This window comes from Streptomyces sp. NPDC005202, from assembly GCF_040608235.1.
Lineage (GTDB): Bacteria > Actinomycetota > Actinomycetes > Streptomycetales > Streptomycetaceae > Streptomyces.
Map to the genome: position 1 here is coordinate 54,959 of NZ_JBEXHW010000006.1, position 56,762 is coordinate 111,720.

Below are 56,762 nucleotides of genomic sequence, written 5' to 3' on the forward strand. Positions count from 1 at the left end.
CTGCGCGCCGCGGCGACGAACGTGACCCGAAGTGCCATGCGGCGATCGTGAGCCGAGAAAGTGGGCAGGTCAAGGGGTGTTACCTCGGAGTTACCCAGGGTGTGCGGAACCTTACTCGAAGGTCAGCAGCGGCCGGACAAGTCACTCGAAACGAGCGCCATCCACTGCTCGGGCCTCTCCAGCGGCCGGAAGCCGAGCTTCTCGTAGACGCCGTGCGCGTCGTGCGTGGCGAGCAGGATCCACCCAGCGGGACGGCAGCCGTCCGGACGACCTGGTGCCGGTGATGCGGGAGGCGGGCTTCGACCTGAGCGAGGGCGCCGACCGGGAGTTCCAGCAGCACACGTGCGCCGCGTTCGCGCTCGCCGAGCGTGTGACCGGGGTCCGCCTGACGCCGCGGCTGCTCGACTCCCTGGAGTTCGTGTGCGGACTCGTGCCGATGCGTTAGAGCACCTCGTCGCAGGCCGTCCGCAGCCGCCGTACGCCTTCCGTGATCTCGGCCGTCCCGCCGACCGCGGCGAAGCTCAACCGCACGTGGGCGGCCGGGGGTTCGGCGCTGAAGTACGGGCGCCCGGGGGTGATCGCGACGCCCGCGCGCAGGGCGGCGGCGGTCAGGGCGGACTCGTCCGCGCCGTCGGGCAGGCGCAGCCACAGGTGGTAGCCGCCGGACGGGATGTGCGGCAGGGCGAGTTCCGGGAGGTCCCGCCGCAGCGCGGTCGTCATCACGTCGCGGCGCGTCTTCAACTCGGCCGACAGCGCCCGCAGATGGCGTGGCCAGGCGGGGGAACCGACGAGTTCGACAGCCGCCTCCTGGAGCGGCCGCGGGACGAAGAAGGTGTCGACGACCTGGATGGCGCGCAGCCGTTCCAGCACGGGGCCACGGGCGGCCAGCGCGCTCACCCGGAAACTGGGCGAGGTGGCCTTGGTCAGCGAGCCGACGTGGACGACGACGCCGTCCGCGTCGTCGGCGGCCAGCGGGGGCGGCAGCGGTCCGGCGTCCTCGTGCACGAGCCGTCGTACGAAGTCGTCCTCGACGACGAAGGCGCCGGCCTCGCGTGCGATCCGCAGCACCGCCGCGCGCCGGTCAGGAGCGAGCACGGCACCGGTCGGGTTCTGGAACAGTGGCTGGCAGACGAAGACACGGGCGCCGGTCGCCCGGAACGCGTCGGCCAGCAGCGCCGGTTTCACCCCGTCGGCATCCACGGGTACGGGCACGGGCCGCAGCCCGGAGGCACGGGCGATGGCCAGCATGCCCGGGTACGTGGGCGACTCGACCAGCACCGGAGCGCCGGGCGGGGCGAGGGCGCGCAGCGCGGTGGTCAGCGCGGACTGGCCGCCGGCGGTGATCAGGACCCCGGCGGTGACCGCACCGCCCGGACCGCCGATGCTCCGCGCGAACCACTCGCGCAGCTCCTGCAGTCCGTCCAGCGGCGGGCGTCCCCAGGCACCGGGGCGGCGGCCCGCGCGGGACAGCGCCGCGGCCATGGCCCGCTCGGGCTGCAGCGACGGATGCAGATAGCCGCCGTTGAACTCGATCACGCCGGGCTGGGGGGCGGCGAGCGAGACCGTGACACCGGAGGCGTCCACCGTGCGCGGCACGAGGTCCAAGGCGCCGTCCGCGCTGAGCGCGAGCTCCTGCCAGGAGGTGTCGCCGGCGGGCGCGGCCGTCGCCCGCGGCTGCGCGCGGAAGGCACCGGCACCGGGCCGGGTGACCACCAGTCCCTCGGCGGCCAGCTGCGCCAGAGCACGCGAGACGGTCACCGGGCTCACCCGGAAGCGCTCGACGAGGGCTCGACTCGACGGGAGCTTTCCACCCGGTGAGTAGCGGTCGAGCTCCCGCCGCAGCTGTTTCACCAGTTCACCCACACTGCTACGCTCTTGCATGAGAGCACACAGTAGCGCTACTACTCCGAACCGGATAGCGGTCGGCAGCCCGCCGCTTGGGGCAGGGACCCCCGCAGCCGCCGACGCATCGGCTCGGGCGCGGGCCGGTACCGTCCAGGCCGCCCTCGGCGTCATCGCCTTCTCACTCACCTTCCCGGCCACCGCCTGGGGCCTGGAGGGCTTCGGGCCCTGGGCCCTGGTCGCCGTGCGCAGTGTCCTCGCGGCGGTCATCGCGGGCGGCTGCCTGTTGGCGCTGCGCGTCCCGCCGCCGGCCCGCCGTCACTGGCCGGGCCTCGCGGTCGTCGCCGCCGGAGTGGTCCTCGGCTTCCCCCTCCTCACCACGCTCGCCCTGCAGACCTCCACCACCGCGCACGCCGCCGTCGTCGTCGGCCTGCTCCCCCTCACCACCGCGCTGTCCTCCGCCCTGCGCGTCGGCGCCCGCCCCTCGCGGACCTTCTGGGCGGCGGCGCTGGCGGGTGCGGCCGCCGTGGGTGCCTTCACGGTGCAGCAGAGCGGCGGCGCGCTGACCGCCGCCGACGGCTGCCTCTTCGGCGCGCTGCTGGTCTGCGCCGCGGGCTACACCGAGGGCGGCCGGCTGGCCCGGGAGATGCCCGGCTGGCAGGTCATCGCCTGGGCGCTGGTGTGCTGCCTGCCGGTCACCGTGCCCGTCGCCGCGCTCACGCTGTCGTACGAGCCCGTCCGTCCGACCGTCCACAGCGTGACCGGGCTGCTCTGGGTCGCGGCGGGCTCGCAGTTCCTCGGTCTGGTCGTCTGGTACCGGGGCATGGCGGCCGTCGGCATCCCGAAGGCCAGCCAGTTGCAGTTGGCGCAGCCGCTGCTCACACTGGTGTGGTCGGCGTTGCTGCTCGGCGAGCACCTGACGGTGGCCGCTCCGCTGACCGCCGCCGCCGTGCTCGTCTGCATCGCCGTCACCCAGCGGGCGCGCGGCTGACCGGCGTCCACAACACCGATCCAGATCCGCGCCCGCCGCCGTAGACTCAAGGCCACGGGCCGCTGCTCCCGCACAAGGTGAGGAGGCGCCGCAGATGCACGCATCCGTGGGCGACCAGCTTGTCCAGCACGGCAGGGTGGTCGGCCAACACGATCAGGTCTCGGAAGTCGTCGAAGTCCTGGGCTCGGAGGGCAACCCGCCGTACCGCGTCCGCTTCCAGAACGGGCACGAGGCGGTGATGTGCCCCGGCCCCGACTGCCAGGTCCGCCACAAGAACAAGAAGCGCCGGAAGAACAAGAAACAGTAGATCAGCGCGGGGGGTTCGCCGGCTGCCGATAGTGGTCGGCGACCACCCGCGCCATCGCCCCGGCCGGGTCCGCCGCGACGTCCTTCGCGGCGAAGAAGACGTGTCCGCGCACTTCCGGGTACTTCTCGGCCAGGGTGAGGTGGCGGGACAGCTCGGCCGGGTCCTGCCAGGCCGCGCCCTGCGCCGGGGCGCCCGCCTTGTACAGCGCCTCCCCCACGTACAGCTTCGTACGGCTGGCCCGCGCCACCTCCGCCCACCAGGGCACCAGCGTGGCGTAGTCGGCGGCCGCGAGGCCGATGTTCCAGTACAGCTGTGGGACGATGTAGTCGATCCAGCCCTCGCGGACCCACATGCGCGTGTCCGTGTACAGGTCGTCGTACGTCTCCACGCCCGCCTGTGTGTCGGAGCCGCGCGAGTCGGTCGAGGCGTTGCGCCACACCCCGAAGGGGCTGATCCCGAACTGCGTGCCGGGCCGGATTCTCGCGATGCGGGCGGCCGTCTCGCGGACCAGCTTGTCGATGTTGTCCCGCCGCCAGGCGGCCCGGGTCGCAAAGCCGCCGCCGGGGCGGTCGTAGGCCGCGTCGTCGTCGAAGGACTGGCCCGCCACCGGGTACGGGTAGAAGTAGTCGTCGAAGTGGACGCCGTCCACGGCGTACTTCTGCACCGCGTCGAGCATCGCCTCCTGCACGAAGGCCCGGACCTCGGGCAGGCCCGGGTTGTAGTACAGCTTCCCGCCGTACCCCACCACCCAGTCGGGGTGCTTGCGGGCCGGGTGGGAGGCGACGAGCCGGGTCGGGTCGGCGTGGATGGCGACACGGTACGGGTTGAACCAGGCGTGCAGCTCCAGGCCGCGGGCGTGCGCCTCCTCGACGGCCGTGCCGAGCGGGTCCCAGCCCGGGTCCCTGCCCTGCGTGCCGGTGAGGTACTGCGACCACGGCTCGTACGGCGAGGGCCACAGCGCGTCGGCCGTCGGCCGGACCTGGAAGATCACCGTGTTGAGCCGGCGGCGCACCGCCTCGTCGAGCAGGGCGGTCAGTTCGTCGCGCTGCCGGGCCGCGGTCAGCCCCGTGCCTGAGGGCCAGTCGCGGTTCGCCACGGTCGCCAGCCACATCCCGCGCATCTCGGTGGTCGCGCGCAGGCGCTGCGGCGCGGCAGCCGCACCCCGCGTCGTCGCCAGGGCCGACAGCGTGGCGACCGCGAACGCCCGTCGTGACATCCGGCCCATCCGGGCACCCCAATACGCCGTGGATCCGCCCTGTCACGGATCGTGTACCGGCACAGCATGCCCGACCCGGGCGATCGATCATCGTTACCGCGGGGGTAACGTGCACGATCGGAGCAGGTACCGAACCACGGCCGCCTGCCAGCCGTAGATCAGCGAAGGGGACGATGTGACCGACATCGAACGCGTCGGAGTGGTGGGCTGCGGCCAGATGGGTGCGGGCATCGCCGAGGTGTGCGCCCGTGCCGGCCTGGACGTCAGGGTCGCCGAGACCACCGGCGAAGCCCTGGAGATCGGCCGTACCCGGCTGTTCAACTCCCTGGCCAAGGCGGCCGAGCGCGGCAAGATCACCGAGGAGGAGCGGGAGGCGACGCAGGCGCGGCTGAGCTTCACCACCGACCTCGGCGAGTTCGCGGACCGCGACCTGGTGATCGAGGCCGTGGTCGAGAACGAGCAGGTCAAGACGGAGATCTTCCAGGTCCTCGACCAGGTGGTGACCCAACCGGACGCGATCCTGGCCTCCAACACCTCCTCGATCCCGCTGGTGAAGCTGGCGGTCGCCACCGCGCGGCCCGACCAGGTCATCGGCATCCACTTCTTCAACCCGGCCCCGGTGCAGAGGCTGGTCGAGCTGATCCCGGCCCTCACTACCTCCGAGGGCACGCTGAGCCGCGCGCAGCTGTTCACCGAGAAGGTGCTCGGCAAGCACGCGATCCGCGCCCAGGACCGCTCCGGCTTCGTGGTCAACGCCCTGCTGATCCCCTACCTGCTCTCGGCGATCCGGATGTTCGAGTCGGGCATCGCCAGCCGCGAGGACATCGACAACGGCATGGAGCTGGGCTGCGCCCACCCGATGGGCCCGCTGAAGCTGTCCGACCTGATCGGTCTGGACACGGTCGCCTCGGTGGCGCAGAGCATGTACGACGAGTACAAGGAGCCGCTCTACGCCGCTCCCCCGCTGCTCCAGCGCATGGTGGACGCCGGCCGACTGGGCCGGAAGACCGGCTCGGGCTTCTACACCTACTCCTGACTACGCGCCGTAGAACCCCTGGCTCACGCAGGCCCGGCACCGTCGAAGGGTGCCGGGCCCGCGTCATCCACACACCGTGTGCGCGCCGGACCCGCATATGCCTCACGCACACTCTCCCCACGTGTCCACGAGGCGAGTTGACTCATCATGCGCATGCAAGGGGCGTGAGACGAATACGGAAAGGAGCGGACACGTGACCGCCGATCCCGAGCATCCCGTCCTCCACGGAGAACTCGCAGAGTTACGCCGCCGCCTCGACGCGGCCCACGCGCGCGTCGAGGGCGGGCTGGCGCTGCTCAGCCATCGCACCGAGGAGACGGCCAAGGAACTGGACGAACTGCACACCCGGCTCATCACGCTGGAACACCTCCGCTGGCCACTGCCGGCCATCGCGGCCCTCACGGCCGTCGGCGCACTCGTCGTGGCGGTCTGGCAGGCCCTGGGCCGCTAGCGACGAGAACGCGGTGGGGGGATCAGGGCAAGGCGTCCTGCCCGAGCCTGAGGTGATGCAGGAGCAGTAACGCGGCCGCCATGTTGGCGGCCGGGACCTCACCACGGGCGACCATGTCGGGAACGAGCTTGAGGGAGACCCATTCCCGGCGGTCGGACTCGAAGTCGTCCACGGGGTGTCCGACGTACTCGCCCTCGTCCGACCAGTAGATGTGGTGCCGGGCGTCGGTGAGGCCGTTGGACGGCTCCACGCTCATGAGGTGGTGCAGGGGCCCCGGCCGCCAGCCGGTCTCCTCCTCGAGCTCCCGGGCGGCCGCCCGGGCGATGTCCTCGCCGTCCTCGACGACGCCCGCCGCGAGCTCCCACCCCCAGCTGTCGGTGATGAAGCGGTGGCGCCACAGGAGGAGGACTTCGTTGGCCTCGTTCACCACCGTGGCCACGGCGACGGGCCGCAGCCGTATCAGGAAGTGGTCGAGGTGCCGGCCGTCCGGCAGCTCGACATCTGCGAGATTGACGCTGAACCAGCGGTTTGCATACACAGTTTGTTCGTTCCGTTTCGTCCACTGCACGGTTCTGCCACCTTCCGCCGAGTAAGTGGCAAATATCGCAGCCGGAGCGGTCCGACAGCAGGCACACAGTGAGCCGCTCACAGCACAGCGGTAGGCGCAGTGGGCCGCGCAGGGGTGCGCGCGGTCCTCAGCGGAACCGGGACGTGCGGTTCCGCCGGCCGGTCGTCACAGCGGTACGCGCAGTGCCCCGTCGATGAGTTCGGCCGCCTCGGCCGTGCCCGCGCAGCCGTTGCGCACCAGGTGCTCGCGCACCGCACGCAGTCTGTCCCGCAGTCGCTGGGACTCCATCCCGCGGGCCTGTTCGGCCATCTGCACCGCGGTGGCCACCGCCTTGTCGGCGTTGCCCTGGCGCAGCTCGATCGTGCTGAGCATGGCCAGCCGGTGCACCCGGCCCCGGTCGTGGGCGGGGTTGTCGACGGCGGCCGCGGCGTGCTCCTCGGCGGCCGCCAGCTCGCCGAGACTGAGCAGCGCCTCCGCCACCTGGACGTTGACCAGGCCCGGTTGGACATAGCCGGTCTCGTCGGGTTCGTATCCGCGCCGGATGCGTTCGGCAGCCTGCTCGGCACGCCGGATGCAGGACAGGGCGCTCGTGCCGTCGCCGAGGTGGGCGTACGCCTTGGCCTGCATCGCGTACAGGTCGGAGGCGAGTGCGGGGGTGATGTGCTGGCCGGCGGCGCGCAGGGCGGACTCGGCGAAGGCGACGGCCTGGCGGTACTCCTTCATGAACAGCGACTGGTTGACCAGCAGGGCGATCACGTACGCCCCAAGTCCCGTGTCCCCGCTGGCCTTGGCGAGTCTGAGGGCCTGGTGGAAGTAGCGCTGGGCGAGGCCGTGCGCGTCGGAGTCGTACGCGCAGATGCCCGCGACCGCCACCAACCCGCCCGTGGCCCGGTGGAGTTGGCGGCCGGTGGCATCCGTGTAGCTGCCACGCAGCAGCGGGGCGGCTTCGGCGTTGAGGAAGCCCACGATGCGGCTGCGGGTCGCGATACCACCGGCCTTTCTGTACATCTGCTCGTAGTGGGTGCGGGCGGCGCGCAGCATCTCTATGTCGGCCGGGGTGACCCGGTGCCGGCCGCCGCGGGAGACGTCCACGTCCTCGGGCGGGTTCTCCCACTCCCACACCGGCATGACGGCGGGCGTGCCGGTGACGGCGGGTGCCCCGAGGATGTGCGGGCGCTGCTGCTCGTCGCAGCGCCACAGAGCGGTGGCCCGTTCGACGAAGCCGGACAGCGTCGTGCCGTGCGGGACGGACGGCTCACCGGGCACGCCGAGGCCGATGTCGTCGAGCGTGACGGGCCGGTGCAGCCGGGCGGCGAGCACCTCGCAGATCAGGTCGGGCACCTGTCCGCGCGGCCGCTGACCCTTCAACCACCGGGCGACGGCGGTGTGTTCGTACCGGAGCGTGAGCCCGCGTGCCCGCCCCGCCTGGTTGACATGCGCGGCAAGGCCGGCGTGCGAGATCCCGGCCTCGTCCAGGATCGCGTCGAGCAGAGTGTTGGGCTGCATGAAGGCCCCCCGGTGGCTCGGTGCGGACAGCGTAGTGCGTTCGGCTTCACACGGGGTGTGAACGGAATGCGCGAATCCGCGCTGTGCGCGCGCTGTTGCGGAGAGTTTCCAGCCGGTTGACTGAAATGCCTCGTCAAGAGGCCGGCCGGGCCGCCGGCTCCCCCTCGTACAGTGCGGCGGCCCGCTTCCGCGCCGTCCGCCCAGCTGCCTGCCCGACACTCCGTGGCGGGGCGGGCGGCGCCGCCGGCCACGGCGGTGGCCAAGAGCTCGGGGCTACCAGTGGTTCGTCGGCTGCGGGTCCGTGGGGGCAGGTCGCGCAGTTCCCCGCGCCCCTGTGGAGCCGGCGCACGGTGAGAGGCTCCGGTCGTTGCGGAGTACGAGGACCGCTACGTCGTCGGTGGGCCGTCCTCCGGCGTGCCGTAGGAGCCGGGTGAGAACGGCACGGAGCACTGCCTGCGGGGAGAGGCGGTGGTCCCGGGTTGCCTCGGTCAGCACCACCCTCAGGGGAAAGAACCGGCCGCGGGCGTCCCGTGCGTCCTCCACCCCGTCCGTGTACAGGACCAGCGCCTCCCCGGGCAGCAGGCGGCCCACGTCTGCGACGGGCAGGTCGGCCGGCAGTGGGAACGGGCCCAGCGGGGGCAGACAGTCGGCGTGGGTCAGGGGCGCGACACCGTGGGTGTTCAGCAGGTACGGCCAGGGATGACCGCAGTTGAGGGCGTGCACCTCTCCGTCGGCGCCGATCTCCAGCAGCAGGACGGTGACGAACTCCTCGGCGACCGGGCTGTCCGGATCCAGGCCGGTCGAGGGGTGCTCGGCGCGTGCCCGCTCGCGCAGATGACGGGCCAGGGCGCGGTCCAGCCGCCGCAGCACACCGGCGAGTTCGGCCTCGTCGTGCACGGCCTCACGGAAGCTGCCGAGCACGGCGGCTACGGTCCCGATGGCGGCGAGCCCGTGCCCGCGGACGTCCCCCATCACCACCCGTACACCGTGCTCGGTGGCGATCACCTCGTACAGGTCGCCGCCGACGGCGGCCCCGCGGTCCGCGGACAGTTGGGCGGCCGCGAGGCTCAGCCCGTCGACGCGCGGCGGCAGCCGGCGCAGCAGCACGCTCTGTGCGGCGCCCGCGACCGCGCGGGCCTGCCTCAGCTCGCGCAGCAGCGCCCGCCGGACGTGGAGGACGAGCCCGGTGCCCACGGCGAAGAAGACGGCGCTGGTGACGATCCGCGCCCCCTGCTGCGCGAGCGGACAGGCCAGCTTGTACGTGGTCGCCACGGCGCCCCAGACCGCGGGCGGCCCCAGGGCGAGGGCACGGCGCGGCGGCGGCCGCCGGCCGGGGCTCCTGCGCAGGGTGCGGTCGGAGCGGCGGGCGCCCGGCCGCACCCACGCAGGAAGTTCTCTCCGGGCGGGTGCCAGTGAGTCCCTCCGGGACCACGCCCTGCGCGCGGCCCCAGCCTTGATGCGGATCATGCCCATGGCCCCCCATACAGGCCCTGACAGCGCAGACCGGCCCCGAAAGGCCGGTCCGATTCTGTCGACCGCATGCCCCGATCGGGACGGATCGCCCGAGTTCTCACCCGAATGAGTGAGGGATCTTGGGACACCCTGCATTTATGCAGGTCACGCCCGGGAGACGCGCCTCTGAAAGGGCGCGTCTCCCGGGCGTGACGACATACGGCTCCGCCGCGGGCGAGGGCGCGACCGGCCACGGACAGACCGCGCCGACGAACGACCCGCAGTCCCCCCCTCTTCGATCGGCGGCGATGGCGGCTAGCTCCGCAGCACCGCCCCCGTACGCTCCGCGGCCAGCGCCACCGCCGCGTCACGGGCCGCGGAGGCCTCGTCCACGGTCAGCGTGCGGTCGGGCGCGCGGAAGCGCAGCGCGTACGCCAGCGACTTGCGGCCCTCGCCCAGCTGCTCGGCGTTCTCGTAGACGTCGAACAGCCGGATGGACTCCAGCAGTTCACCGGCGCCCTCGCGCAGCGCGGCCTCGACGTCCGCGGCCGGGACCGGCTTGTCGACGACGAGAGCGACATCCTGCGTGGCGACCGGGAAGGTGGAGATCCGGGGCGCCTGCGGGGTGTCGTCGCCGACCTGCTCCAGGGCGTCCAGGTTCAGCTCCATCGCGCAGGTGCGCTCGGGCAGGCCCAGCGCCTTCAGCACGCGCGGGTGCAGCTCGCCCGCGTGGCCCACGACCTGCTCGGTGCCGTCCACGACGACCACGAGCTCGGCGCAGCGGCCCGGGTGCCACGGCCCGTACTGGCCCTTGCGGACGATCAGTTCGGCCCCGGCCTCACGGGCGACGGTGCGCGCCGCCTCGACGGCGTCGGCCCAGTCGGCCGGGCGGCCCTTGCCCCACCAGCCGGCCTGTTCGCGGGCCCCGGCGAGGACGGCGGCCACGTGCCGCGGCTGCTCGGGCAGCGCGGCGTTCAGATCCGCGATCTCCTCGTCGGTGGGACGCCGGTCGACGGGCAGCCGGGCGGCGACGCGCTGCTCCTCGCGCGGGTGGAAGACCAGGCCGGTCTCGAACAGCGCGAGGTCGTGGCTGCCGCGACCGTCGTTGCGGCGCAGCGCACCGAGCAGGCCCGGCAGCAGCGTCGTACGGAGCGCGGGCTCCTCGTCGCTGAGCGGATTGACCAGCTTGACGACGCGGCGGGCCGGGTCGTCGGCCTCGAGGCCGAGCTGGTCGAAGACCTGCTCACTGACGAACGGATAGTTCGGCGCCTCGACGTAGCCCGCTCCGGCCAGCGCCCGGCCGACCCGGCGGTGCAGCCGCTGCCGGTGGGTCAGGCCGCGGCCCGAGGGCAGCTTGGGCAGCGTGGAGGGCAGGTTCTCGTAGCCCTCCAGGCGGATGACCTCTTCGGCCAGGTCGTTCGGGTCGGTCAGGTCGGGCCGCCAGGTCGGGACGGTGACGATCAGCTCGTCCTGCCCGTACACGTCGCAGCCGATCTCCTGCAGCCGGCGGACCACGGTCTCGCGGCCGTAGTCGACGCCCGCGACCTTGTCCGGGTGGTTCGCCGGGATGGTGATGGTGCGCGGCGCGGACGGCGCGATGACCTCGGTGACGCCCGCGTCGGCCGTGCCGCCCGCGAGCAGCACGAGCAGGTCGACGGTGCGCTGGGCCGCGGCGGAGGCGGCCTGCGGGTCGACGCCGCGCTCGAAGCGGCGGGAGGCCTCGGAGGACAGCTTGTGGCGGCGGGCCGTGCGCGCGATGGAGACCGGGTCGAAGTGGGCGGCCTCGATGACGACCTCGGTGGTCGCGTTCTCGAGGTCGTCGTGGTCGGCGATCTCGGTGTTGGCGCCGCCCATGACGCCCGCAAGGCCGATCGGACCCCGCTCATCGGTGATCACCAGGTCCTCGGCGTGCAGCGTGCGCGTGACGCCGTCGAGGGTGGTGAGCTGCTCGCCCTCCTCGGCCCGGCGCACGCCGATCGCGCCCTGGACGCGGTTGCGGTCGTAGGCGTGCAGCGGCTGGCCCAGCTCCAGCATCACGTAGTTGGTGATGTCGACGGCGAGCGAGATCGGGCGCATGCCGGCCTTCTGCAGGCGGCGCTGCAGCCAGATCGGGGAGCGCGCCTCGGGGTCGAGACCGGAGACGGTGCGGGCGGTGAAACGGTCGCAGCCGAAGGGGTCGGACACCTTCACCGGGTAGCCGAAGGCGTTCGGGGCCGGTACGTCGAGCAGCGCCGGGTCGCGCAGCGGCAGGCCGTAGGCGATGGCGGTCTCGCGGGCGACGCCGCGCATCGACAGGCAGTAGCCGCGGTCCGGGGTGACGGCGATGTCGAGGACCTCGTCGACCAGCTCCAGCAGCTCGATGGCGTCCTTGCCGACCTCGGTCTCGGGCGGCAGCACGATGATGCCCTTGCTGCCGTCGTCGCCCATGCCCAGCTCGTCGCTGGAGCAGATCATGCCGTGCGAGGTCTTGCCGTAGGTCTTGCGCGCGGAGATCGCGAAGCCGCCGGGCAGCACGGCGCCCGGGAGGACCACGACGACCTTGTCGCCGACGGAGAAGTTGCGGGCGCCGCAGACGATCTCCTGGGGCTCGCCGGTGCCGTTGGCCTGGCCGACGTCGACGGTGCAGAAGCGGATCGGCTTCTTGAAGCCGTCCAGCTCCTCGATGGTCAGCACCTGGCCGACGACCAGCGGCCCCTTGAGGTCGGCGCCGAGCTGCTCGACGGTCTCGACCTCGAGGCCGGCCGAAATGAGCTTGGCCTGGACGTCGCGCCCGGTCTCCGTCGCCGGCAGGTCGACGTACTCCCGCAGCCAAGAAAGCGGGACCCGCATCAGATCTCCATCCCGAACGGCCGGGTGAACCGAACGTCACCCTCGACCATGTCTCGCATGTCTTCGACGTTGTGGCGGAACATCAGCATCCGCTCGATGCCGAACCCGAAGGCGAAGCCGCTGTACTTCTCCGGGTCGACACCGCAGGCGGTGAGCACCCGCGGGTTGACCATGCCGCAGCCGCCGAGCTCGATCCAGCCCTCGGACGAGCAGGTGCGGCAGGGACGGTCGGGGTTGCCGACGGACTCGCCCTTGCAGACGTAGCAGAGCATGTCCATCTCGGCGCTCGGCTCGGTGAACGGGAAGAAGTTCGGCCTGAGCCGGGTCTTCATGCCCTCGCCGAACAGCGACTGGACCATGTGGTCCAGGGTGCCCTTGAGGTCGGCCATGGTCAGGCCCTCGTCGACGGCCAGCAGCTCGACCTGGTGGAAGACGGGCGTGTGGGTGGCGTCCAGCTCGTCGGTGCGGTACACGCGGCCGGGACAGATCACGTACACCGGCAGGTCGCGCTCCAGCAGGGAGCGGATCTGCACGGGCGAGGTGTGGGTGCGCAGCACGACACCGGACTCGCTTCCGCCGTCGGGGCCCTGCACGAAGAAGGTGTCCGCCTCGCCGCGCGCCGGGTGGTCCGGGCCGATGTTCAGCGCGTCGAAGTTGAACCACTCCGCCTCGGCCTGCGGGCCCTCGGCGACCTCGTAGCCCATGGCCACGAAGATGTCCTCGATGCGCTCCGACAGCGTGGTCAGCGGGTGCCGGGCGCCGGCCGGGACGCGGTCGTAGGGCAGGGTGACGTCGACGTCCTCCTCGACCAGCACACGGGCGTCCCGCTCGGCCTCGAGCTCGGCCTGGCGGGCGGCGAGCGCCTTGTTCACGGCGCCGCGGGCCTGGCCCACGCGCTTGCCGGCGTCGGCCTTGGCGTGCGGGGGCAGGGCGCCGATCTCGCGGTTGGCGAGGGCCAGCGGGGAGGCGGGGCCGGTGTGGGCGACCTTGGCCCCGTGGAGCGCGTCGAGGGAGTCCGCGGCGGCGAAGGCGGCGAGCGCCTCGTCCCGCATGCGCTCGATCTCTTCCGGTTTCAACGCCTCGACCTCGACAGGGTCGTACGACTTATTCGGTGCCGACATCTCTTCCCGTGCTTCCGATTGGCTGGCTGACGGTCCCCGTCACCGACTCGTGGACGAATCGTCTCCGTTATTGGGACGCAAAGGTGCCAAAGGCCGAGTCTAACGGGGCTGGGACAAGGGAATGCGCCCGTGGGTCCTCGGCCGGTGCTCAAAGCAGGTGCGGCGGGGTGCCCACGGGCAGGGTAAATCGGAACTCGGCGCCGCCGCCGGGGGCGCGGCCGACCGTGATGGTGCCGCCGTGGGCCTCGACGATGCCCTTGACGATGTAGAGCCCGAGGCCCGTGCCGCCGCGCTTGCTGCCCCGCCAGAAGCGGGTGAAGACGCGGTTCATGGACTCCTCCGGGATGCCGGGGCCCTCGTCGCTCACCGTGACCGACGTACCGACGTCCTCCCCTTCGCGCGGGGACGCCGAGGGCGTGACGTCAATGGTGACGGTTCCCTCGCCGTGCCGCACGGCATTTTCGATGAGGTTGCTGAGCACCTGGTCGATCTTGTCGGGGTCGGCCCACAGCGCGGGCAGGGGCTGCTCGATGCGCAGCAGGAAGCGGTCGGCGGGCTGTCCCGCGGCGACGTAGGCCTGGATGTGCCGGCCGACCGCGGCGCCCATGTCGATCGGCTGGCGGCGCACCTCCAGGCGTCCGGAGTCGATGCGGGAGATGTCGAGCAGCTCGGCGATGAGCCGGGTGACGCGGTCCGCGTCGGCATCGACGGTCTCCAGCATCAGCCGCTTCTGGTCGTCGGTGAACCTCTCCCACTTGGCGAGCAGGGTGGCGGTGAAGCCCTTGACGGAGGTCAGCGGCGACCGCAGCTCGTGCGCCACGGTGGCGATCAGCTCGGCGTGGCTTCGTTCGGTGCGGCGGCGGGCCTCGGTGTCACGGAGGGAGACGACGACACGGCGGACGGGTCCGGTGGGGTGCGTACGGACGTACTTCGCCGAGACGAGGACCTCTCGTCCGCCGGGCAGCAGGAGGTTGCGCTCGGGCTGGCGCACGCGAATGGCCAGGCCGCCGTAGGGGTCGGTCAGCTGCCACCAGCGCCGCCCCTCCAGGTCCTCTAACGGCAGGACCTTCTCCAGCCGCTGCCCGAGGGCGTCCTCGACGGGGACGGCGGTGATGCGGGCGGCGGCGGCGTTGAAGCGGATGACACGGCCGTGCTCGTCGGCGATCACCAGGCCGTCGGGCAGGTCGTCGGCGTCGATGCCGAGCTCGGCGAGATCACCGTGCCGGGGCGCGGGTGGGCGCCGCGCGTCCCGTGTTCCCGGTGCGCTGCTCGTGCCGACACTCATCCCCGTACCCCACCTCTCAGACGACGCTGGGTACCCCCTGCCCGAGCGAAGCGAGAGCTTGGGGGAGGGCCCCCGAGCTGGTCACCCTACTAGCTCTCGGTGACGGAGCGGCACCCTCCGGAGGCGCGCTGTGCACGGGCTGACGCGTAGAGACATACGGCGGCGGCGGTGGCGAGGTTCAGGCTCTCGGCCTTCCCGTGAATGGGCACGCGCACCACGGCGTCGGCAAGCGCGCGGGTCTTTTCGGGGAGCCCCCAGGCCTCGTTGCCGAACACCCAGGCGGTGGGGCCGCCCATGGTGCCCTTGTCGAGCTCGTCGTCGAGGTCGTGGGGACCGGCGCCGTCGGCGGCGAGGATGCGGACGCCGGCACCCTTGAGGCCGCCGATCGCCTGCTCGACGGGGACGCCGACGGCGACGGGCAAGTGGAACAGCGAACCGACGGAGGCACGGACGGACTTGGGGTTGTACAGGTCGACGGAGGCGTCGGTGAGGACGACGGCGTCGGCACCGGCGGCGTCGGCACAGCGCAGGACGGTTCCGGCGTTCCCGGGGTCGCGTACGTGCGCGAGGACGGCGACGAGGCGGGGGCGTCCCTTCAGGATCTCCTCCAGCGGCGTGTCGAGGAACCGGCAGATCCCGACGAGGCCCTGCGGGGTGACGGTGGTGGAGATGTCGGCGATGACGTCATCGGCGGCGAGATGGACACGGGCGCCGGCCGCACGGGCTTCACCCACGATGTCGGCGTAGCGTTCGGCGGCGTCGAGGGTCGCGAACAGGTCCACGAGCGTGGGGCTGCCGGCGACGCGATGCCCGGCCGCCTCCCGAACGGCCTGCGGCCCCTCCGCGAGAAACAGCCGCTCCTTGCCCCGGAAGTTCCGCTTCGCCAGCCGCCGGGCGGCGGACACGCGGGGCGAGCGGGGGGAGATCAGCTCGGGGGTGGCGGGGGCCATGGAGTTCACCTTCGGGAATTCAGGATCTGAGTTCCGCCGCAGCGTCACTTGTGTCTCGGCCGCAGCATCACCTGTGTCTCGGCCGCAGCATCACCTGTGTCTCGGCCGCAGCATCACCTTTCCGCCGCGACGGCGATCAGGCACGGCGGCGGATCCCTGCGGCGCCGAACGGGGCGGAGCGACGCCCAGCGTTGCGTTGGAGCCCCAGCGTTGCGCTGGAGCCACGGCAGACACCGCGGACACAGCAGGACCCGCAGGCCTCACAAGCCTGCGGGTCCTTCCGTCACGTCGGCTCGAAGCCAGCGCAGCGTCACGCAGCCTTCGGCGCGTTGACGTCGGACGGCAGCGCCTTCTGGGCGACCTCGACGAGCGCGGCGAAGGCGTTCGCGTCGTTGACGGCCAGCTCGGCCAGGATCTTGCGGTCGACCTCGACGTTCGCGGCCTTCAGCCCCTGGATGAAGCGGTTGTAGGTGATGCCGTTGGCGCGAGCGGCGGCGTTGATGCGCTGGATCCACAGCTGGCGGAAGTCACCCTTGCGCTTCTTGCGGTCGTTGTAGTTGTAGACCAGCGAGTGGGTGACCTGCTCCTTGGCCTTGCGGTACAGGCGCGAACGCTGACCGCGGTAGCCGGAGGCCTGCTCGAGGATCGCCCGGCGCTTCTTGTGGGCGTTGACTGCCCGCTTGACGCGTGCCACTTGATTAACTCCTTGTAGCGGGGCCGTGGTTGTCCTCACACGACCCGGAAACGATTGGGTCCCGGTCCAGACGGACGGCGCTCAGCGGGCGCCGGTGCGTCACTTGCCGAGAAGCTTCTTGATCTTCTTGGCGTCGCCCGGGGCCATCTCGGCGTTGCCGGTGAGGCGACGTGTCAGACGGGACGACTTGTGCTCCAGCAGGTGGCGCTTGCCGGCGCGCTCCCGGAGCACCTTGCCGGAGCCGGTGACCTTGAAGCGCTTGCTGGCACCGCTGTGCGACTTGTTCTTCGGCATAGCGCCGTTCTCTCCTCGTCGGTGGCGCTCCGGTGCCCGGTCGCGAAAACCGGGCACAGTAGAGCGTCGCTCTTGTATCGGTTACATCCTGGGACGCGGGTCCCGGGGGTCACGCCTCGGCGGGCTCCTCGGCCGACGCCTCGGCATCCGCAGGGTTCTGCGATCGACCGGGATGGGCCTTCGCGGACGCCTTGCGCGCCTCCTGCGCCTGGCGGGCCTCGGCCATCGCCTCGGTCTTCTTCTTGTGCGGACCGAGGACCATGATCATGTTACGGCCGTCCTGCTTCGGGTTCGACTCCACGAAGCCGAGGTCCTGGACGTCCTCCGCGAGCCGCTGCAGCAGCCGGTAGCCCAGCTCGGGCCGGGACTGCTCGCGACCACGGAACATGATCGTGATCTTGACCTTGTCGCCCTGCTTGAGGAACCGGACGACGTGACCCTTCTTGGTGTCGTAGTCGTGCGGGTCGATCTTCGGCCGGAGCTTCATCTCCTTGATGACCGTGTGCGCCTGGTTCTTGCGCGCCTCACGGGCCTTCATGGCCGACTCGTACTTGAACTTCCCGTAGTCCATGAGCTTGCACACGGGCGGACGGGCGTTCGCCGCGACCTCGACCAGGTCCAGGTCGTACTCCTGCGCAAGCTCCAGTGCCTTGGCCAGGGGGACGATGCCCACCTGCTCGCCACTGGGACCGACAAGTCGCACCTCGGGAACGCGAATCCGGTCGTTGATGCGGGGCTCGGCGCTGATGGATCCTCCTCGGTAGCACCACGCGACGGTCTGGCGGACAGCCGCGTAACGTCTGTATTCGATAGACCTAACCGCGTCGGCGCACAAAATATGCCCCGGACGATCACAGGCGGGGCTCCTCGAACTACCGGAGCACCGCCGCGGTGACCGCGGGGCGCACGTTCGGGCGGATCGGCGCCGTAAGGGCGGAGCCGCCTGACCGGTGACCCGCCGCCCGGAAGGCGGCCAGGTGGGAGTTCGAAAGCCTCCACTTGTGGGCCGGGCCCGCTTGCTCTGGCGCATGCGCGTCCGACCGGTCGTCACACAAGGTTAGCAGCTCGCCGGGGGTGGCGCGAATCGGCACGCACCGGCCTCCCGCGGACGGCCGCAGACCCGGCTACCCCTATCGTGAGGGGCATGAGTGACACCTCCCCCTCGGACCACCCCGAGACCAACTCGGACCATCCCGAGACCGCCTCGGCCTCCCCCGAGACGCCCGACTTCGACGCCATGACCCGAGACATCGCGGAGGTCCCTGCGGTCGAGGTGATCGTGACGGTCGCCGTCAACCTGATGAGCGCCGCCGCCGTGAAGCTCGGTCTGACCGAGGAGGGCGACAAGTACAAGGACCTGGACGAGGCCCGCAAGCTGGTGCACGCCCTCGCCGGCCTGCTCGACGCGAGCGCGACCGAGATCAGCTCCTTCCACGCCGCGCCGCTGCGCGACGGTCTGAAGTCGCTGCAGCTGGCGTTCCGCGAGGCGTCCGTCGTCCCGGACGAGCCGGGCCAGGGCCCCGGCGAGAAGTACACCGGGCCGATCTTCGGCTGACCTACTCCTTCACGTACAAGGGCTCGCCCGGCGGCGTCGCCCCGGCCGGCAGCAGTGCCAGGTCGAGGCCGCGCACCAGGCGGGCCCTCAGCGTCTCGCTGGCGGCGAGGCGCTCCGCGACGGCCCGGGCGGCCTCGGCCGGGGCCGCGGACGCGTCGAGGACGAGGGCGAGGGTGCCGTCGGCCTGCCCCGGCCCGAGGTGGGCGCGCAGCACGGCCGGCTCGGCGGCCACGGCGCTCCGCACCGCCTCCACCACGGCCGGGTCGGCGAGCGGGTCCGTCGTCGTCCGGCCCTCCGCGAGCGCCAGCAGCGCGGGCCCGGTCAGCTCGAACGGCACCGGCCCGGCCACGTCCAGCACGACCGTGTCCGCCTTCTCGTGCGCGGCGGCCTCCAGAGCCTGGTGCAGGGGTACGGCGACGGGACGGGCCGCCGGGTCCCAGCGGGCCAGGGAGTCGGTGGAGGTGAAGACGGGCAGGGCCGTGCGGTGGCCGGCCTTCAGGGTCGGTACGGCCATCTCGCTGGTCTTCTCGCGGCGCAGTCCGCCCTCCCGTCTCCCACCACCGCCTTTCCAGGGAGCTTCGCGCCCCTCCTTACTGTCCTCCTCGACACTGTCCTCCTCGACCTCGCCGAGCAGGGCGACGACGGGGACGAGCAGCCGGACGCTCTTGAGCGCCTGCAGGACGGGGCCCACGGCGGTGCGGTCCTCGGCCCAGGCGGCGAGCGCCGCGCTCAGTCGGGGGTCGGCGGAGCCGTCGTCGTCGGAGAAGGCGGAGTCGGGAATGTTCTTGTTCGCCACGGTCCCCGACCCTATCGGGGGGACGCTGCTGGGCTTGTGCGGGCCCGAAACCCGGCGGTCACCGCTTTCACGGCGTTCTCAGATTCCCCTGACAGACATCTAACCTCCGGCTAACGGCGCGCACAGCGGTCGCCAGAAGCATCCCGGGCATGGAGTCCTCCAGAGCCCGCCGTCGCCGCCGCCGCGCTCGTCGCTCCCGGCGCCGGCCCCTGCTGTACACCGCCCTCGCCTGTGTCGCCGTCGTGGGCGGTACGGCAGCGGGGACCGCGTATGTGAAGACCCGGCGGTGCGGGCGCCGTATCGTCGTCGGCGACGCCGTCGTCCTCGGCGTCGCCGTCGACGAGCGGGGAGGCATCTGCGGAGGCCGTGACGGAGCCGACGGTGGACCGGGACGCGCTGCTGGCCACGGCGATGAAGTCGGTGGCGGTGGTGGACGGCGCGGCCGTGTCCGTGGCGGTGGCGGACCTGGACTCCGGTGAGAGCGCCGCGTACGGCGACGGCACGTTCGACACGGCGAGCATCGTCAAGGTCGACATCCCGGCGACCCTGTTGCTCCAGGCGCAGGACGCGGGCCGGCATCTGACCGCGCAGGAGAAGACGTACGCCACCGCGATGATCGAGAACAGCGACAACGACTCCGCGTCGGCGCTGTGGCGGATCATCGGCAGGACCGACGGGCTCGACGCGGCGAACAAGCGCTTCGGCCTGACGGACACCACCGGCGGCGACGACATGCTGTGGGGGCTGACCCAGACCACGGCCGCCGATCAACTGACGCTGCTCAAGCAGGTGTTCGGGGACGACGTGGAGCTGAGCGAGGCCTCGCAGAGGTATCTCCAGGGGCTGATGGGGCAGATCGCCGAGGACCAGGACTGGGGGGTGTCGGCCGCGGCCGACGGCTCCGCGTGGGCCCTGAAGAACGGCTGGCTGGCGCGCAGCACGACCGGGCTGTGGGACGTCAACAGCATCGGGCGCGTGACGGTCGACGGCGAGGACTACCTGGTGGCCGCGCTGTCGAACCGCAGCCCGACGAAGGAGAAGGGGATCTCGCTCGTCGAGGCGGCGGCACAGGCGGCCGTGTCGGCGTTCACCGGGAGCACCTCGTCGGCGTCCGCCTCGGCTTCCACGTCCGGCTGACCGGCCGAACCCCTCCACCGAGCGACAGCGACAGCCGAGAGCCTCCGCCGGCTGACCGACCTGGGGCCTGTACGGCTGACCGGCCTCGGGCTGTAGGACTGACCGGCCTGGGGCCTGTACGGCTGACCGGCCTGAGGTCTGTACCGCTGAACGGCCCTGGGGCGTCCGCCGCATGACCCGCCCCGGTCCCTCCACAGCTGACGAGACCGGACACCTGCCTGAGGCCTGTACGGCTGACCGGCCTGGGGCCTGTACCGCTGAACGGCCCTGGGGCGTCCGCCGCATGACCCGCCCCGGTCCCTCCACAGCTGACGAGACCGGACACCTGCACCGACCGGCAGACCGACTGACAGACTGACTGACCCCGACACCTCCGCCCACCGACCGGCCCAGAGGCCTCCCGAGGCTGACCCGCTCAGAGACCCCAGCCGAATGACCCGCCCTGGGGCCTCCGCGGCTGAGCAGCCCGGACACCTGCACCGACCGGCCGGCCGACCGACCGGCTGACCCGGACACCACGCCCGGCCACCGGACCAGAGGCCTGCGCCGACCGGCAGGCCGGAGCTAGAAGGTGTCGTGTTCTTCGCGGCGGCCCCGCGACAGTACGACCGCCACGACGAGCAGCACTCCGCCGACGCTGCCGGCGAGCGGGCCCGCCCAGCTCGATGTGTCGTTGCCGGACTGGGTGGCGTCGGGGCCGGAGCCGAAGTACTTGGCGCCGTACGCGGCCGCGTGCAGGCCCTCGGGCTTGAGGCGGGCCGCGGCCTCGATGGCGGCGGCGGGGTCGACGAATCCGAAGCCGCGGGAGTCGTCGCGGCCGCCGACCGGGGCCTCTCGGGCCGTGTCCTCCAGGAGCTTCTTGATCTGTGCGGGCGTCAGGCCGGGGTGCGCGGCCTTGATGAGGGCGGCCGCGCCGGAGACGAAGGCCGAGGCCGCGCTCGTGCCCCAGCCCTCGTAGTACTTGTGGTCGGGGTCGGCGATCACGACGTCGACGCCGGGCGCGCTGACCGTGGCGTACCAGCAGTGGGTGGAGAAGGAGGCCCGGGTGCCGTAGCGGTCGACGGCGGTGGCGGCGATCACGCCAGGGTAGGCGGCCGGGTAGGAGATGTGGTCGCCCTTCTCGCCGCCGTTGCCGGCCGAGGCGACGACGACGGCGCCCTTCTTCAGCGCGTACTGGACGGCCTCGTCCTCGGTGGGCTCGGGGTGCGCGGAGGCGGAGTCGTCGCCGAGGGAGAGGTTGATGACGTCGGCGCCGTGGTCGGCGGCCCAGCGGATGCCGTCGGCGAGGGCGTTGCCGCGGGTGGCACGGGCCCGGGCGCGGGCGGAGTCGCCGTCCTCGAGGATCACGCGCACGGGCAGGATCTTGGCTTCGGGGGCGATGCCCATGACGCCGTCGGCGTCGCCGGGGCCGTGCCCGTGGCCGGCGATGATGCCGGCCATGGCGGTGCCGTGCCGGGCCCAGGCGCGGTCGCCGCGCCGGGCGCCGAAGCCGATCATGTCCTTGCCGGGCAGGACGTTGCCGGCGAGGTCGGGGTGGTCGGCCTCGACGCCGGTGTCCAGGACGGCGACGGTGATGCCCTTGCCTTTGGTGGTGCGCCAGGCCTGCTGGGTGTGCATGGCGTCCAGGGCCCACTGCTGGGCGCGGATGCCGTCGGCGTGCGCGGCGGTGGACGGGACGAGGGCGAGGGAGGCGGCGAGGAGCAGGCTCAGCGCCCCCGTCCTGCGGGTGCTGCGGGTGCTGCGGGTGCTGCGGGTGCTGTGGGTGCTGTGGGTGCTGTGGGTCACGACGGCTTTCACGAGGGCTTCTCCGTGGCCGAACCGACGGTCTTGCGGAAGCCTCGTTCGATGCGGTCGGCCAGGCCCTGGGCCTCGTGGCCGAGGCCCGCCTGGGCGGGGGCCGTGGTGGCGCCGGACTGCATCGCGTCCCCGGCGGGCTGCGGGGCGTCGACGGTGCGGCCGTCGGCCCAGCCGGAGACGGCGTACACGACGACCGGGGCGTCGGTGAGGACGGAGATGGTCCAGGACGCGCGCTGCTTGTCGCCGAAGGCCGCGGCGACGGTGTCCTCGGCGGCGTACGGGCGGGGCATGAGGTCGGTGCGCCGGTCGAGGCCCTCGGCCTTGAAGCGGGCGGCGAGGGAGCCCATGGCGGTGGCGTCGGCCTTGGTGAAGAGCAGGCCGACGGTGGTGACGTAGCTCTGGGTGGCGTCCGTGTACGTGGCGCGCAGCAGGCGTGCGCAGCCGACCGGGGCGAGTGCCTTGCGCAGCAGCGGGTCGAAGGCGTCCTGGCAGCCGCTGTCCGGCGCGACGGCGACGCGGGTCCAGGTGCGGTCGGCGCCGCCCGGCCCGGCGCCGCGGCCCTCCACGGTGGGCGGGAACAGCTGGTCGACGGGGATGCTGTGCCACATGCTGCCGACCGCCGCGAAGGTACCGGCCGCGCCGCCCTTCCCCGAGTCCCCGGTGAGCCAACTCCCCGTCACGGCACCGCCGATGAGCCCGAGTCCGAGCACGACGCACGCGGTCGCCGCGGCCGTCCGCGGCCCCACCCGCACCCGCCCCCCGAGCGTCCGCCCGCGCCCTCGCTCGTCGTACCCCTCGGGCTCCCCGAACGCCACCACGGGCCGCCCCGCACCGAGCACCGCGCCGGGCGCCATGGGAGCGCTCCAGGAGAGGGCCGGATCGGGGGAGGCGGCGGAGGCGGTGGAGCCCGGGGCGCCCGCGGGGCGGGGCGGGGTGGCGGGCCGGAGCCGGCGCGCGGCGTCCGCGGGCGCGGCGGCCCGGTCGGCTGTGGCCGGGCGCGGTGCCGTACGCGCGGAGCCGGGGCGGCCCGCGGCAGGCCTGGCGCCGCCGCCAGACGGGGTGTCGGGCGCGGTAGCCGTCGTGGCGGGGATCGGTCGCAGGCGTGTCGTCGTCTCCGACGCGTTCTCGGCAGGTGCGTTGCTACGCCGTGCCGCCGCCGTCGGACGGTGCCCGGGACGGGGTGGTACGACACCGGACGTGGTCCCCCCGGCGCCCGGACCCGCCGTCTCGCGCCCGGCCGTCGGCGGGGCGTCGGGGAAGCGGGCCGAGGCCGGCGGCGGGGGCGGGGTCATGGGGTCGGTGCCGCCTGGGGCCGCGGAACGGAAGGCCGGGACGCGAGGGCGGCCGTCCGGTGAGGCGGCCGTGGGGTGGGCGGCGGCGCGGTCGTCGCCGCGCGGCGACGTGGGGCCGGGGCCCGTTTCGGATGCGGCAGGCGCACGGGTTCCCGTCGGGGCGCTCGCTTCCGGGTCCGACGGTCCCGGACGTGCGGAGCCCGACGGTCCTGGGCGCGCGGAGCCCGACGGTCCTGGGCGCGCGGAGCCCGACAGTCCCACACGTTCGAAGTTCCGCAGCCCCGGACGCCGGAAGTCCCGCAGTTCCCTGCGCGCGGAAGCGCCCGGTGCCGCCGATACCGCCGAGTCCGAACCGCCGGCGACGTCGCCCGCCGGCTTCTCCGCCCGCGGCTCCCCGGGCGCCTCGGTGGACTCATCGGTCCGGCCCTCCCCCGCCGCCGGACGCGGGGGCGTCGTCGGTCGCGGGGGAATGGAGGCGTGGCGCGCTTCCGTGGTCATGCACCCCCCGTTCCTCGTGCCCGGGCCGTGTCCTCGTACGCGGGCCGTCCTCGTCACCCGGCCCGGCGCGGACTCGTCCGTCACCGGGCACGCATACCCGTACGTGCGAACCGCCATCCCGGCTCAACCGTGCGGCCGGGATCGTTGCGCCGTACGTGCGCGTCACTCTACGGGTTGCCCCCGCTCGAACGGGAACCAGTCCGCGAGCCCGGGGCATCTGCCCGGAACGTCCCCCTACCCTGCGGTAATCCGGTCTGGCAGGCTTCGTTCATGACTGCGCGCGCCGCCGACCGGGCCCGTTACGACCGGGCCACCGCCCATCTCGACGCCCCTGTCGCGATCGTGGACCTGGACGCCTTCGACGCCAACGCGGACGACCTCGTCCGCCGGGCCGGCGGCAAGCCGGTCCGGGTCGCCAGCAAGTCCGTGCGCTGCAGGGCCCTTTTCGAACGCGTCCTCGCCAAGGACGGCTTCGCCGGCATCATGTCGTTCACCCTGGCCGAGTCCCTGTGGCTGGCGCGCTCCGGGTTCGACGACGTCCTGCTCGCCTATCCGTCGGCCGACCGCGCCGGCTTCGCCGAACTCGCGGGCGATCCCAAGCTCGCCGCCGCCGTCACCGTGATGATCGACGACCCTGCGCAGCTCGACCTGATCGACGCCTCGCGCGACGGGGGACGTGAAGTCGTCCGGGTCTGCCTGGAGTTGGACACCTCGCTGAAGCTGCTCGGCGGGCGGGTGCGGGTCGGTGCCCGCCGCTCCCCGCTGCACTCCCCCGCCCAGGTCGCCGACCTGGCCCGTACGGTGGCCCGGCGGCCGGGCTTCAGGCTCGTCGGGATCATGGCCTACGAGGGTCACATCGCCGGCGTCGGTGACGCGGTCGCCGGGCGGCCGCTGCGTTCGCGCGCCATCCGGCTGATGCAGGCGGCCGCCCGCCGGGAACTTGCCGAGCGGCGCGCGGCGGTGGTGCGGGCGGTCCGGGCCGTGGCGCCGGATCTGGAGTTCGTCAACGGCGGCGGCACGGGCAGCGTCCAGCACACGGCGGCGGAGGACGCGGTCACGGAGATAGCCGCCGGTTCCGGGCTCTACGTCCCGCGTCTCTTCGACAACTACACGTCCTTCCGCGGCCGTCCGGCGGCCCTCTTCGCCCAGCCCGTCGTACGGCGCCCGGACGTCGGGGTCGTGACGGTGCTCGGCGGCGGCTACCCGGCCTCCGGTGCGGCCGGTCCGGACCGGCTGCCGGTGCCGTATCTGCCCGAGGGGCTGCGTTACGACCCGCAGGAGGGGCCCGGGGAGGTGCAGACCCCGCTGCTCGGCTCGCCCGCGGACGACCTGCTGATCGGCGACAAGGTGTGGTTCCGGCACGCCAAGGCCGGTGAGCTGTGCGAGCGGTTCGACGTGCTGCACCTGATCGAGGGCGACCGGGTGACAGCGACCGTGCCGACGTACCGCGGCGAGGGCCGCACGTTTCTGTGACGGCTCAGTTCGACTTCCTGTGACGGCTCACTTCAACTTCCTGTGACGGCTCAGCTCGACGGGCCGATGCTGCTGCCGACGCCGCCGCTCGTGCCGGCGTCGCCGACGGGCCGTATCCCCTTGGTGATCTTGTCCATGTCGGCCAGGGGCGGCCCGTCCGGGCCCGCGTCGAAGACGAAGCGAACGATGACCGGCGCCTCGGTGCCCACGCTGGACGGGAAGGCCAGCGACTGGACGTAACCGCCGGGCCCCTTGGCCGTCCGGACGCGCCAGCGCACGAAGTACCCGGCGCGGCCCGCGACCTCGACCTGCCCGGACTTGACGGCCTGCTGGGAGGTGATCCCGCCGTAGGGGCGCTGGTCGACCTCGTTCCGGTCGTACGCCCCGTCGGCCGCGTCCGCGATGTCGCTCTTCGCCAGGGCCTCGGGTGACGTCCCGTCGGCCGCGGTCGCCGTGCGTGTGATGACCAGGCCGTGCCGGCACAGGCCGACGCCGGCGGGGCAGTCGTAGGTGCCGTGGGTGGTCATGACGACGTCGTCCTCGGCGACGTACTGCGGTCTGACCCAGCCGTCGGGCAGCGGCAAGGTGATGCCGTTGAGCTGGTCGACGACCACGGACGGGTCGTCGGCGAAAGGGCCGGACGTGGACGGCGATTGGGAAGGCGTGGCGCTCGTGGGTGCGGCGGACCGCGTGGTGGGGGCGGTCTTCGTCTCGGCGCCGCCCCCGTTGTCGTGGCCGAGCACGAACACGCCCGTGACGATCGCGGCGACGAGGACGGCCCCGGCCGTGGTGAGGGCGACGGCCCTGGCGCGCGTCGAGCCCCCCGCGGCGGACGGCGGCGGGACCGGCTGCCCCGGTGCTTTGGGGGCGCGCCGGTGCTCGGTCCAGGCCGTACCGTCCCACCAGCGTTCCAGGTGCGGGGCCGTCGGATCGCGGTACCAGCCGGGCGGGGTCGACATGCTCATCCCGGCACTGTAGGACGGACCTTGGAGATCAGTACACGGTGTCCCGCTGGTCGGGAACCACCGTGCCGTCGTCACGCAGGACGGGTCCCGTGCTGCCGTCCGGTTCGTTGAAGGCGGCGGTCGAGCACGGGTAGGGGTCCGGTCTGCGCGGCAGCGGGTCGAGGAACATGGGGTTGATCAGCCAGCGGCCGTCGGCGTCGTCGTAGGCGCGGCACATCAGTTCGGGCTTGTTGCGGTTGAGCACGAGGTGTGCGGCGGTGGCGTCGCCGACGAAGGTGACGTCGGTGTCGGCGTCCCCGGCGGCCAGGGCGGGCCGCTGCGGCCGTGGTTGCTTCCGCCAGGCCGCCGCACCCCGGATCCCGTAGATCTCCTGGTTGATCCAGCAGCGCTTGCCGTCGATGTACGGGATCGCCTCGCCCCGGGTCGCCGGGATGCCGCCGCAGCCGAAGTTCCAGGGGGTGATGCGGCCGCGGCGGTCGAGGACGGAGCGGATCGCGAGGGTGTGCGCGGGGTCGATGCCGACGCCGCGGGACCAGACCTCGGTGATCGGTTCGGAGCCGGCGGAGACGATGTGGACGTCGAATCCGGCCCGTTGCAGGGTGCGGACGAGGTCGCGCTGCTGGTCGTAGTAGCGGACGTACGCGGGGACCGTGTGGGTGCCGAGGGTCCGGGTGGCGCCGACGGGGGCCGCGAGGGCTTCGCGGCGGGCGGCGCGGGCGTAGGAGGAGAGCTCGGCAGGCGTGTGGCCCGCGAAGAGCTGGGGCACCCAGGCGTACTGCGGGACGGTGCGCCGGTGGTCCCAGGTGCCCGCGAAGGCCGGGGCGCCGCTCATGGTGGTGGCGTGCTCGCGGATCTCGAGGATCTCGTCCGTGCAGCGCGGGTTGGCCGAGGTGGGCAGGGGCGCGCCCACGGGGACGCCGGTGCCGCAGGCCGCGGTGAGGGCCCGGTCGGCGGCGTCCGTGAGCCACTTGCTGGTGTCCTTCCAGCGGGCGGGGCGCAGGACCCTGTCGTGCCCGAGGGACCAGGCGAGGGTGGCGTCGGTGACGTCGTTCTTGGTGACCGTGTTGTCCCAGTCGAACACGGCGATGGGGCGCTGCCGGCCGGGGACGGGGCGGGCGGCGCAGGTGCCGCGGGTGTCGATGACGTGCTGGAGGCGGGCGCGGTTGTCGCCGTACCAGTTGCTGGACAGGCGGGGGCAGGTGGTGGGGTGTCCGGTCGCGCCGGCTGCGGGGGGTGCGGCCGCCAGGGCGGCGGCCGCGACCAGGGTCCACGCCAGAAGGTGTCGCATACGACGGGAACCGTACCGGTACGCGGGGATTTACCTAGAGAGGCGTGACGTACGCCCCCGCGATTCCCCCGTCCACCAGGAAGTCGGTGGCGTTCACGAAGGAGGAGTCGTCGCTGGCGAGGAAGGCGACGGCGGCGGCGATCTCCTCGGCCTCCGCGAACCGGCCGACCGGGATGTGGACCAGGCGGCGTGCGGCCCGCTCTGGGTCCTTGGCGAAGAGCTCCTGGAGGAGTGGAGTGTTGACCGGTCCGGGGCAGAGGGCGTTCACGCGGATGCCCTCCCGCGCGAACTGCACGCCCAGCTCGCGGGACATGGCCAGCACGCCGCCCTTGGAGGCCGTGTACGAGATCTGCGAGGTGGCCGCGCCCATCCGGGCCACGAAGGACGCCGTGTTGATGATGGACCCCTTGCCCTGGCGGCGCATGTAGGGGATGGCGGCCTTGCAGCACAGGTAGACGGAGGTGAGGTTGACCTCCTGCACGCGCTTCCAGGCCTCCAGGCCGGTCTCCAGGATGGAGTCGTCGTCGGGCGGGGAGATGCCGGCGTTGTTGAAGGCGATGTCGACGCTGCCGTAGGTGTCGTACGCCGTCCTGAACAGGGCCTCCACCTGCTCGGAGTCGGTGACGTCGACCTTCACGAAGAGCCCGCCGACCTCCTCGGCCGCCGCCTTGCCGCGGGTCTCGTCGACGTCGCCGCAGACGACGTGGGCGCCCTCGGAGGCGAGTCGGCGCGCGGTGGCGAGGCCGATGCCGCTGCCGGCTCCGGTGATGACGGCGGTACGGCCGACCAGGCGGCGGCAGATGGTGTCCGATGTCTGAGAGGTCACTGTGCGGGGCCCTCCGTGCTGATGAAGACGTTCTTGGTTTCGGTGAAGGCGGTCAGCGCGTCCGGGCCCAGTTCACGGCCGATGCCGGACTGCTTGAAGCCGCCGAACGGGGTCCAGTAGCGGACGCTGGAGTGCGAGTTGACGGACAGGTTGCCGGCGCGGACGGCCTGGGAGACGCGCAGGGCGCGGCCGACGTCCCGGGTCCAGATCGAGCCGGAGAGGCCGTAAACGGTGTCGTTTGCGAGGCGGATCGCGTCGGCCTCGTCCTCGAAGGGGAGGATGACGGCGACCGGCCCGAAGACCTCCTCGACGGCCACGCGCGCGTGCGGGTCGACGTCGGTGAGGACGGTGGGCGGGAACCAGAAGCCGGGGCCCTCCGGGGCCTTGCCGCGGATGCCGGGCGCGTCCGCGTCGACGTACGAACGGACGCGTTCCAGCTGCGCCTTGGAGATCAGTGGTCCCATCTGGGTGGCCTCGTCGGCCGGGTCGCCGACCAGGACGGACTCGATGGCGGGGGCGAGGAGGTCGAGGAAGCGGTCGTAGGCGGTGCGCTGGACGAGGATGCGGGTGCGGGCGCAGCAGTCCTGGCCGGAGTTGTCCAGGAAGGACATGGGGGCGGCGGCCGCGGCGGCCTCCAGGTCGGCGTCGGCGAAGACGATGTTGGGGCTCTTGCCGCCGAGTTCGAGGGTGACGCGCTTGAGGAGGGCGGAGCCCTTCGCCAACACCTGTTTGCCCACGACCGTGGACCCAGTGAAGACGATCTTCGCCACGCCCGGGTGCTCGACCAGGGCGTTGCCCGCGACGGGGCCGTGCCCGGGCAGCACCTGGAAAAGGTACTCGGGAAGCCCGGCCTCCAGGGCGAGTTCGGCAAGGCGCAGGGCGGTGAGCGGGGTCGTCTCGGCGGGCTTGAGGATCACCGCGTTGCCGGCGGCGAGCGCCGGGGCCGTGCCCCAGGCCGCGATCGGCAGGGGGAAGTTCCAGGGCGCGATGACGCCGACGACGCCGAGCGGTTCGAGGATGGTGACGTCGAAACCGCCGGGGACCGGGATCTGGCGTCCCGTCAGCCGCTCCACTCCCCCGGCCGCGTAGTCGAGCAGGTCGCGGACGTTGCCCGCCTCCCAGCGGGCGTTGCCGACGGTGTGGCCGGCCTCGCGGACCTCCAACCGGGCGAGCTCCTCGAGGCGTTCGTCGACGGTCGCGGCGAAGCGGCGCAGCAGCCGGGCGCGGTCGCCGGGCGCGAGGGCGGCCCACGCCGACTGCGCCTGCGCGGCACGGACGACCGCGGCGTCGACGTCGGCCGCGGTGGCGGCCGGAACGGTGGCGACGACCTCTTCGGTGGCCGGGTTGAGGACCTGAAGCTCGTGCCCGTAGGACTCGTAGGGCTCGTAGGACTCGGAGGACTGCGCGGGGCACTGCGCGGAGGACTGCGCGGAGGACTGCGCGGAGGACTGCTTGTGGGACAAGGAAGAACCTCTCACATGCGTTCGAAGGAGCGGCGCAGCTCCCAGTCGGTGACCGCGGCGTCGAAGGCGTCGAGTTCGACGCGCGCCATGTTGCGGTAGTGCGCGACGACCTCGTCACCGAAGGCGGCCTTGGCGATCGGGCTGTTCTCCCAGAGCTCGGCGGCCTCGCGGAGCGTGGTGGGGACGTGCTCGAACCCGGCGGTATAGGCGTTGCCCGGACAGGGCTCGGGCAGCTCCAGCTTCTGCTCGATGCCGTACAGCCCCGCGGCGACCAGCCCCGCCACCGCCAGGTGCGGGTTGACGTCGCCGCCGGGCAGCCGGTTCTCGAAGCGCAGGGAGCGGCCGTGGCCGACCACGCGGAGGGCGCAGGTGCGGTTGTCGTGGCCCCAGGCGACGGCGGTCGGCGCGAAGGAGCCGGGCTGGAACCGCTTGTAGGAGTTGATGTTGGGGGCGTAGAGGAGCGAGAAGTCCCTCAGCGCGGCCAACTGCCCGGCGAGGAAGTGGCGCATCACCTCCGACATGCCGCCCGGGTCGCCCGGAGAACCGGCCATGGCGTTGGTGCCGTCGGCGTCCGCGAGCGAGAGGTGGATGTGGCAGGAGTTGCCCTCGCGCTCGTTGTACTTGGCCATGAAGGTCAGGGACACGCCCTCCTGGGCGGCGATCTCCTTGGCGCCGGTCTTGTAGATGGCGTGCTGGTCGCAGGTGCGCAGGGCCTCGTCGTAGCGGAAGGCGATCTCGTGCTGGCCGGGGTTGCACTCGCCCTTGGCGGACTCGACGGTGAGGCCGGCGCCGGCCATGTCGTTCCGCAGACGGCGCAGCAGGGGTTCGATGCGGCCGGTGCCGAGGATCGAGTAGTCGATGTTGTACTGGTTGGCCGGGGTGAGCCCTCGGTAGCCCGCGTCCCAGGCCTGCTCGTAGGTGTCCTTGAAGACGATGAACTCCAGCTCGGTGCCGACCTGGGCGGTGTAGCCGTGCTCGGCGAGGCGTTCCAGCTGGCGGCGCAGGATCTGGCGGGGCGCGGCGGCGACCGGGGAGCCGTCGTTCCAGGCGAGGTCGGCGATGACCATGGCGGTGCCCGCGTGCCAGGGGACGCGGCGGAGCGTGGACAGGTCCGGGTGCATGGCGAAGTCGCCGTAGCCGCGGTCCCAGGAGGACATGGCATAGCCGTCGACCGTGTTCATCTCGGTGTCGACGGCCAGGAGGTAGTTGCAGCCCTCGGTGCCGTGGTGGAGGACCTCGTCGAGGAAGAAGCGCGCGGCGAACCGCTTGCCCTGGAGACGCCCTTGCATGTCGGGGAAGGCCAGGACGACGGTGTCGATCTCACCGCTCGCGACGAGGGCGTGCAGCTCCTCGACGCTCAGCGGGGGTGTGCGGTCTGCCACGGGAGAGCCTCCTTCGGCTACTTCGGCCAGCCGGGAGCCATAAGGTATTGCCGAGAACCATTGCTTGGGAAGGGGATGCGGCCGGATGGCGCAGGACACGGGTCCGCAGAGGCTGGACGATCGCCTCACGCCGGTGCTGCGGCCGGTGCGGGCGGGCAACGGCTTCGAGGAGGCGCTCGAGCAGATCCTGCAGGTCGTCCGGCTCGGGCTGGTACCGGCCGGCGAGCGGCTGCCGGCCGAGCGGGAGCTGGCGGAGCGGCTGGGAATCAGCCGGGTGACCCTGCGCGAGGTGCTCAAGGTCCTGCAGGACCAGAAGCTGGTGGAGTCGCGGCGCGGGCGCTACGGCGGAACGTTCGTGCTGCCCCGTCCGGACGCGGGCGGCGAGGACGAGCTGCGGCGCCGGATCGCCGAGGTCGACATCGAGGACGTGCTGCGCTTCCGGGAGGTGCTGGAGGTGGGCGCGGCGGGCCTGTGCGCGGCGCACGGGCTCACCGACGAGCAGGCGGCGCGGCTGCGGGAGGCGCTGGACCGCACGCACGACGCGCCACTGGCCGACTACCGGCGCCTGGACACGTTGCTGCACCTCACACTCGCCGAGCTGTGCGGCTCGCCGTCGCTCACCGCGCAGTACGCCGCGGTACGGGCGACGGTGAACGACCTGCTGGACTGCATCCCGCTGCTCGTGCGCAACCTGGAGCACTCGCAGCGGCAGCACATCGCGCTGGTGGAGGCAGTACTGGACGGCGACGCCGACGGGGCGCGGGAAATGATGCGGGAGCACTGCGCCGGAACGGCGGCGCTGCTGCGGGGCTTTCTGGCGTGACGGCGTCGGGGGTTTCCGGGGCTTCGGACCTCCGGGACTGGGCTCCGCGCTGCTGGGGCTCCAGGCCCCCGGGACTCCGGGACTGACCTCCGGGACTCGGGACTCGGGCTTCCGGGACTGGCGTCCGGGCCTCCAGAACCCCGGCGGGGCTTGCCGCGACAACCGAGGCCCGTAAAGGTATGTTCGTACACCATTGCAGGGCAGGGAGGGCCGTGTGACCGGACGACCGCTGATCGGCATCAGTACGTACCTGGAGGCCGGGGCGCGCTGGGGTGTGTGGGAGCTGGAGGCGGCGCTGCTGCCGGTCGGCTATCCGCGGCTGGTGCAGCGGGCGGGCGGGCTCGCCGCGCTGCTGCCGCCGGACGAGCCGGAGAACGCCGCCGCGGCCGTGGCCCGCCTCGACGGGCTGGTGATCGCGGGCGGCCCGGACGTCGAGCCCGTCCGCTACGGCGCGCGGCCCGACCCCCGTACGGGCCCGCCCGCCCGGGCCCGGGACGCCTGGGAACTCGCGCTGATCGAGGCGGCGTTGGCCGCGCGCGTCCCGCTGCTCGGCATCTGCCGGGGCATGCAACTGCTGAACGTCGCCCTCGGCGGGACCCTCGTCCAGCATCTCGACGGGCACGCGGAGGTGGTCGGCGTCTTCGGCGGTCACCCGGTCAAACCGGTGCCCGGCACGCGGTACGCCGAGGCGGTGCCGGAGGAGATGACCGTCCCGACCTACCACCACCAGGCGGTCGACCGCCTCGGCGAGGGTCTGGTGGCCTCGGCGCACGCGGAGGACGGCACGGTGGAGGCCATCGAGCTGCCGGCCGCCGACTGGGTGCTGGGCGTGCAGTGGCACCCGGAGATGGGCGAGGACCTCCGGGTCATGCGGGGGTTGGTCCGGGCGGCGGCCGCCGGCTCGTCCCGCACGACCGCGTCCTGAGCCCCGGCCCCCCGTGCCCGGGCGAGGGGCTGCGGACAGGTGGGAGGAGAACGGGAGGGAGAAGCTGCGGAGCGGAGCCATCACTGCTGCCGTAGCCCGGCAGGGCAGGGCAGGGGGTGGTCCAGGCGGCGGCTTCCCGGTGACGGGGTGGACGACGGGCGCCCCGAGTGCGCCCCGCGACGGCATCCGTGACGGCGTCGGGGAGTTCCTCCCAGAAGGTACGGACGCCCGTGGCGGGCGGGGCGGCGGGCTCGTGCGCGCCATGGTGCGGGCCGGAACCGGCAGCGCGCGCGCTTTTCCACCGGGCCTCGCCCGCCCCCACCCCGAACGCCGACCGGAGACCCCCGATGCCCGCCGATGCCGCAGATCTGCGGCAGCGACACCGGACACTGTCGGCATTCGAGGAGCGGCACCCCACAGCCGCCCCGCTCCTCAGTCGGCGAGACGGACGGGTGGGTGAGCAGGGAGCACTTCGCCGCACCCCGGCCCCGCGTCCCCGCCGTCCGCCACCTCGGACCCAACTGGTACGCCGCCGTCATGGGCACCGCCGCCGTCGCCACGGCGGGAGCCGCACTCCCGGTGCGCGGCCCCGGACTGCGCACCGCCTGCGCCGCCGTCCGGGCCCTGTCTTTCGTCCTGCTGGTGGCCCTCCTCGCCGCTCGCACCGTGCACTGGACGCACCATCGCGACCAGGCCCGCGCCCGCCTCCTCGACCCGGCCACGGCCCCGTTCCACGGGCTGTCTCGCCATGGCCCTGCTGGCCGTCGGCGGCGGGGCGCCCCGGCCGTCGGACGGGAACTGGTCAGCGGCGCGCTGCTCGCAGTGCCTCGCCCAACACCCGCGGCGCCTCGGCCAGTGACGGCCCGTACCACGTCAGGTGCCGTCCGCTGACCAGCGCGCACGGCAGTCCGGGGAAGGCCTCCGGGCCGTCGACGGCGGTGAAGCGGTACGGCTCGTCCGGCAGGACGACGACGTCCGGGGCCGCCGCCCGCAGCTCTTCCAGCGGGATGCGGGGGTAGCGCTCGGCGTGGTCCGCATACAGGTGGTCGACGCCGAGGCGGGACAGCACATCGCCCGCGAAGGTGTCCCGGCCGAGCACCATCCAGGGCCGCCGCCAGATCGGCACGACTGCGGTCGTACGCCCCTGAGGTGCCGGCAGCGACGACCAGGCCGCCTCCACCTCGTCCAGCCACCGCGGCCGTGCCGTCACCCCGCACGCGTCCAGCACCCGCGCCAGTTCCCGGAAGGCCTGCGGCACGTCGCGCACCTCGGTCACCAGCACCTCGACGCCCGCCGCGCGCAGCGCGTCGAGGTCGGGCGTGCGGTTCTCCTCCTCGTTGGCGACGACCAGGTCGGGGGCGAGGGCGACGATCCGGTCGGCCTTGGGGTTCTTGGTGCCGCCGACGCGGACGACGTCGAGGTCCGCCGGGTGGGTGCACCAGTCCGTGGCGCCGACCAGGACGCCGGGCCGCGACACCGCCACCGCCTCCGTGAGCGAGGGCACCAGGGAGACGACCCGCATCAGCGCGACCGGTCCTGCACCGCCTCGATGTGTTCGGCCACCGCGACCACGATCACACGCGTGTCCGGCACGGTCGCCCGCCAGCGGTGGCGCACTCCGCCGGTCAGGTACATGGTGTCGCCGCGCACGAGCCGGTAGGCGCGGCCCTCCGCCTCGATCTCCACCGCGCCGTCGGCGACGTACATCAACTCGTCGTTGCGGTGCTGGAATTCACGGCCCGCGTCGTGGTCACCGGTGAACTCGGAGGCGTGCAACTGGTGGTGACCGCGTACCAGCGAGCGCACCCGGGGTTCGGGCTCCAGCTCGGTGGCCTCGGCGCGCACGACGTCGACGCTGCACGCCGGGTCGGCCGCCGCCAGCAGCTCGACTGCGGTGGTGCGCAGGGCGTCGGCGACCTTTTCGAGGGAGCTTCTGCTGGGACGGGCCCGGTCGTTCTCGATCTGGCTCAGGAAGGGGACCGACAGGCCGCTGCGCTCGGCCACGACTGCGAGGGTGAGCTCCAGCGCGCGGCGGCGCCGCCGCACGGCCGCGCCCACTCGAAGTGGCTGCTCTTTGTGGTCGCCCATCGCTCCGGCTCCTTCCTTCGCTCGTCGGTCCGCTGCCCGTGTGCCCGGCTCCGGGCGCACTTCTTCTGATGAGTTCTCTGCACCCTACGCATGTTCGGCAAACCGTTTCATGCGGCCGTCACTTCCCCGTCACCTCGCGGGGCCTGCGACCTCACAGATCGCGCCAGTGGATCAGCGTCCGTGCCTCACCGGGCGCGACGTCCTCCCGGGGACGAAGCGGCAGATCAGGCGTGGAGACCGGCACGGCGGGGCAGGGGACGGCACCCTGCCGCCGCCGGAATACGGGACCCCAGGCGACAATCCCACGCCGCCCGAACACGGGACCCCAGGCAGCCGGCCCGCGCCGCCCGAACACGGGACCCCAGGCGACAATCCCACGCCGCCCGAACACGGGACCCCAGGCGACAATCCCACGCCGCCCGAACACGGGACCCCAGGCAGCCGGCCCGCGCCGCCCGAACACGGGACCCCAGGCAGCCGGCCCGCGCCGCCCGAACACGGGACCCCAGGCAGCCGGCCCGCGCCGTCGCGGCGTCGCGGGCGCGCGTCCGCGTATGCGGGTTGCGCCGCCCGCCCCGGCCCTCGGTCGGAGTGCGCGGTGAGCTCGGGCGTGGGCATGGCCCTGCGTGGTTGGCCGGATCCTTGCCGTAAGTGGAAGCATGCTCCCCGGGCCGGTGCGCACCGGGGCAGCACCGCGGACATGACCCGAGGGGCGGGCCGCACCCACGCGGTCAGGAGGCGTGGGAAGGCCCGCCCCTCGGGCGGCGGTCGGCGCAGCGGCTACTGCGGCGTCATCCGGTCGACCATGTCCGGGTGCTTCTTCAGCCAGGCGTCGACCGCTTCCTCCTCGTGCCCCTGGCCGCGCTTGTTGATCTCGCTCTCCAGGCTGCCGAGCTCGTCCTCGCTCATCCTGAAGTTCTTGATCCACTTCGTGACCTGCGGGTACTGCTCCGGGAACTTCTCGCTGGAGATGGTGCGGATCGTGTTGCCCTCGCCGAAGAGCTTCTTGTCGTCCTTCAGCCTGGTGAGGTCGTACTCGCTGTACGCCCAGTGCGGCGACCAGAGGACGACCGCGACGGGCTCCTTCTTGGCGTAGGCGCGCTTGAGCTCGGCCAGCATCGCCGGCGTGGAGCCGTCGACGACCTTGTACTCCTTGTCCAGGCCGTAGCCGGGCAGGACCTTGTTCTTGAGCAGGTTCATTTCGCCGGTACCCGGTTCGATGCCGATGATCTTCCCGCCGAAGGTGCCCGCCTTACCCTTGAGGTCCTCGAGGGACTTGACGTCCTTGACGTACGAAGGCACGGCGACTTCCAGCGAGGTCGGCCGGTACCAGGTGCCCAGGTCCCTGAGTGAGTCCTTGCTCTTGTCCCAGTAGTTCTTCTGGGCGTAGGGCAGCCAGGCGTCGAAGTTGAGGTCGATGTCGCCGGAGGCCAGGCCGGTGTAGACCGGGCCCACGTCCATCTGCCTCAGGTTCAGCCGGTAGCCGCGCCGCGCCAGGACGTTCTTCCACAGGTAGGTGACGGCGACGTCCTCGTCCCAGGGGAACCATGCGACGTCCAGGGCGCGCTTCGCCTCGGCCGGGTGCGAGCCGGAGCCGCCCTGCACCGGGGCCAGCTTGTCGACGATCCCCGGGTTGTCCTTCAGCCAGGCGCGCACGGCGTCCTGCTGCCTGCCCTTGCCCGCCTTGTTGATCTCGGCTTCGAGGCTGGTGAGCTGCTTCTCGCTCACCCTGAAGTTCTTCAGCCACTTGCCGACGACGGGGTTGTCGTCCGCGAAGCCCTTGCGGGCCAGCGTGTGCACGCCGTCGCCCTTGCCCCAGGCGCCCTTGGGGTCCTTCAGCTTCTTCAGGTCGTAGTCGTTGTACGCCCAGTGCGGCGACCAGAGCGTGACGACGATCGGTTCCTTCTTGCTGTAGGCGCGCTTGAGCTCGGCCAGCATCGCGGGCGTGGAGCTGTCGACGACCTTGTACTCCTTGTCCAGGCCGTACTCCTTGAGCACCTTGCTCTTGAGCAGGGCCATCTCGCCGGCGCTGGACTCGATGCCGGTGATCTTCCCGCCGAAGGTGCCGGCCCTGCCCTTGAGGTCGGCCAGGGAGTCGACGCCCTTCATGTACGACGGCACGCTCAGCTCCAGGGAGGTGGGGCCGTACCAGGAGCCGAGGTCGTCGAGCTGCTTGCCGTACTTCTTCCAGTACTGCGCGTGGGTGGTCGGCAGCCAGGAGTCGGTCTCGAAGTCGACGGTGCCCTGCGCGAGAGAGGTGTAGAGCGGTCCGGCGTCGAACTGCTTGGCCTCCACGTGGAAGCCGCGCTGTTCGAGGATCTCCTTCCACAGGTAGGTGGAGGCGACGCCCTCGTCCCAGGGGATGTAGCCGATGGTGATCTTCTTGCCGCCGCCGACGTCCTTGCCGTCGGCCACGGCCGCGGAGCCGTCGTGGCCGCCGAAGACACCCATGCCGCCCGCCACGAGTGCGAGGATGACGACCCCGATCACGGCGACTGTCGGGCGGGGCCGGTACGACCAGATCTTCATGCCCTGCGCGGCGCGCGCCTTCGCGGCGGCGCGGCGGCCGAGCGGGGAGACCTGGGTGCCCAGGGCGCTGGTCATGCGGTCGAGGTAGATCGCGAGGATCACGATGGCGATACCGGCCTCGGAACCGAGGCCGACGTTGAGCTGGCCGATGGCCTCGTTGACGTCGCCGCCGAGGCCGCCGGTGCCGACCATGCCGGCGATCGCGGCCATGGACAGGCCGAGCATGATGACCTGGTTCACACCGGCCATGACGGTGGGCAGTGCCAACGGCAGCTGGACGCGCAGCAGCGTGTTGCGGGGCGTGGTGCCGAACGCGGCGGCGGCCTCGACCAGTTCCTTGTCGACCTGGCGGATGCCCAGCTCCGTCATCCGCACGCCCGGGGCGAGCGCGAAGATCAGCGTGGCGACGATGCCCGCCGAGGCGCCCGTCCCGAAGAACAGGATGGCCGGGATGAGGTAGATCATCGCGGGCAGCGTCTGCATGAAGTCCAGGACCGGCCGGACCAACCCGCTGACCCGGTTGGAGCGCGCCGCCCAGATGCCGACCGGCACCGAGACGACGAGCGCGATGATCGTCGCGACGAGGACGAGCGACAGCGTCACCATCGCGTCCTCCCACAGCTGGAGGGAGTCGATGAAGGCGAATCCCACGAAGGTGAGGACACCGGCGAAGGTGCCGCGCAGCCAGAAGGCGAGCACGGCGAAGATGCCCCCGAGGAGCAGTGGTTCGGGCGCCTGGAGGACGGCGTCGATGCCGTCGTAGGCTCCGGTGAACACGGTCTTGAAGAAGTCGAAGAGCCAGGCCATGTGGTCGAGCAGCCAGTCGACCGTGGTGTTGACCCAGTCGCCGAGCGGAATCCTAGGCACGGGCCACCACCTTCTCGCCGCCCTTGTCCCGCGGGGTGTCGCAGGTTCCGGGGGTGGCCTGCTCGTCGCCGAGGAAGCCGACGAGGCGTTGTCGCGGGACGACCCCGACGAGTGCGCGCTGCGCGTCGAGCACCGCGACGGGATGGGGCACCCGGGCACTGATCGCGCACAGCTCGGTGAACGGCGTGTCGGGCGTTGCGGTCTCGCAACCGCAGTCGGCCTCGTCACCGCGTACGTTCCGGTCCATGACCGAGCCCGCGGTGAGCACGCGGGAGCGGTCGACGTCCTGGGTGAAGGACGCGACGTACTCGCCCGCGGGGCGGAGCAGGATGTCCTCCGCGGTGCCGGTCTGCACGATGCGGCCGTCGCGCATGACGGCGATGCGGTCGCCCAGGCGCATGGCTTCGTTGAGGTCGTGGGTGATGAAGACGATCGTCTTCCTCAGGGTCTGCTGCAGCTGCAGGAGCTGGTCCTGCATGTCGCGGCGGATCAGCGGGTCCAGCGCGCTGAAGGACTCGTCCATCAGCAGCAGGTCGGCGTCGGTGGCGAGGGCGCGGGCCAGGCCCACGCGCTGCTGCATGCCGCCGGAGAGCTCGTCGGGCCAGGACTTCTCCCAGCCGGCCAGGCCGCACAGGGCGAGCGCCTCGCCGGCGCGACGCTCGCGCTCGGCGCGGGGCACGCCCTGCACTTCAAGGCCGTAGGCGGCGTTCTCGCGGACGCTGCGGTGCGGGAAGAGCGCGAAGTGCTGGAAGACCATACTGATCTTCTTCGAGCGGACCTCGCGCAGTTCGCGGTCGCTGAGCGCGGTCAGGTCCTGGCCGTCGAAGCGGACGTGACCCGCGGTCGGCTCCAGCAGCCCGTTGAGCATCCGCAGCAGTGTGGACTTGCCGGAGCCGGACAGACCCATGACGACGAAGATCTCGCCGGGCTCCACCGTGAAGGAGGCGTCGATCACGGCGGCGGTGGTGCCTTCGGCGCGCAGCTCCTCCCGGTCGGCTCCCCGCCGGAGTCTTTCCACTGCCTCGTCCGGTCGTCTGCCGAACACCTTGTACAGATGCTCGGCCTCAAGCCTGGATGACACGCGTACCTCTCATCTCGGCGGCCAGGAACGGATGCGGAGGGCCGCTGACAGTTGAAGTCTGCAACTACCTTCGCTCCGAGGCGGCGCCTGCCCAGGTGTCTCCTGGTCAAACGCATCAGTGGCCCGGTTCACACACACCGCTCACGGGTACCGCACAGAACGTCCGCGTTCGTGCCGGACGGGTGACTGTCGGTACCGTGCGGCATGATGCGAGGCGTGACCGGACGACTAATGCTCCTCGACACCGCCTCCCTGTACTTCCGCGCCTACTTCGGCGTCCCGGAGTCGATCAGGGCCCCGGACGGCACGCCGGTGAACGCCGTGCGCGGGCTGCTCGACTTCATCGACCGCCTGGTCAAGGACCACCGGCCCGATCACCTGGTGGCGTGCATGGACGCGGACTGGCGGCCGCGGTGGCGGGTCGAGCTCATCCCCTCCTACAAGGCGCACCGCGTCGCCGAGGAGCACGAGACGGGCCCGGACGAGGAGGAGGTGCCGGACACGCTTTCCCCGCAGGTCCCGGTCATCGAGGCCGTCCTCGACGCCGTCGGGATCGCGCGCGTGGGCGTCGCGGGGTACGAGGCGGACGACGTGATCGGCACGTTCACCGCGCGGGCCAAGGGCCCGGTCGACATCGTCACCGGCGACCGGGACCTGTACCAGTTGGTGGACGACGCACGCGGGGTGCGCGTGCTGTACCCGGTCAAGGGCGTCGGCACGCTGCAGGCCACCGACGAGGCGGCGTTGCGCGCGAAGTATGGGGTCGACGGCAGCGGGTACGCGGATCTGGCGCTGCTGCGCGGCGACCCCAGCGACGGACTGCCGGGCGTGCCCGGCATCGGGGAGAAGACGGCGGCCAGACTGCTCGCCGAGTTCGGCGACCTGGCCGGGATCATGGCGGCCGTCGACGACCCGAAGTCCAAGCTGACGCCATCGCAGCGCAAGCGGCTCGACGAGGCGCGGCCGTACCTCGCGGTGGCGCCGAAGGTCGTGCGCGTTGCGGCCGACGTCCCGCTGCCGGACGTCGACACGACGCTGCCCCGCACCCCGCGCGATCCGGCGGCGCTGGAGGAGCTGGCGACCCGCTGGGGACTGGGGGGTTCCCTGCAGCGGCTGCTCACCACGCTCGGGACGTGACGATTCCGCCGACGCGCGCTCATGAAGTCTTCATGGGAGAGGTGTTAACTGAGGGAAGGTGCTAACTTAGGTAAGCCTAAGCACGGGACCAGGGAGGCCGTCATGGCAGAACGTCCGGCGCGCAAGCCGCGAAAGGCTCACTCCGCGCAGGTCGTCCGCACCGAACGGCTGACCCCGCGCATGCAGCGCGTGGTGCTCGGTGGCGAGGGCCTGGCCGGCTTCTCGGCCGACACGTGCACGGACCACTATGTGAAGCTGCTGTTCCCGGCCGAGGGCGTCACCTACCCCGAGCCCTTCGACATGCAGCGGATCCGCGAGGAGTTCCCGCGCGAGCAGTGGCCGGTGACCCGGACGTACACCGTGCGCGCCTGGGACCCCGAACACCGTGAACTGACCCTGGACTTCGTCGTCCACGGCGACGAGGGCCTGGCGGGACCGTGGTCGCTGCGGGTCCAACCGGGCGAGACCGTGCGGTTCATGGGCCCCGGCGGCGCCTACGCCCCGGACGCGGCCGCCGACTGGCATCTGCTCGCCGGTGACGAGAGCGCCCTGCCCGCGATCGCCCGCTCCCTGGAGGCGCTGCCCGAGGGCGCCACGGCCCACGCCTTCATCGAGGTCGCCGACCCGGAGGAGGAACAGAAGATCGACTCCGACGTGGCGGTGGTCTGGCTGCACCGCGGGGACCGGCCGATCGGCCAGGCGCTGGTGGAGGCCGTACGGGCGCTGGAGTTCCCCGAGGGCCGGGTGCACGCCTTCGTGCACGGCGAGGCCGGTTTCGTGAAGGAGCTGCGCCGGCTGCTGCGGGTCGAGCACGCCGTCCCGCGCGAGGACCTGTCGATCTCCGGTTACTGGCGGCTCGGCCACGACGAGGACGGCTGGCAGGCCTCCAAGCGGGAGTGGAACGCGCGCGTCGATGCGGAGCAGGAGGGCGCGGCGAGCGCGGCGCCGGCCGCATGAGCCGAGCGAAGCGGCGGCACCTCGAAGGGTGCCGCCGCTTTCGCGTGCTCACACCGACCCGCTGGTACGACCGGAACGTCCGGATCGACAGCCACACCGCGACCACCGCAAGACCCACAAGAGCAACACCCCGGCTGAGCACGACGCCCCAGTCGGGGTGCTCGGACATCGCCGAACGGCCCGCCACCATCGCCCAGTTGCACGGGTTGAAGTCGGCGATGTGCCGCATCCAGGAGGGCATCTCGCCGCCTGTTTCGCGGAGCTGGCCGCGCGCTATCCGATCTCGGGCGCCATCCACCAGTGGTCGTCGCGGCTGACGAACGCCACCTTCGGCTGGTTCGCCGACTGGATCATGGTGATCGGGCAGATCGTGGTGGTCGCCGCGGCCGCGCTGGCGCTGCAGATGGTGCTGCCGGCGCTCTGGTCGGGCTTCCAGCTGGTGGGCGGGGATCCCTCGCCCACGTCGCCGGATGGCGCGGCCAACGCGGCGGTCCTCGGCGTGATCCTGCTGGTGCTGACCACCCTGGTGAACCTCGTGGACAACCGCGTGATGTCCGTGATCAACCGGATCGGCGTCACTGCCGAGATCATCGGAGCGGTCCTGATCATCCTGCTGCTGCTCAGCCACTCCGAGCGCTCCCCCGGCATCACCTTCCACACCACGGGCGGCGCCGGCACCGGCCTGTTCGGCGCGCTGCTCGTCGGCTCCTTCACGGCGGCGTACGTGATGATCGGCCTCGACAGCGCGGGCGAGATGAGCGAGGAGACCCACCACCCGCGGCGCACCGCGCCCCGCACGATCCTGACCGCGCTCGGCGCGGCCGGTCTGCTCGGCGGCCTGGTCATCCTCCGCGGCCTGGTCGCCGCGCCCAGCCTCACCGACGGGCACCCGGCGGTCGAGGGACTCAGTTACGTGCTCACCAGCAGCCTGGGCGACGGGGTCGGCCGCGTGCTGCTGGCCGACGTGGTGGTGGCGATCGCTGTGGCGACGCTCGCGATCCAGACGGCGGCCTGCCGGATGCTGTTCTCCATGGCCCACGACGGGCAGCTGCCCTTCGCCCGCCGCCTCGCCCGGGTCAACCCGCGCACCGGCATGCCCGGCGCCCCCGCCGTGGTGGTCGGCGTGCTCGCGGCGGCCCTGCTGCTGCTCAACTTCGCCTCCCCCGATGCGTTCCTGGCCATCGGCACCACCTGCATCGTGATGTGCTGTACCTGGCGTACGCGATGGTGACCGGTCCGCTGCTGGTGCGCCGCCTGCGCGGCGAGTTCACCGCGCAGGGCACCGACGAGACGGGCGCCCCCTCTTCTCGCTGGGCCGCTGGGGCGGCCCGGTCAACGCCCTCGCCCTGCTCTACGGCCTGCTCGTGACGGTCAACCTCGCCTGGCCGCGCGCGGCTGTGTACGACCCGGCGGGCGGGCACTGGTACTTCCAGTGGTTCACGGTGCTGTTCCTCGGGGTGACGGTCGCGGCGGGGGCGGCCTACCGGACATACAAGGCGCGTACGGCGGTGGTGGAGGCGCAGGCCCCGAAAGCGGTTCCGGCGTAGCGCCTACGCTTGGCGCTGATGAGACGCAAGACCCGCACCCCGCCCTCTCCCCTGCCCCAGCGCCACGGGGTGGACCCGGTGCGGGTGCGGCTGCCCGTCGACGGGCCGTGGGCCACCGTGCGCGAGCATCTGGTGGAGCGGCTGTCGGGAGCGGGGCCCGGGGCGGTCGAGGCGATGCTCGACGCGGGGCACATCGTCCGGGCCGACGGGCGGGCCGTGGCGCCCGACGCGCCGTACGAGCCGGGGATGTACGTGTGGTTCCATCGGGAGCTGCCCGACGAGGTGCCCGTGCCGTTCCCGCTGGAGGTCGTCCACCGCGACGAGCACCTCGTCGTCGTCGACAAGCCGCACTTCCTCGCCACCACCCCGCGCGGCGCGCACGTCGCCGAGACGGCGCTGGCGCGGCTGCGGCGGGAGCTGGGGATCCCGACGCTCACCGCCGCGCACCGCCTCGACCGGCTCACCGCGGGGCTGGTGCTGTTCACGGTGCGGCCCGAGGAGCGCGGCGTGTACCAGACGCTGTTCCGCGACCGGCGGGTGCGCAAGGAGTACGAGGCCGTGGCGCCGTACGACCCTGCCCTCGCCCTGCCGCGGACGGTGCGCAGCCGGATCGTGAAGGAGCGCGGAGTGCTGACCGCCCGGGAGGTGGCGGGCGAGCCGAACGCGGTCACCCGGGTGGAGCTGGTCGAGCACCGTGCGGACGGGCTCGCGCGGTACCGGCTGGTGCCCGGCACCGGGCAGACGCACCAGCTGCGGGTGCACATGAACGCACTGGGCGTGCCGATCCTCGGCGATCCGCTCTATCCGGTGGTGACCGGCCCCGTGCCGGCCGGTGACTTCCGGCGTCCGCTGCAACTGCTGGCGCGGGCGCTGGAGTTCACCGACCCGGTCACGGGGGCGGAGCACCGGTTCCGGAGCGGGCGGACCCTCCAGGCCTGGTCCTCCTACGGAGAGTGGGCCGGTCAGTAGCCGCGCCACCAGCGCAGGAAGCGCTGCCAGGCGCCCTCGGGGCGGGCCGCCCCGGCGCCGGCTGCGCCGGCCGGTGCCACCTCGGGCTGCTGCGTCGCCGTCGGCTGCGGTTTGGGGGTGCCTCCCTGCTCGGGCGAGGCCGGGGGCTCAGAGGAGGACGCGGAGGCGGACTTGGGCGGGGTGGTGCCGACCTCCCAGGTGACGCGCTGCTGTGGCACCGGAACGGGGGCGTGGCTCGGCTTCGCCGTCACGTCCTGCGGCGGCCTCGGCGTGAACCGCACCGGCAGCTCCACCAGGTGACGCGAGGCGATCGACTCCGTCCAGCGCAGCTCCTCCTCGTCGCAGTCGAGCTGGACGTCCGGCAGCCGCATCAGCAGCGCGTCGACGCCGACGTCGGCGATGGCGCGGCCGATGTCCTGGCCGGGGCACTCATGCGGGCCGCCGCCGAAGGCGAGGTGGGACCGGTTGCCCTGCATGTCGGCCGAGAGGTCGGGGCGGACCCGCGGGTCGACGTTGCCCGGCGCGATGCCGAACAGCAGCCCGTCACCCTTGCGGATGCGCTGGCCGCCCAGTTCCGTCTCCTGCTTGGCGAAGTAGCCGAGGACGGTGCCGAACGGCGGCTCGTCCCACAGTGACTGCTCGACCGCCTCCGGCACGGTCATCTGCCCGCCGTTGAGCTGGGCGCGGAAGCCCGGCTCGGTGAGCACCCGGCGCAGCACGTTGGCGAGGAGGTTGGCGGTGGCCTCGTAGGCGGCGATGAGGACGACCCGCAGGTGCTGGCCGATCTCGTCGTCGGTCAGCCGGGCCGGGTGGTTGATGAGGTGACTGGTGAAGTCCTCCTCGGGCCGGGCACGGCGTCGGGCGGCGAGCCGCAGCAGGCAGCCCATGATGTACTCGTTGCTGGCGATGGCGGTCTCGGTGCCCTTGAGCATGTCGCGGGCGGCCTGCACGATGCGGTCGTTGTACTCCTCGGGCATGCCGAGGACCTCGCACATCACCGCCATCGGCAGGTGCTCGGCGAACTGGTCGACGAGGTCAGCGCGGCCGTCCTCGCAGAACCGGTTGACGAGGCGCTGGCTGGAGCGGCCGATGTGGCGGCGCAGGCCGCGGTGGTCGATGGTCGACATGGCGCCGGTGACCGCGCCGCGCAGCCGCTTGTGCTCGTCGCCCTCGGCGTGGGAGCAGATGGGCTGCCAGGCGATGTGCGGCATGAGCGGGTGGTCGGGCTTGACCATGCCGTCCTTGAGCGGGGTCCAGATGCGGCTGTCCCGGGTGTACTGGGAGGGCGTGCGCACCATGTGCAGGTTCTCGGTGTGGCCGAGGACCACCCACATCGGCACGTCGTCGTGGAGCAGCACGGGCGCCACCGGGCCGTGCTGCGCACGGAGTTTCTCGTACAGCGCTTCAAGGTCCTCCGCCTCGTACAGCCGGTGCAGTCCCCCGGGCCCGATGCCGTGCGCCGGGCAGCCGGGGGGCGGGTCGAGGGTGAGGTCGTCCGGACCGGTCAGGGAGTGGGGTTCAGGCGTCACAGTGGTCGCTTTCGGGACAGAAGTGAATGCGGGGTGAGTCGGGGGCGGTGCGGCCGGAGGTCAGGTGAGCGAGCCCGTCATGGCGAGGGAGTGCAGGAAGCGCATCAGGGTCATCAGGACGTCCCGGCTGGAGGCCCGGCGGCGCACGTCGCACTCGACCATCGGGATCTCCTCGGCCAGGTCGAGCGCCGTGCGCAGCTCCGAGATCGCGTAACGGGGCGCGTCCGGGAAGGAGTTGACAGCGACGACGAAGGGCACGCCGCGCTCCTCCAGCCGCCCGATGACGTCGAAGCTGACCTCCAGACGGCAGGTGTCGACCAGGACGACCGCGCCGAGCGCGCCCTCGAACAGCCCGTTCCACAGGAACCAGAAGCGCTCCTGGCCGGGGGTGCCGAAGAGGTAGAGCACCAGCTGGTCCGTAATGCTGATGCGGCCGAAGTCCATCGCCACGGTGGTGGCCGTCTTGGACTCGGAGCCGTAGTTGTCGTCCACCCCGATGCCGGCCTGTGTCATGGTCTCCTCGGTGGTCAGCGGCCTGATCTCGCTGACCGAGCCGACCATGGTCGTCTTGCCGACCCCGAAACCACCGACGACGACGATCTTCACCGCGGCCTGGGCCGTGTGCGGCAGATGGTCCTCCGTCCGTGGACCGGGGATGGTGTCAGAGCCTTTGAAGTCCATGCATCACCGCTTCGAGGAGGGAACGGTCGGGAACCGCCTGGCGGACGATCGGGGCGCGCGCCTGTACCAGTTCGGCCGTGAGCAGCTCGGTGAGCAGGACGGTCATCGCGCTGAACGGCAGGTTGAGGTAGGCCGACAGCTCGGCCACGGACAGGGGGGCCGTGCAGAGCCGGAGCAGCGCCGCCTGTTCCGGCGTGGCGGACGGCGGTGGATCGGCGCGCGCCACGATCAGCGTCACCAGGTCGAGGGCGGCGCGGGCACCGTCCTCGGCCGCGCCGGCAACCACGTACAGTCGCTCGGGGTTCTTCTCCTCGCCCTGCTTGACGGGTTTCGGGGGCGGCGTCGGTTCGTGCTTGGGGTAGCGCCTCTGGCGTCGCGGAGGAGTCATACGGTCTGCCCGTTCCGCCGGGGCGGACTGGTCAGATGGGCGCCGATGCGGACCACGAGGTCACGCATGCGGTTGCCCATGAGGCCGGGTTCGGTCCGCACGTCGGCGAGCACCGCGAGGTAGGCGTTGGCGCCGGCGGACATGAGGTAGAAGTAGCCACCGTTGATCTCGATGATGACCAGCTTCATCCGGCCGTCGCTGTCCGGGATCTCGATGGCGACGGCGCTCGCGAGGCTCTGCAGTCCCGCGCAGGCCGCGGCGACCCGGTCGGCTGTGTCCGGGTCGCCGCCGTAGCGGGCGATGCGCAGTCCGTCGGCCGAGAGCACCACGATCATCTCGATGCCCGGTACGCCGTCGTGGAGCTCCTTGAGCATCCAGTCGAAGTTGGCTCGCTGCTGGATCACTTGAGGTCCCCCTCGTCGTCGGCCTCGCCGCCGGCCGGCTTGTTGATCAGGTGGGTGAATGCGGTCGGGTCCTGCGTGAACGCGGTCGGGTCCGGTCCGGGGTTGTCGCGTTTGAGTCCGTCCCAGAAGGCCTCGACCCACAGCCCCGGTTCGGGTTCCTTCTCCTTCGGCTCGGGTTCGGGTTCGGGCGCGCCCCAGACGGACCGGCCCTCCCGTTCGGCGCGCTCGGCGGCGGCCTGCTCGGCGATGCGCTGGCTCAGCGGGGTCTTGACCCGGCTGCGGCGCTGCGGCAGACCGTTCGCCGTCCACTCGGTGACCTCGGGGACGTCGTCCTCCATGGACACCGAGGTGGGGATGCGCGGGCTGGTGGGGCGGCGGCGCTTGGGCGCGCGCTTGGGGCCCTCCAGCGCGCCGGGTTCGGGCTTGGGGATGGCGGTGGCGCCGATGCCGTGGGCGAGTCCGGGGGCGGGCTCGGTGGTCATCATGTCGCTCGGCACGACGAGGACGGCGCGGACACCGCCGTACGCGGAGGCCCGCAGGGAGACCTGCATGTTGTACGTCGAGCACAGCCGGCCCACGACGGCCAGGCCCAGACGGGGGCTCTCGCCGAGTTCCTGCAGGTCGACGCCGGCCTTGGCGCGCTCCAGCATGGTCTCGATCCGGGTGCGGGCCTCCTCGCTGAGGCTGACGCCGCCGTCCTCGATCTCGATGGCGACGCCGGTCTGCACCTCGACTGCGGTGACGTGCACCTTGGTCTGCGGCGGCGAGTAGCGGGTGGCGTTGTCGAGGAGTTCGGCCGCGGCGTGGATGACCGGCTCGACGTGGGTGCCCTTGATGTTGACCTTGGCGATGGAGTGCAGCTCGATGCGGCGGTACTCCAGGATGCGGGACATGGCGCCGCGCAGCACGCTGTAGAGGGTGACCGGGTTGGGCCACTGGCGTCCGGGGCGTCCACCGCCGAGGACGGAGATGGAGTCGGCCAGGCGGCCGATCAGCGCGGTGCCGTGGTCGATGCGCAGCAGGTCGTCGAAGACCTCGGGGCTGCGGCCGTGGTCCTCCTCCATCTCCCGGAGTTCCTTGGCCTGTTGGTGCACGATCGCCTGGACGCGCCGGGCGATGCTGACGAAGGAGCGCTCCGTGGAGTCACGCAGGGCCTCTTCCTGGTCCACGATCTTCAGCATCGTCCGCACCACCGAACGCTGCGACTCGGGAATCTGACGCCGCTCGGGGTCGGCGTCGATGACGTCGCGCATCACCTCCATGGGTGAATTGCCGCAGCGCAGTTGGTGGAGCGCGGCGGGGATGATCTCCGATCCGAGGCGGACGATCTCCTCGTCGTGGGCGGCGATGCGCCGCTCCAGATACGCGGTGTGACGGGCGTGTTCCGCCCGCTGGTCCTGGATGGTGCGTCCGCGGCGCACCGCTTCGGCGGCCGTGGCGAGCACCAGCAGCGTGGCGACGGCGCCACAGCAACCGACGGCGAGGCGGGCCGAGTCCGTCACCAAGGCGACGGCGGCTCCGGTCGCCGCCGCCATCAGCATGGCCGGCAGCAACAGCACGCGCGTGTAAGGAAGTTCACGGCCACCGGGGGGCGATTGAACACTCACCATGTAAGCCCTCTGAGACGAATCGGCTGGGGTTCGGGGGAGCTTGCCGGGGGTATGTCATGGAACTGTCTGGATTTTCGGCATTTTTGGGAACAAGCGCACGAATACATCTCAACTCGGTGCGCCGCGGGCGAGCTTAGTCCGACCGGATCATCGCCATGTCATATTCAGCAAGCACCTGAATCGGGGGCGCCACAGGAGTACGCTCGGCCCCATTTGCACGCTCAGGCTCTGTTCGCACACGGCGTGTCACGACGTACGGGCGTGCGAGGAACACTCACCGTGACGGGTGAACGAGTGGTGCCGCTCCGGGGGGCCGCCGTGACCCGGCTCAGGTCCCCGCGATGCGCAGGGCCGCGTCGGCGGTGGCCCGGGCGAACTCCGCGACGGGCCGCTCGGGGTCGGAGCGGTGGACGAGGATGACGCCCTCGATGAGCCCGAAGACCAGGTCGGTGCGCAGGTCTCGCCGGCTCTTGGCGAGCGCGCCGCCCGCGGCCGTCGCGGCGAGCAACTGCCGGTAGGCGTCCTTGAGTTCGGCCCGCACGGCGTGGAACCCGCAAACCGCTCGGCGCGCACCTCGGGCAGCAGGTAGAGCCCGCCGAGGTTGTGCGGTCCGCCGCACAGCAGCTCCACGTCGGTGCGGCACAGTTCCCACAGCCGGTCCTCGGCCGGGGTCGTGTCGTCGGCGAGCAGTTCCCGGGCGTACGTCAGGGAGGGCGTGACCGTGGACTCCAGCAGCGCGGCGAGCAACTCCTCCTTGCCGGTGACGTAGTGGTACATCGACGCCTGCCGCATCCCTGCGCGCTCGGCGATGGCCCGGGTGGTGGTCGCGGCGTACCCGCGCGTGGTGAACAATTCCGCGGCGACCGTGAGTACACCGCCGTGGGGAGCTTTGTCGACAAGGTGATCTCCGAGGGCGGCGAGGGGCTCGGCCCGATCGTCGCCGGCATCATCACCCGCGCCCGTGAGATCCCGGCCCACCAGCTCTTCGCCGATCAGGACCGCCTGGCCGGCCTGCGCGCCCGCGCCCTCGCCGAACTGGCCGACGCGGACGCCCTGCTGCTCCCGACCACGCCGGGCCACTCCGCCCTCGCCGAAGTGGCCGCCGACCCGCTGGGGGCGAACGCCCGCCTGGGCCGCTTCACCCACTCCACGAACCTCTTCGACCTGGCCGCGGTCGCCGTCCCGGCGGGCGAGGTGAACGGCCTGCCCTTCGGCGTGATGCTGATCGGCCCGGCGTTCACGGACGAACGGCTGGCCCGGATCGCCCGCGCCCTGGAGCCGGAGACGAGCCTCGCGGTGGTCGGCGCGCATCTGACGGGCCAGCCCCTCAACCGGCAGCTCCTCGCCCTGGGCGCCCGCCTCGGGCGTACGACCGCGACGGCCCCCGTCTACCGCCTGCACGCCCTGCCGACGACCCCGCCGAAGCCCGGCCCGGTCCACGTCGGCGAGGGCGGCGCCGCGATCGAGACGGAGGTCTGGCGCCTCCCGGCGGAGGGCCTGGGCCGCCTGCTGGCCACGCTCCCCCGCCCCATGACGCTGGGCAGCGTGGAACTGGCCGACGGCACCCGGGTCCCCGGCTTCCTGTGCGAGCCCGGCGCCCTCACGGGGTCGCAGGACATCTCGTCGTACGGGGGCTGGCGGGCGCATCCGAACCGCTGAGTGGGACAGCGCGCCCCAAAGGGGCGCGGGTAACTGCGCGACCGGCCGAACACCAGCCGCAGCCGCCGACCCACCTGCCGAACCGAGCTCTCAGGCGCAGGGTCAGCCCACCGACGAGTAGGCCACAACCCCCCGCAACAGCCCGTCCACCGCCTTACGGGCGTTCTTCGCGACTGTCGAACCCTCCGTGGGAGCGGCGGCCGCGATCTGGCCGAGGACGTCGATGACCTGCTTGCACCAGCGCACGAAGTCGCCGGCCGGCATCTCCGCCTCGCGCAGCACCTCGTCGAGGCCCTTGCCGGACGCCCACATGTACGCGGCCCAGGCGAAGCCGAGGTCGGGCTCGCGCTGGCCGACGCCCTCGGTCTGCTTGATGCGGAACTCCTCCTCCAGGGCGTCCAGGCGGCCCCAGATCCTGACCATCTCGCCGAGCGCCGCCTTCGCCTTGCCCGAGGGCAGCTTGGGCGCCATGGCGTCGTCGCCGACCCGCGCCTCGTACACCAACGCGGACACGCACGCGGCGAGTTCGGCCGGGGCGAGTCCCTCCCAGACGCGCTCGCGCAGACACTCGCTGGCGAGCAGGTCCAGTTCGCCGTACAGCCGCGCCAGCCGCTTGCCGTGCTCGGTCACTTCGTTGCCCCGCAGGTAGTCGAGCTCGGTCAGGAGCGCGACGATGCGGTCGAAGGTGCGGGCGATGGTGTTGGTACGGCCCTCGATGCGGTGCTCCAGCTGCTTGGTGTCGCGCAGCAGCCGGTAGTAGCGCTCGGCCCAGCGGGCGTGGTCCTCACGGTCGTTGCACCCGTGGCAGGGGTGGGCGCGGAGCGCGGCGCGCAGCCGGGCGATCTCGCGGTCGTCGGCCGCCTGGGACCGCCCCTTGCGGTGCCGCTCCGGCGGGATGTGCCCGGCCTTGGTGCGCAGCGCGGAGGCGAGGTCCCGGCGGGACTGCGGCGAGCGCGGGTTGAAGGACTTCGGGATCCGCATCCGCTCCAGCGGCTCGACGGGCACCGGGAAGTCGATGAACGCAAGCCGCTTGACCTGCCGCTCGGCGGTCAGCACCAGCGGGCGCGGGCCGTCGTGGTACTCCAGGCCGCGGTGGCCGCCCACGCGGCCGGCCGGCAGGCCCGGGTCCAGGACCAGCGCCAGGCCCGCGTACTTGCCGGTGGGGACGTGGATGACGTCTCCGGGCTTGAGCTTCTCCAGGGCGACGGCGGCCTCGGCGCGCCGCTGGGCGGCGCCCTGCCGGGCCAGCTCGGTCTCGCGGTCCTTGAGTTCGCGGCGCAGCCGCGCGTACTCCTCGAAGTCGCCGAGGTGGCAGGTCATGGAGGCCTTGTAGCCCTCCAGTCCCTCCTCGTTGCGCTGCACCTGCCGGGAGATCCCGACGACCGACTTATCGGCCTGGAACTGCGCGAAGGACGTCTCCAGCAGCTCGCGCGAGCGGTGCCGGCCGAACTGCTCGACCAGGTTGACCGCCATGTTGTACGACGGCTTGAAGCTGGAGCGCAGCGGGTACGTGCGTGTGCCGGCCAGACCCGCCAGGTGCTCGGGGTTCATGCCGCGCTGCCACAGCACCACCGCATGGCCCTCGACGTCGATGCCGCGCCGGCCGGCCCGGCCGGTCAGCTGCGTGTACTCGCCGGGGGTGATGTCGGCGTGCTGCTCGCCGTTCCACTTGACGAGCTTTTCCAACACCACGGAGCGGGCGGGCATGTTGATGCCGAGCGCGAGGGTCTCGGTGGCGAAGACCGCCTTCACCAGGCCGCGGACGAACAGCTCCTCGACGACCTCCTTGAACGTCGGCAGCATGCCCGCGTGGTGGGCGGCGATACCGCGCTCCAGGCCCTCCAGCCACTCGTAGTAGCCGAGGACGTGCAGGTCCTCCGGCGGGATGGAGGCGGTGCGCTCCTCGACGAGGGCGCGGACCCGTTCGCGTGCCTCCTCGTCGTTGAGCCTGAGGCCCGCGTACAGGCACTGCTGGACGGCGGCCTCGCAGGCGGCGCGGCTGAAGATGAACGTGATCGCGGGCAGCAGGCCCTCGGCGTCGAGCCGCTCGATGACCTCGGGACGGCTCGGCGTCCAGATCCGGGAGCGCTGTCTGCGCTCGCGCTCGCGCTCGGCCTCGCGCATGGCGCGGCCGCGCCGGCGGTCCATGGACGACGGGCGGCTGGCCTCCATGCGGGCCATGCGCATGAGGTCGGGGTTGACCGCCTTCTTGTGGCCCTCGCCCTCCTCGAACAGGTCGTACATCCGGCGCCCGGCGAGCACGTGCTGGAACAGCGGCACGGGCCGGTGCTCGGAGACGATCACCTCCGTGTCGCCGCGGACCGTGTCGAGCCAGTCGCCGAACTCCTCGGCGTTCGACACGGTCGCCGACAGGGACACCAGGGTCACGGATTCGGGGAGGTGGATGATCACTTCCTCCCAGACGGCGCCGCGGAAGCGGTCGGAGAGGTAGTGCACCTCGTCCATGACCACGTAGCCGAGGCCGAGGAGGGTCTGGGAGCCGGCGTACAGCATGTTCCGCAGCACCTCTGTGGTCATCACGACCACCGGGGCGTCGGGGTTGATGCTGTTGTCGCCGGTGAGGAGGCCGACCTTGCCGCTGCCGTAGCGACGGCACAGGTCGGAGTACTTCTGGTTCGACAGTGCCTTGATGGGGGTCGTGTAGAAGCACTTCCTGCCCTGCTGGAGGGCGAGGTGGACGGCGAACTCGCCCACGATCGTCTTACCGGAGCCGGTGGGCGCGGCGACCAGCACGCCCTTCCCCGCCTCGAGTGCCTGGCAGGCCTCGATCTGGAAGGGGTCGAGGCCGAAGTCGTACATCTCGCGGAAGGAGGCGAGCGCGGTGGCCTGCTCGGCAGCGCGCCTGCGGGCTGCAGCGTACCGCTCGGCCGGTGAGAGGTCCTGAGTCATCGTGCTTTCGAGCGTACCGGGCCGCACTGACAACAGGACGATCATTGTGCGGATCGGCGGCCCGGGGGTGCGCCCGGCCGGGCGGGACGACAAGAGGTGCCTCCGTCGTCAGGACGGGGCACCTCTCACGTGTTTCTTACGTGTACCCGGGGCCGGGAACCGGTTTCTTACGGTGCCCGGGGGCCGGGAACCGGTCAGGTGACGTCGTCGTAGCCGTTGACCCGGTCCGTGCTCGCCTGCTCCGGCAGGGCGGGGCCGGCGGTGACGGGCTCGATGTCGCCGATGTCCTCGGGCGTGAGGTCGAGGTCGGAGGCCTCGTCGTCGGCGGGGCCCTCCTCCTCGCGGCGGCGCCTGCGGCGGTCGTTGAGCAGCGAGAAGGCGACCGCGCCGAAGTACAGCACCCAGATCGGTCCGGCGAGCGCCAGCATGGAGAGGGGGTCGGTGCTGGGCGTGGCGACGGCCGCGAAGACCGTGATGCCCAGGATCATGCCGCGCCACCAGCCGAGCATGCGCCTGCCGCTGAGCACCCCGCTCAGGTTGAGCATGATCAGCAGCAGGGGCAGCTCGAAGGAGAGCCCGAAGACGATCACCATGCGCGTGACGAGCTGGAGCAGGTCGTCGAGCGGCAGCAGGTTGTCGACGCCGTTCGGAGTGAAGTCGATGAGCACCTTCGCCGTGGTGGGCAGCACCTTGTAGGCGAAGAAGGCACCGCCGAGGAAGAGCGGGACACCCGTGCCGACGAAGGCGTAGGCGTACTTCCTCTCGTGCCTGTGCAGACCCGGGGCGACGAACGCCCACAGCTGGTAGAGCCAGATCGGCGAGGCGAAGACGACGCCGGCCATCAGCGAGACCTGCAGGGCCAGCGTGAAGGGGGCGAGCAGACCGTTGATCGTGATCCGCGCGCACTGGTGCGCGTGGTCGTGCGCCTTCGCCAGCTCTTCGAAGGTCCTCCCACAGCCGACCGAGTCGAGGATCGGCTTGGTGAGGAAGTTGATGACGTCGTTGTAGAAGAAGGCGGCGACGATCGTCACCACGACGATGGCCAGCATCGCCTTCGCGAGCCGGTTGCGGAGCTCACGAAGGTGATCCGCAAGGGGCATCCGCCCCTCCGGATCCTTCTCCTTCTTGCGGGCAGGCTTGAGCAACCCACGTCCTCATCTCGTGCGGCAGGCCGGAGGTGTCCGGCCGTGCGTCAGCGCTTGGTCGTGTCCGTCGGCTCGTTGACCGGGCGCGAGCTCGTCACGTCACCGGGGGCGGCCTGGATGGTGCGCTGCGCGGGGGGCTCCTCGTTGCTGCCGGACGCCGGGGCGGAGGTGTGGTCCTCCTCCTTCATCGCCTTGGCCTCACTCTTGAGGATGCGCGCGGACTTGCCGAGCGAGCGGGCGATGTCCGGAAGCTTCTTCGCGCCGAACAGCAGGACGATGACGACGAGGATGAGAATGATCTCGGGGGCTCCGAGCCTTCCGAACATAAGTCTTTACCTTCTCACCGAGGCGGCTGGGTGGGATGCTGTCCGACCAGTCGGACATTTGTCCGATCGATCGTGCTGGCAGCGATCGTAACGCTCAGGGGTGAACGCGAAGCAATCCCCGTGCGTACTCCCGTCCGCGGCCCGGGCCTCGTTTTCCGGGCCGCGACCAGCAGCGTACCTGTCCGAAGCGGCAACTTGACAGGGCGAAGTGGTCCAAAGCGCATGCCGCGCAGGACTCACAGGACTTCCTCAGCGGCACTCACAGCGACTCCACGGACCGGGCCGCGCTCACGGTCGCCCGCTCCAGATCCTCGGCCGCCCTGTTGATACGGCGCGCCGACTCGGAGACCTGCTTCCCGAGCCGTTGCGCCTCCACGAAGACCCGGACGGCGAGCACGCCGAGGACGGCGAGACCCAGGAAACCCGCGGCTACCGCGAACATCGGCCAGAACATGACCCCGAGCCTAGAGGGTGGAGTGCAGCCGCAGGGTCCTGACCCCACCGCCGGTGAGCAGCTCCACGATCCGCTCGCCGGCGGGCTTGCGCACCGACGCACCACAGTCGGGGCAGGTGAAGGAGTAGAAGGTGGTTCGGCTGGTGGCGCCGATGGCGAGGCGCAGCGCGCTCGCGGCGAGCTCGAAGCGACCCCGGCAGTCGGGGCAGCCCGCCCGGAACACCACCGGAGCCACGCTCCTCATCCCGGAGAAAGCGGCCGCCACCGACATCCCCCGCACACCAGACGTCGCCGACTCGCTCAAAGCCCCTGCTCCTGCCTGTCGTACAGCCCGTCGTGAACCGAGTGCTTTCCCCGGGCGCCCTGTGCCGTGACGTCCTCGGCGGCCTCGATGCCGTCGTACGCCGCCAGGGCCTCGCGCGCCGCCTGCCGGGCGCTGTCGACCAGCTCACGCGGCGCGACGATCCGCCCGTCGCGCCCGAGCCGCAGGGCCAGGCGCCGCAGCGACGCCGGATCGGGGGTGCGCAGAGTAATACGCAGCCCGCCGTCGGGAAGCTCATCCGCGCTGTCGTGGGGGTAGTACTCGGCGACCCAGCGGCCGCCCGGGCCGACCTCGACGATGACCTCCGGGTCCTCGGCGGCCGGCTGGACCAGCGCCTCCGACAGGTCACGCAGTTCCATCTCGGGCGGCGCCGACGGCTCGTCGAGGATCCTGATCTCAGCGACCCGGTCGAGCCGAAAGGTGCGGCGCGCCTCGGAGCGGCGGCACCAGGCCTCCACATACGTGTGGCCGACGCTGACCAGGCGGATGGGGTCGATCTCGCGCTCGGTGACCTCGTCGCGCGCGGGCGAGTAGTAGCGGATCCACAGGCGGCGGCGCTCGGAGATCGCCCGGTCGACGTCCGCGAAGACGCCGCCCTCGGACTCGAAGGTCACCGACAGCCGGGAGCTGGCGCCGGCCGCCTCTCCGGCCGCGGCCTCCACCTTGGCCGTCGCCCGCAGCAGGGCCTGGCGGTCGCTCTCGCGCAGACCGGGCAGCGTGGCCACGGCGCGGGCGGCCACCAGCAGGGCGGTCGCCTCGTCGGCGGCCAGGCGCAGCGGCTCGGCTGCTTCTGCCCCGAGGGCAGCGGGGTTGTGCCACCAGATGCGCTCGCCGTCGGTGTCGATGTCGAGCAGGTCGCCCCCGCGGAAGCTGGTGCCGCACATGGGCAGCACGTCGAGGTCGGAGACCAGCTCGTCCTCGGTGATGCCGAAGGCGCGCGCGACGTCCTCGACCCGGGCACCGGGGCGCTCCCTGAGATACGTCACCAGGGAGAGCATCCGCCGGGTCTGGTCGATGGCGTTGACGGGCCTGACCGGTTTGCCTGCCACTGTGTTGCTCGCTCCCCCTCAGCCCTTGGCCACGGCACGCAGCCGGTCCACCACGTCGGCCCGCAGCTCTGCGGGCTCGAGGACCACCACGTCGGGACCGAACTCCACCAGCCAGGCGTCCAGCCCGTGCCCGTACGGAATCTCCAACTCGTCCCAGCCGTCGCCGAGTTCCCGTACCGAGGTGGCCTTCACCCGAAGGGGGTACCCCGCGCCCGCGCGCAGCCGGATCCGCGCGGAGCGGTCGGCGGTCTCGCCCGCCCAGCTGGCGACGGTCTCACGGACGGTGACGACGTCGGGGACGGGGGCAGTGAAGCCGGCTCCCCGGGTGCGGACCTTGCCGGTGATCCG

General features: G+C 72.1%; 48 protein-coding genes and 7 pseudogenes (2 of these 55 running past the window's edge). 16 read left to right on the forward strand and 39 right to left on the reverse strand.

The genetic code is table 11. The features are described from left to right. A pseudogene (locus ABZV31_RS12905) lies at positions 1–38 on the reverse strand (histidine phosphatase family protein); it reaches 555 nt to the left of the window's first position. A gap of 245 nt (positions 39–283) precedes the next feature. On the opposite strand from ABZV31_RS12905, the gene ABZV31_RS12910 reads away from it, so the two are divergent. Then, the gene (locus ABZV31_RS12910) at positions 284–445 is read left to right on the forward strand and encodes a DUF6461 domain-containing protein (protein ID WP_355892030.1); all 162 of its coding nucleotides are present in this window, start codon (positions 284–286) and stop codon (positions 443–445) included. Here ABZV31_RS12910 and ABZV31_RS12915 read toward each other — a convergent pair. Further along, positions 442–1,881, reverse strand: coding sequence for a PLP-dependent aminotransferase family protein (locus ABZV31_RS12915; RefSeq protein WP_355892032.1), 1,440 nt, complete (start codon positions 1,879–1,881; stop codon positions 442–444). The two genes, ABZV31_RS12910 and ABZV31_RS12915, sit on opposite strands and share 4 nt — an antisense overlap. Between ABZV31_RS12915 and ABZV31_RS12920 the strand changes: the two genes are divergently transcribed. Both ABZV31_RS12920 and ABZV31_RS12925 read left to right on the forward strand, forming a co-directional pair. Further along, entirely contained in the window at positions 1,880–2,833 is a 954-nt protein-coding gene (locus ABZV31_RS12920) for a DMT family transporter (RefSeq protein ID WP_355892035.1), read from the forward strand. The genes ABZV31_RS12915 and ABZV31_RS12920 overlap by 2 nt on opposite strands. Positions 2,834–2,927: 94 nt before the next feature. After that, the gene (locus tag ABZV31_RS12925) at positions 2,928–3,140 is read left to right on the forward strand and encodes a DUF1918 domain-containing protein (protein ID WP_355892038.1); all 213 of its coding nucleotides are present in this window, start codon (positions 2,928–2,930) and stop codon (positions 3,138–3,140) included. Between the two features lies 1 nt (position 3,141). On the opposite strand, the gene ABZV31_RS12930 is transcribed toward ABZV31_RS12925, so the two are convergent. Further along, complete coding sequence (locus ABZV31_RS12930; protein WP_355892041.1) at positions 3,142–4,365, reverse strand: family 10 glycosylhydrolase; 1,224 nt, start codon at positions 4,363–4,365, stop codon at positions 3,142–3,144. A gap of 166 nt (positions 4,366–4,531) precedes the next feature. On the opposite strand from ABZV31_RS12930, the gene ABZV31_RS12935 reads away from it, so the two are divergent. Next, positions 4,532–5,392, forward strand: a complete 861-nt coding sequence (locus ABZV31_RS12935) for a 3-hydroxybutyryl-CoA dehydrogenase (RefSeq protein WP_355892044.1) — start codon at positions 4,532–4,534, stop codon at positions 5,390–5,392. Between the two features lie 193 nt (positions 5,393–5,585). Next, on the forward strand, positions 5,586–5,843 hold the full coding sequence (locus ABZV31_RS12940; RefSeq protein ID WP_355892046.1) for a hypothetical protein: 258 nt from the start codon (positions 5,586–5,588) through the stop codon (positions 5,841–5,843). 22 nt (positions 5,844–5,865) lie between these two features. On the opposite strand, the gene ABZV31_RS12945 is transcribed toward ABZV31_RS12940, so the two are convergent. The 10 genes from ABZV31_RS12945 to infC all read right to left on the reverse strand — a co-directional run bounded on the left by ABZV31_RS12945 (position 5,866) and on the right by infC (position 17,290). Beyond that, positions 5,866–6,411, reverse strand: a complete 546-nt coding sequence (locus tag ABZV31_RS12945) for an NUDIX hydrolase (protein WP_355892049.1) — start codon at positions 6,409–6,411, stop codon at positions 5,866–5,868. 165 nt (positions 6,412–6,576) lie between these two features. Further along, on the reverse strand, positions 6,577–7,917 hold the full coding sequence (locus tag ABZV31_RS12950) for a transcriptional regulator (protein ID WP_355892051.1): 1,341 nt from the start codon (positions 7,915–7,917) through the stop codon (positions 6,577–6,579). Between the two features lie 273 nt (positions 7,918–8,190). Next, positions 8,191–9,297 (reverse strand): PP2C family protein-serine/threonine phosphatase, encoded by a 1,107-nt coding sequence (locus ABZV31_RS12955; RefSeq protein WP_355892054.1) that lies wholly within the window; start codon positions 9,295–9,297, stop codon positions 8,191–8,193. A gap of 387 nt (positions 9,298–9,684) precedes the next feature. Continuing rightward, positions 9,685–12,198: a phenylalanine--tRNA ligase subunit beta gene (pheT, locus tag ABZV31_RS12960; RefSeq protein ID WP_355892057.1), complete on the reverse strand. Its 2,514-nt coding sequence runs from the start codon at positions 12,196–12,198 to the stop codon at positions 9,685–9,687. After that, positions 12,198–13,319, reverse strand: a complete 1,122-nt coding sequence (pheS, locus tag ABZV31_RS12965) for a phenylalanine--tRNA ligase subunit alpha (protein WP_355892060.1) — start codon at positions 13,317–13,319, stop codon at positions 12,198–12,200. The genes pheT and pheS overlap by 1 nt, the downstream gene beginning before the upstream one ends. Positions 13,320–13,467: 148 nt before the next feature. After that, on the reverse strand, positions 13,468–14,604 hold the full coding sequence (locus ABZV31_RS12970) for an ATP-binding protein (protein WP_355892063.1): 1,137 nt from the start codon (positions 14,602–14,604) through the stop codon (positions 13,468–13,470). An 89-nt stretch (positions 14,605–14,693) separates the two neighbouring features. Beyond that, a complete protein-coding gene (locus ABZV31_RS12975; protein ID WP_355892066.1) occupies positions 14,694–15,554 on the reverse strand; it encodes an RNA methyltransferase in 861 nt (286 codons plus the stop codon). Positions 15,555–15,864: 310 nt separating this feature from the next. Then, a complete protein-coding gene (gene rplT, locus ABZV31_RS12980; RefSeq protein ID WP_006141703.1) occupies positions 15,865–16,248 on the reverse strand; it encodes a 50S ribosomal protein L20 in 384 nt (127 codons plus the stop codon). Between the two features lie 99 nt (positions 16,249–16,347). Continuing rightward, positions 16,348–16,542, reverse strand: coding sequence for a 50S ribosomal protein L35 (rpmI, locus tag ABZV31_RS12985; protein ID WP_007829094.1), 195 nt, complete (start codon positions 16,540–16,542; stop codon positions 16,348–16,350). 109 nt (positions 16,543–16,651) lie between these two features. Next, on the reverse strand, positions 16,652–17,290 hold the full coding sequence (gene infC, locus ABZV31_RS12990; protein ID WP_355892443.1) for a translation initiation factor IF-3: 639 nt from the start codon (positions 17,288–17,290) through the stop codon (positions 16,652–16,654). 396 nt (positions 17,291–17,686) lie between these two features. Between infC and ABZV31_RS12995 the strand changes: the two genes are divergently transcribed. Continuing rightward, positions 17,687–18,097 (forward strand): DUF1844 domain-containing protein, encoded by a 411-nt coding sequence (locus tag ABZV31_RS12995; RefSeq protein ID WP_355892071.1) that lies wholly within the window; start codon positions 17,687–17,689, stop codon positions 18,095–18,097. Position 18,098: 1 nt separating this feature from the next. On the opposite strand, the gene ABZV31_RS13000 is transcribed toward ABZV31_RS12995, so the two are convergent. Then, a complete protein-coding gene (locus tag ABZV31_RS13000; protein WP_355892074.1) occupies positions 18,099–18,893 on the reverse strand; it encodes an SseB family protein in 795 nt (264 codons plus the stop codon). A gap of 149 nt (positions 18,894–19,042) precedes the next feature. Here ABZV31_RS13000 and ABZV31_RS13005 point away from each other — a divergent pair. Continuing rightward, positions 19,043–20,030: pseudogene (locus tag ABZV31_RS13005) on the forward strand (serine hydrolase). A 564-nt stretch (positions 20,031–20,594) separates the two neighbouring features. Here the strand turns inward: ABZV31_RS13005 and mycP are convergent. Both mycP and ABZV31_RS13015 read right to left on the reverse strand, forming a co-directional pair. Beyond that, positions 20,595–21,740, reverse strand: a complete 1,146-nt coding sequence (mycP, locus tag ABZV31_RS13010) for a type VII secretion-associated serine protease mycosin (protein WP_355892445.1) — start codon at positions 21,738–21,740, stop codon at positions 20,595–20,597. Positions 21,741–21,823: 83 nt separating this feature from the next. Beyond that, positions 21,824–22,681 (reverse strand): hypothetical protein, encoded by an 858-nt coding sequence (locus ABZV31_RS13015; RefSeq protein ID WP_355892077.1) that lies wholly within the window; start codon positions 22,679–22,681, stop codon positions 21,824–21,826. A 1,206-nt stretch (positions 22,682–23,887) separates the two neighbouring features. Here ABZV31_RS13015 and ABZV31_RS13020 point away from each other — a divergent pair. Beyond that, a complete protein-coding gene (locus ABZV31_RS13020) occupies positions 23,888–25,090 on the forward strand; it encodes an amino acid deaminase/aldolase (RefSeq protein WP_355892080.1) in 1,203 nt (400 codons plus the stop codon). A 50-nt stretch (positions 25,091–25,140) separates the two neighbouring features. On the opposite strand, the gene ABZV31_RS13025 is transcribed toward ABZV31_RS13020, so the two are convergent. From ABZV31_RS13025 to ABZV31_RS13045, 5 genes are read right to left on the reverse strand one after another with little or no spacing between them, the layout of a single operon-like run. Next, complete coding sequence (locus ABZV31_RS13025) at positions 25,141–26,049, reverse strand: DUF2510 domain-containing protein (RefSeq protein ID WP_355892447.1); 909 nt, start codon at positions 26,047–26,049, stop codon at positions 25,141–25,143. A 34-nt stretch (positions 26,050–26,083) separates the two neighbouring features. After that, positions 26,084–27,343 carry a haloacid dehalogenase-like hydrolase gene (locus ABZV31_RS13030; protein WP_355892082.1) on the reverse strand — a complete coding sequence of 420 codons (1,260 nt, stop codon included), beginning with the start codon at positions 27,341–27,343 and terminating at the stop codon, positions 26,084–26,086. Positions 27,344–27,377: 34 nt separating this feature from the next. Beyond that, complete coding sequence (locus tag ABZV31_RS13035) at positions 27,378–28,169, reverse strand: 3-oxoacyl-ACP reductase (protein WP_355892085.1); 792 nt, start codon at positions 28,167–28,169, stop codon at positions 27,378–27,380. After that, positions 28,166–29,632 carry an aldehyde dehydrogenase family protein gene (locus ABZV31_RS13040; RefSeq protein ID WP_355892088.1) on the reverse strand — a complete coding sequence of 489 codons (1,467 nt, stop codon included), beginning with the start codon at positions 29,630–29,632 and terminating at the stop codon, positions 28,166–28,168. Before ABZV31_RS13040 ends, ABZV31_RS13035 begins: the two co-directional genes overlap by 4 nt. Before the next feature lie 11 nt (positions 29,633–29,643). Next, positions 29,644–31,014, reverse strand: a complete 1,371-nt coding sequence (locus tag ABZV31_RS13045) for a glutamine synthetase family protein (protein ID WP_355892090.1) — start codon at positions 31,012–31,014, stop codon at positions 29,644–29,646. A gap of 85 nt (positions 31,015–31,099) precedes the next feature. Between ABZV31_RS13045 and ABZV31_RS13050 the strand changes: the two genes are divergently transcribed. From ABZV31_RS13050 to ABZV31_RS13060, 3 genes and pseudogenes are all read left to right on the forward strand, one after another. Beyond that, positions 31,100–31,837, forward strand: coding sequence for an FCD domain-containing protein (locus ABZV31_RS13050; RefSeq protein ID WP_355892093.1), 738 nt, complete (start codon positions 31,100–31,102; stop codon positions 31,835–31,837). A 214-nt stretch (positions 31,838–32,051) separates the two neighbouring features. Beyond that, positions 32,052–32,762 (forward strand): gamma-glutamyl-gamma-aminobutyrate hydrolase family protein, encoded by a 711-nt coding sequence (locus ABZV31_RS13055; RefSeq protein ID WP_355892095.1) that lies wholly within the window; start codon positions 32,052–32,054, stop codon positions 32,760–32,762. Positions 32,763–33,299: 537 nt separating this feature from the next. Next, positions 33,300–33,566 (forward strand): annotated as a pseudogene (locus tag ABZV31_RS13060) (C4-dicarboxylate ABC transporter); the annotation flags it as partial. Here ABZV31_RS13060 and ABZV31_RS13065 read toward each other — a convergent pair. The 4 genes from ABZV31_RS13065 to ABZV31_RS13080 form a co-directional block, all read right to left on the reverse strand. Then, the gene (locus tag ABZV31_RS13065) at positions 33,565–34,284 is read right to left on the reverse strand and encodes a helical backbone metal receptor (RefSeq protein WP_355892098.1); all 720 of its coding nucleotides are present in this window, start codon (positions 34,282–34,284) and stop codon (positions 33,565–33,567) included. The pseudogene ABZV31_RS13060 and the gene ABZV31_RS13065 overlap by 2 nt on opposite strands. After that, positions 34,284–34,850, reverse strand: a complete 567-nt coding sequence (locus tag ABZV31_RS13070; RefSeq protein WP_355892101.1) for an XRE family transcriptional regulator — start codon at positions 34,848–34,850, stop codon at positions 34,284–34,286. The genes ABZV31_RS13065 and ABZV31_RS13070 overlap by 1 nt, the downstream gene beginning before the upstream one ends. A 780-nt stretch (positions 34,851–35,630) precedes the next feature. Further along, the gene (locus ABZV31_RS13075) at positions 35,631–38,246 is read right to left on the reverse strand and encodes an ABC transporter permease/substrate binding protein (protein WP_355892104.1); all 2,616 of its coding nucleotides are present in this window, start codon (positions 38,244–38,246) and stop codon (positions 35,631–35,633) included. After that, on the reverse strand, positions 38,239–39,327 hold the full coding sequence (locus ABZV31_RS13080; protein ID WP_355892107.1) for a glycine betaine/L-proline ABC transporter ATP-binding protein: 1,089 nt from the start codon (positions 39,325–39,327) through the stop codon (positions 38,239–38,241). Before ABZV31_RS13080 ends, ABZV31_RS13075 begins: the two co-directional genes overlap by 8 nt. Before the next feature lie 207 nt (positions 39,328–39,534). Between ABZV31_RS13080 and ABZV31_RS13085 the strand changes: the two genes are divergently transcribed. Together ABZV31_RS13085 and ABZV31_RS13090 are read left to right on the forward strand one after the other, a co-directional pair. After that, a complete protein-coding gene (locus ABZV31_RS13085; protein ID WP_355892450.1) occupies positions 39,535–40,464 on the forward strand; it encodes a 5'-3' exonuclease in 930 nt (309 codons plus the stop codon). 102 nt (positions 40,465–40,566) lie between these two features. Continuing rightward, positions 40,567–41,421, forward strand: coding sequence for a siderophore-interacting protein (locus ABZV31_RS13090; protein WP_355892110.1), 855 nt, complete (start codon positions 40,567–40,569; stop codon positions 41,419–41,421). 58 nt (positions 41,422–41,479) lie between these two features. On the opposite strand, the pseudogene ABZV31_RS13095 reads toward ABZV31_RS13090, so the two are convergent. Beyond that, positions 41,480–41,662 (reverse strand): annotated as a pseudogene (locus ABZV31_RS13095) (ABC transporter permease); the annotation flags it as partial. Between ABZV31_RS13095 and ABZV31_RS13100 the strand changes: the two are divergent. Both ABZV31_RS13100 and ABZV31_RS13105 read left to right on the forward strand, forming a co-directional pair. Further along, positions 41,663–42,968: pseudogene (locus ABZV31_RS13100) on the forward strand (amino acid permease); the annotation flags it as partial. It lies immediately after the preceding pseudogene. An 18-nt stretch (positions 42,969–42,986) separates the two neighbouring features. Continuing rightward, positions 42,987–43,937, forward strand: a complete 951-nt coding sequence (locus ABZV31_RS13105) for an RluA family pseudouridine synthase (RefSeq protein ID WP_355892112.1) — start codon at positions 42,987–42,989, stop codon at positions 43,935–43,937. Here the strand turns inward: ABZV31_RS13105 and ABZV31_RS13110 are convergent. The 6 genes and pseudogenes from ABZV31_RS13110 to ABZV31_RS13135 all read right to left on the reverse strand — a co-directional run bounded on the left by ABZV31_RS13110 (position 43,931) and on the right by ABZV31_RS13135 (position 49,401). Continuing rightward, entirely contained in the window at positions 43,931–45,466 is a 1,536-nt protein-coding gene (locus ABZV31_RS13110; RefSeq protein WP_355892115.1) for a cytochrome P450, read from the reverse strand. The two genes, ABZV31_RS13105 and ABZV31_RS13110, sit on opposite strands and share 7 nt — an antisense overlap. A gap of 60 nt (positions 45,467–45,526) precedes the next feature. Further along, on the reverse strand, positions 45,527–46,147 hold the full coding sequence (locus ABZV31_RS13115) for an ATP/GTP-binding protein (RefSeq protein WP_355892118.1): 621 nt from the start codon (positions 46,145–46,147) through the stop codon (positions 45,527–45,529). Then, positions 46,128–46,535: a DUF742 domain-containing protein gene (locus tag ABZV31_RS13120; RefSeq protein ID WP_355892121.1), complete on the reverse strand. Its 408-nt coding sequence runs from the start codon at positions 46,533–46,535 to the stop codon at positions 46,128–46,130. Before ABZV31_RS13120 ends, ABZV31_RS13115 begins: the two co-directional genes overlap by 20 nt. Continuing rightward, entirely contained in the window at positions 46,532–46,939 is a 408-nt protein-coding gene (locus ABZV31_RS13125) for a roadblock/LC7 domain-containing protein (protein ID WP_355892124.1), read from the reverse strand. Before ABZV31_RS13125 ends, ABZV31_RS13120 begins: the two co-directional genes overlap by 4 nt. After that, positions 46,936–48,549: an ATP-binding protein gene (locus ABZV31_RS13130; RefSeq protein WP_355892127.1), complete on the reverse strand. Its 1,614-nt coding sequence runs from the start codon at positions 48,547–48,549 to the stop codon at positions 46,936–46,938. Before ABZV31_RS13130 ends, ABZV31_RS13125 begins: the two co-directional genes overlap by 4 nt. Before the next feature lie 328 nt (positions 48,550–48,877). Next, positions 48,878–49,401 (reverse strand): annotated as a pseudogene (locus ABZV31_RS13135) (helix-turn-helix domain-containing protein). 9 nt (positions 49,402–49,410) lie between these two features. On the opposite strand from ABZV31_RS13135, the pseudogene ABZV31_RS13140 reads away from it, so the two are divergent. Next, positions 49,411–50,208, forward strand: a pseudogene (locus ABZV31_RS13140) (amidase family protein); the annotation flags it as partial. 102 nt (positions 50,209–50,310) lie between these two features. Here ABZV31_RS13140 and ABZV31_RS13145 read toward each other — a convergent pair. From ABZV31_RS13145 to ABZV31_RS13175, 7 genes are all read right to left on the reverse strand, one after another. Further along, positions 50,311–53,163 carry a DEAD/DEAH box helicase gene (locus ABZV31_RS13145; RefSeq protein ID WP_355892453.1) on the reverse strand — a complete coding sequence of 951 codons (2,853 nt, stop codon included), beginning with the start codon at positions 53,161–53,163 and terminating at the stop codon, positions 50,311–50,313. Positions 53,164–53,312: 149 nt separating this feature from the next. Then, the gene (tatC, locus tag ABZV31_RS13150) at positions 53,313–54,263 is read right to left on the reverse strand and encodes a twin-arginine translocase subunit TatC (RefSeq protein WP_355892130.1); all 951 of its coding nucleotides are present in this window, start codon (positions 54,261–54,263) and stop codon (positions 53,313–53,315) included. 47 nt (positions 54,264–54,310) lie between these two features. Beyond that, the gene (tatA, locus tag ABZV31_RS13155; protein WP_355892133.1) at positions 54,311–54,589 is read right to left on the reverse strand and encodes a Sec-independent protein translocase subunit TatA; all 279 of its coding nucleotides are present in this window, start codon (positions 54,587–54,589) and stop codon (positions 54,311–54,313) included. A 259-nt stretch (positions 54,590–54,848) separates the two neighbouring features. Then, a complete protein-coding gene (locus tag ABZV31_RS13160; protein ID WP_355892136.1) occupies positions 54,849–55,043 on the reverse strand; it encodes a hypothetical protein in 195 nt (64 codons plus the stop codon). Positions 55,044–55,053: 10 nt separating this feature from the next. Further along, positions 55,054–55,347, reverse strand: coding sequence for a hypothetical protein (locus ABZV31_RS13165; protein ID WP_355892139.1), 294 nt, complete (start codon positions 55,345–55,347; stop codon positions 55,054–55,056). Beyond that, positions 55,344–56,414 (reverse strand): WYL domain-containing protein, encoded by a 1,071-nt coding sequence (locus tag ABZV31_RS13170; protein ID WP_355892142.1) that lies wholly within the window; start codon positions 56,412–56,414, stop codon positions 55,344–55,346. Before ABZV31_RS13170 ends, ABZV31_RS13165 begins: the two co-directional genes overlap by 4 nt. A gap of 18 nt (positions 56,415–56,432) precedes the next feature. Further along, positions 56,433–56,762, reverse strand: partial view of a WYL domain-containing protein gene (locus ABZV31_RS13175; RefSeq protein ID WP_355892145.1) — the final stretch only. 624 nt of this gene lie beyond the right edge of the window; 330 of the gene's 954 nt are visible here — the last part of the coding sequence; its start codon lies off the right edge, out of view — the gene reads right to left on this strand; the stop codon is at positions 56,433–56,435.

Coding starts and splice junctions, on each gene's coding strand:
- ABZV31_RS12910 (WP_355892030.1), top strand. CDS start 284: ATGCGGGAGGCGGGCTTCGACCTGAGCGAGGGCGCCGACCGGGAGTTC.
- ABZV31_RS12920 (WP_355892035.1), top strand. CDS start 1,880: ATGAGAGCACACAGTAGCGCTACTACTCCGAACCGGATAGCGGTCGGC.
- ABZV31_RS12915 (WP_355892032.1), bottom strand. CDS start 1,881: ATGCAAGAGCGTAGCAGTGTGGGTGAACTGGTGAAACAGCTGCGGCGG.
- ABZV31_RS12925 (WP_355892038.1), top strand. CDS start 2,928: ATGCACGCATCCGTGGGCGACCAGCTTGTCCAGCACGGCAGGGTGGTC.
- ABZV31_RS12930 (WP_355892041.1), bottom strand. CDS start 4,365: ATGGGCCGGATGTCACGACGGGCGTTCGCGGTCGCCACGCTGTCGGCC.
- ABZV31_RS12950 (WP_355892051.1), bottom strand. CDS start 7,917: ATGCAGCCCAACACTCTGCTCGACGCGATCCTGGACGAGGCCGGGATC.
- pheT (WP_355892057.1), bottom strand. CDS start 12,198: ATGCGGGTCCCGCTTTCTTGGCTGCGGGAGTACGTCGACCTGCCGGCG.
- pheS (WP_355892060.1), bottom strand. CDS start 13,319: ATGTCGGCACCGAATAAGTCGTACGACCCTGTCGAGGTCGAGGCGTTG.
- ABZV31_RS12970 (WP_355892063.1), bottom strand. CDS start 14,604: ATGAGTGTCGGCACGAGCAGCGCACCGGGAACACGGGACGCGCGGCGC.
- ABZV31_RS12975 (WP_355892066.1), bottom strand. CDS start 15,554: ATGGCCCCCGCCACCCCCGAGCTGATCTCCCCCCGCTCGCCCCGCGTG.
- rpmI (WP_007829094.1), bottom strand. CDS start 16,542: ATGCCGAAGAACAAGTCGCACAGCGGTGCCAGCAAGCGCTTCAAGGTC.
- ABZV31_RS12995 (WP_355892071.1), top strand. CDS start 17,687: ATGAGTGACACCTCCCCCTCGGACCACCCCGAGACCAACTCGGACCAT.
- ABZV31_RS13015 (WP_355892077.1), bottom strand. CDS start 22,681: ATGGCGCCCGGCGCGGTGCTCGGTGCGGGGCGGCCCGTGGTGGCGTTC.
- ABZV31_RS13020 (WP_355892080.1), top strand. CDS start 23,888: ATGACTGCGCGCGCCGCCGACCGGGCCCGTTACGACCGGGCCACCGCC.
- ABZV31_RS13025 (WP_355892447.1), bottom strand. CDS start 26,049: ATGTCGACCCCGCCCGGCTGGTACCGCGATCCGACGGCCCCGCACCTG.
- ABZV31_RS13030 (WP_355892082.1), bottom strand. CDS start 27,343: ATGCGACACCTTCTGGCGTGGACCCTGGTCGCGGCCGCCGCCCTGGCG.
- ABZV31_RS13050 (WP_355892093.1), top strand. CDS start 31,100: ATGGCGCAGGACACGGGTCCGCAGAGGCTGGACGATCGCCTCACGCCG.
- ABZV31_RS13065 (WP_355892098.1), bottom strand. CDS start 34,284: ATGCGGGTCGTCTCCCTGGTGCCCTCGCTCACGGAGGCGGTGGCGGTG.
- ABZV31_RS13070 (WP_355892101.1), bottom strand. CDS start 34,850: ATGGGCGACCACAAAGAGCAGCCACTTCGAGTGGGCGCGGCCGTGCGG.
- ABZV31_RS13085 (WP_355892450.1), top strand. CDS start 39,535: ATGCGAGGCGTGACCGGACGACTAATGCTCCTCGACACCGCCTCCCTG.
- ABZV31_RS13090 (WP_355892110.1), top strand. CDS start 40,567: ATGGCAGAACGTCCGGCGCGCAAGCCGCGAAAGGCTCACTCCGCGCAG.
- ABZV31_RS13105 (WP_355892112.1), top strand. CDS start 42,987: ATGAGACGCAAGACCCGCACCCCGCCCTCTCCCCTGCCCCAGCGCCAC.
- ABZV31_RS13115 (WP_355892118.1), bottom strand. CDS start 46,147: ATGGACTTCAAAGGCTCTGACACCATCCCCGGTCCACGGACGGAGGAC.
- ABZV31_RS13120 (WP_355892121.1), bottom strand. CDS start 46,535: ATGACTCCTCCGCGACGCCAGAGGCGCTACCCCAAGCACGAACCGACG.
- ABZV31_RS13130 (WP_355892127.1), bottom strand. CDS start 48,549: ATGGTGAGTGTTCAATCGCCCCCCGGTGGCCGTGAACTTCCTTACACG.
- ABZV31_RS13145 (WP_355892453.1), bottom strand. CDS start 53,163: ATGATCGTCCTGTTGTCAGTGCGGCCCGGTACGCTCGAAAGCACGATG.
- tatA (WP_355892133.1), bottom strand. CDS start 54,589: ATGTTCGGAAGGCTCGGAGCCCCCGAGATCATTCTCATCCTCGTCGTC.
- ABZV31_RS13160 (WP_355892136.1), bottom strand. CDS start 55,043: ATGTTCTGGCCGATGTTCGCGGTAGCCGCGGGTTTCCTGGGTCTCGCC.